This window comes from Ensifer sp. YR511 (genome assembly GCF_900103045.1).
Lineage (GTDB): Bacteria > Pseudomonadota > Alphaproteobacteria > Rhizobiales > Rhizobiaceae > Ensifer > Ensifer adhaerens.
Map to the genome: position 1 here is coordinate 247,706 of NZ_FNGR01000003.1, position 55,407 is coordinate 303,112.

Annotated in this window: 59 protein-coding genes and 1 tRNA gene (1 of these 60 running past the window's edge); 17 read left to right on the forward strand and 43 right to left on the reverse strand. The window is 62.1% G+C overall.

The window, feature by feature from the left end; all coding sequences use genetic code 11:
* Positions 1-210: hypothetical protein (locus tag BLU15_RS39845; protein WP_210187435.1), on the forward strand; the 210-nt coding region annotated here is incomplete at its 5' end.
* A 248-nt stretch (positions 211-458) separates the two neighbouring features.
* Positions 459-2,372, forward strand: a complete 1,914-nt coding sequence (locus tag BLU15_RS08315; RefSeq protein ID WP_090294969.1) for an O-linked N-acetylglucosamine transferase, SPINDLY family protein — start codon at positions 459-461, stop codon at positions 2,370-2,372.
* Between the two features lie 211 nt (positions 2,373-2,583).
* On the opposite strand, the gene fliP is transcribed toward BLU15_RS08315, so the two are convergent.
* From fliP to BLU15_RS08385, 14 genes are all read right to left on the reverse strand, one after another.
* Positions 2,584-3,321 carry a flagellar type III secretion system pore protein FliP gene (gene fliP, locus BLU15_RS08320; protein ID WP_034796894.1) on the reverse strand — a complete coding sequence of 246 codons (738 nt, stop codon included), beginning with the start codon at positions 3,319-3,321 and terminating at the stop codon, positions 2,584-2,586.
* Between the two features lie 8 nt (positions 3,322-3,329).
* Positions 3,330-3,824 carry a flagellar basal body-associated FliL family protein gene (locus BLU15_RS08325; RefSeq protein ID WP_090294970.1) on the reverse strand — a complete coding sequence of 165 codons (495 nt, stop codon included), beginning with the start codon at positions 3,822-3,824 and terminating at the stop codon, positions 3,330-3,332.
* An 18-nt stretch (positions 3,825-3,842) separates the two neighbouring features.
* Positions 3,843-4,556: a flagellar basal body L-ring protein FlgH gene (gene flgH, locus BLU15_RS08330; protein ID WP_034796898.1), complete on the reverse strand. Its 714-nt coding sequence runs from the start codon at positions 4,554-4,556 to the stop codon at positions 3,843-3,845.
* Positions 4,553-5,092 (reverse strand): MotE family protein, encoded by a 540-nt coding sequence (locus BLU15_RS08335; RefSeq protein ID WP_034796899.1) that lies wholly within the window; start codon positions 5,090-5,092, stop codon positions 4,553-4,555. Before BLU15_RS08335 ends, flgH begins: the two co-directional genes overlap by 4 nt.
* Positions 5,089-6,204, reverse strand: a complete 1,116-nt coding sequence (locus BLU15_RS08340) for a flagellar basal body P-ring protein FlgI (protein WP_043613025.1) — start codon at positions 6,202-6,204, stop codon at positions 5,089-5,091. Before BLU15_RS08340 ends, BLU15_RS08335 begins: the two co-directional genes overlap by 4 nt.
* Positions 6,201-6,710, reverse strand: a complete 510-nt coding sequence (gene flgA / locus BLU15_RS08345) for a flagellar basal body P-ring formation chaperone FlgA (protein ID WP_051659364.1) — start codon at positions 6,708-6,710, stop codon at positions 6,201-6,203. The genes BLU15_RS08340 and flgA overlap by 4 nt, the downstream gene beginning before the upstream one ends.
* A gap of 17 nt (positions 6,711-6,727) precedes the next feature.
* Complete coding sequence (gene flgG / locus BLU15_RS08350) at positions 6,728-7,516, reverse strand: flagellar basal-body rod protein FlgG (protein WP_034796905.1); 789 nt, start codon at positions 7,514-7,516, stop codon at positions 6,728-6,730.
* An 11-nt stretch (positions 7,517-7,527) separates the two neighbouring features.
* A complete protein-coding gene (locus BLU15_RS08355; protein ID WP_034796908.1) occupies positions 7,528-7,869 on the reverse strand; it encodes a flagellar hook-basal body complex protein FliE in 342 nt (113 codons plus the stop codon).
* A complete protein-coding gene (gene flgC / locus BLU15_RS08360; protein ID WP_034796910.1) occupies positions 7,869-8,288 on the reverse strand; it encodes a flagellar basal body rod protein FlgC in 420 nt (139 codons plus the stop codon). The genes BLU15_RS08355 and flgC overlap by 1 nt, the downstream gene beginning before the upstream one ends.
* Positions 8,289-8,293: 5 nt before the next feature.
* Positions 8,294-8,674, reverse strand: a complete 381-nt coding sequence (gene flgB / locus BLU15_RS08365) for a flagellar basal body rod protein FlgB (protein WP_034797574.1) — start codon at positions 8,672-8,674, stop codon at positions 8,294-8,296.
* Between the two features lie 179 nt (positions 8,675-8,853).
* Positions 8,854-9,408, reverse strand: coding sequence for a hypothetical protein (locus tag BLU15_RS08370; protein WP_060581897.1), 555 nt, complete (start codon positions 9,406-9,408; stop codon positions 8,854-8,856).
* Positions 9,408-10,799 (reverse strand): flagellar protein export ATPase FliI, encoded by a 1,392-nt coding sequence (gene fliI, locus BLU15_RS08375; RefSeq protein ID WP_090295134.1) that lies wholly within the window; start codon positions 10,797-10,799, stop codon positions 9,408-9,410. The genes BLU15_RS08370 and fliI overlap by 1 nt, the downstream gene beginning before the upstream one ends.
* Positions 10,800-10,817: 18 nt before the next feature.
* Complete coding sequence (flgF, locus tag BLU15_RS08380) at positions 10,818-11,543, reverse strand: flagellar basal-body rod protein FlgF (RefSeq protein ID WP_034796916.1); 726 nt, start codon at positions 11,541-11,543, stop codon at positions 10,818-10,820.
* Between the two features lie 2 nt (positions 11,544-11,545).
* Complete coding sequence (locus BLU15_RS08385) at positions 11,546-12,325, reverse strand: DUF1217 domain-containing protein (protein WP_034796919.1); 780 nt, start codon at positions 12,323-12,325, stop codon at positions 11,546-11,548.
* A gap of 182 nt (positions 12,326-12,507) precedes the next feature.
* Here BLU15_RS08385 and motA point away from each other — a divergent pair, with 182 nt between their 5' ends.
* The 6 genes from motA to BLU15_RS08415 all read left to right on the forward strand — a co-directional run bounded on the left by motA (position 12,508) and on the right by BLU15_RS08415 (position 17,777).
* On the forward strand, positions 12,508-13,386 hold the full coding sequence (gene motA, locus BLU15_RS08390) for a flagellar motor stator protein MotA (RefSeq protein ID WP_034796921.1): 879 nt from the start codon (positions 12,508-12,510) through the stop codon (positions 13,384-13,386).
* Between the two features lie 4 nt (positions 13,387-13,390).
* Positions 13,391-14,326: a FliM/FliN family flagellar motor switch protein gene (locus BLU15_RS08395; protein WP_034797578.1), complete on the forward strand. Its 936-nt coding sequence runs from the start codon at positions 13,391-13,393 to the stop codon at positions 14,324-14,326.
* Between the two features lie 60 nt (positions 14,327-14,386).
* Positions 14,387-14,995, forward strand: coding sequence for a flagellar motor switch protein FliN (gene fliN, locus BLU15_RS08400; protein ID WP_034796923.1), 609 nt, complete (start codon positions 14,387-14,389; stop codon positions 14,993-14,995).
* A 29-nt stretch (positions 14,996-15,024) separates the two neighbouring features.
* Positions 15,025-16,056 (forward strand): flagellar motor switch protein FliG, encoded by a 1,032-nt coding sequence (gene fliG, locus BLU15_RS08405; protein ID WP_034796925.1) that lies wholly within the window; start codon positions 15,025-15,027, stop codon positions 16,054-16,056.
* Positions 16,057-16,254: 198 nt separating this feature from the next.
* On the forward strand, positions 16,255-17,331 hold the full coding sequence (gene flhB, locus BLU15_RS08410) for a flagellar biosynthesis protein FlhB (protein ID WP_034796927.1): 1,077 nt from the start codon (positions 16,255-16,257) through the stop codon (positions 17,329-17,331).
* A 5-nt stretch (positions 17,332-17,336) separates the two neighbouring features.
* Positions 17,337-17,777, forward strand: a complete 441-nt coding sequence (locus tag BLU15_RS08415; protein WP_043613045.1) for a hypothetical protein — start codon at positions 17,337-17,339, stop codon at positions 17,775-17,777.
* Positions 17,778-17,883: 106 nt separating this feature from the next.
* Here the strand turns inward: BLU15_RS08415 and visR are convergent, their stop codons facing one another.
* From visR to BLU15_RS08480, 13 genes are all read right to left on the reverse strand, one after another.
* The gene (gene visR / locus BLU15_RS08420) at positions 17,884-18,630 is read right to left on the reverse strand and encodes a transcriptional regulator VisR (RefSeq protein ID WP_060522253.1); all 747 of its coding nucleotides are present in this window, start codon (positions 18,628-18,630) and stop codon (positions 17,884-17,886) included.
* Between the two features lie 12 nt (positions 18,631-18,642).
* A complete protein-coding gene (gene visN / locus BLU15_RS08425) occupies positions 18,643-19,383 on the reverse strand; it encodes a transcriptional regulator VisN (protein WP_034796931.1) in 741 nt (246 codons plus the stop codon).
* 842 nt (positions 19,384-20,225) lie between these two features.
* A complete protein-coding gene (gene fliF, locus BLU15_RS08430; protein ID WP_034796933.1) occupies positions 20,226-21,902 on the reverse strand; it encodes a flagellar basal-body MS-ring/collar protein FliF in 1,677 nt (558 codons plus the stop codon).
* Positions 21,903-22,261: 359 nt separating this feature from the next.
* Positions 22,262-22,654, reverse strand: coding sequence for a chemotaxis protein CheT (locus tag BLU15_RS08435; protein WP_034796935.1), 393 nt, complete (start codon positions 22,652-22,654; stop codon positions 22,262-22,264).
* 73 nt (positions 22,655-22,727) lie between these two features.
* Positions 22,728-23,282, reverse strand: a complete 555-nt coding sequence (gene cheD / locus BLU15_RS08440; RefSeq protein WP_034796938.1) for a chemoreceptor glutamine deamidase CheD — start codon at positions 23,280-23,282, stop codon at positions 22,728-22,730.
* A complete protein-coding gene (locus BLU15_RS08445) occupies positions 23,279-23,668 on the reverse strand; it encodes a response regulator (protein ID WP_025425902.1) in 390 nt (129 codons plus the stop codon). Before BLU15_RS08445 ends, cheD begins: the two co-directional genes overlap by 4 nt.
* Complete coding sequence (locus BLU15_RS08450) at positions 23,668-24,726, reverse strand: protein-glutamate methylesterase/protein-glutamine glutaminase (protein ID WP_034796943.1); 1,059 nt, start codon at positions 24,724-24,726, stop codon at positions 23,668-23,670. The genes BLU15_RS08445 and BLU15_RS08450 overlap by 1 nt, the downstream gene beginning before the upstream one ends.
* Positions 24,723-25,631 carry a protein-glutamate O-methyltransferase gene (locus tag BLU15_RS08455; RefSeq protein ID WP_090294972.1) on the reverse strand — a complete coding sequence of 303 codons (909 nt, stop codon included), beginning with the start codon at positions 25,629-25,631 and terminating at the stop codon, positions 24,723-24,725. The genes BLU15_RS08450 and BLU15_RS08455 overlap by 4 nt, the downstream gene beginning before the upstream one ends.
* Positions 25,628-26,098 carry a chemotaxis protein CheW gene (locus BLU15_RS08460; protein WP_090294973.1) on the reverse strand — a complete coding sequence of 157 codons (471 nt, stop codon included), beginning with the start codon at positions 26,096-26,098 and terminating at the stop codon, positions 25,628-25,630. The genes BLU15_RS08455 and BLU15_RS08460 overlap by 4 nt, the downstream gene beginning before the upstream one ends.
* 5 nt (positions 26,099-26,103) lie before the next feature.
* Positions 26,104-28,395, reverse strand: coding sequence for a chemotaxis protein CheA (locus BLU15_RS08465; RefSeq protein WP_090294975.1), 2,292 nt, complete (start codon positions 28,393-28,395; stop codon positions 26,104-26,106).
* 19 nt (positions 28,396-28,414) lie between these two features.
* Positions 28,415-28,780: a response regulator gene (locus BLU15_RS08470; protein WP_025425897.1), complete on the reverse strand. Its 366-nt coding sequence runs from the start codon at positions 28,778-28,780 to the stop codon at positions 28,415-28,417.
* Positions 28,781-28,784: 4 nt separating this feature from the next.
* Positions 28,785-29,078 (reverse strand): STAS domain-containing protein, encoded by a 294-nt coding sequence (locus BLU15_RS08475; protein WP_034796954.1) that lies wholly within the window; start codon positions 29,076-29,078, stop codon positions 28,785-28,787.
* Positions 29,079-29,119: 41 nt separating this feature from the next.
* On the reverse strand, positions 29,120-30,736 hold the full coding sequence (locus BLU15_RS08480) for a globin-coupled sensor protein (protein ID WP_090294977.1): 1,617 nt from the start codon (positions 30,734-30,736) through the stop codon (positions 29,120-29,122).
* A 395-nt stretch (positions 30,737-31,131) separates the two neighbouring features.
* Here BLU15_RS08480 and BLU15_RS39485 point away from each other — a divergent pair, with 395 nt between their 5' ends.
* The gene (locus tag BLU15_RS39485; RefSeq protein ID WP_156552927.1) at positions 31,132-31,374 is read left to right on the forward strand and encodes a hypothetical protein; all 243 of its coding nucleotides are present in this window, start codon (positions 31,132-31,134) and stop codon (positions 31,372-31,374) included.
* Positions 31,375-31,425: 51 nt separating this feature from the next.
* Here the strand turns inward: BLU15_RS39485 and BLU15_RS08485 are convergent, their stop codons facing one another.
* The 7 genes from BLU15_RS08485 to BLU15_RS08515 all read right to left on the reverse strand — a co-directional run bounded on the left by BLU15_RS08485 (position 31,426) and on the right by BLU15_RS08515 (position 38,804).
* Positions 31,426-32,814: an FGGY-family carbohydrate kinase gene (locus BLU15_RS08485; RefSeq protein ID WP_090294978.1), complete on the reverse strand. Its 1,389-nt coding sequence runs from the start codon at positions 32,812-32,814 to the stop codon at positions 31,426-31,428.
* Between the two features lie 4 nt (positions 32,815-32,818).
* Positions 32,819-33,133: an L-rhamnose mutarotase gene (gene rhaM / locus BLU15_RS08490; protein ID WP_034796960.1), complete on the reverse strand. Its 315-nt coding sequence runs from the start codon at positions 33,131-33,133 to the stop codon at positions 32,819-32,821.
* Positions 33,134-33,140: 7 nt separating this feature from the next.
* Positions 33,141-34,145, reverse strand: coding sequence for an ABC transporter permease (locus BLU15_RS08495; protein ID WP_034796962.1), 1,005 nt, complete (start codon positions 34,143-34,145; stop codon positions 33,141-33,143).
* Entirely contained in the window at positions 34,145-35,125 is a 981-nt protein-coding gene (locus BLU15_RS08500) for an ABC transporter permease (protein WP_034796963.1), read from the reverse strand. The genes BLU15_RS08495 and BLU15_RS08500 overlap by 1 nt, the downstream gene beginning before the upstream one ends.
* Positions 35,122-36,618, reverse strand: coding sequence for a sugar ABC transporter ATP-binding protein (locus BLU15_RS08505; protein WP_060522259.1), 1,497 nt, complete (start codon positions 36,616-36,618; stop codon positions 35,122-35,124). Before BLU15_RS08505 ends, BLU15_RS08500 begins: the two co-directional genes overlap by 4 nt.
* Before the next feature lie 266 nt (positions 36,619-36,884).
* Positions 36,885-37,874 (reverse strand): rhamnose ABC transporter substrate-binding protein, encoded by a 990-nt coding sequence (gene rhaS / locus BLU15_RS08510; protein ID WP_060522260.1) that lies wholly within the window; start codon positions 37,872-37,874, stop codon positions 36,885-36,887.
* Positions 37,875-37,991: 117 nt separating this feature from the next.
* A complete protein-coding gene (locus BLU15_RS08515) occupies positions 37,992-38,804 on the reverse strand; it encodes a DeoR/GlpR family DNA-binding transcription regulator (RefSeq protein WP_034796966.1) in 813 nt (270 codons plus the stop codon).
* Between the two features lie 203 nt (positions 38,805-39,007).
* On the opposite strand from BLU15_RS08515, the gene BLU15_RS08520 reads away from it, so the two are divergent.
* The 7 genes from BLU15_RS08520 (at position 39,008) to BLU15_RS08550 (ending at position 45,921) form a co-directional block, all read left to right on the forward strand.
* Positions 39,008-41,107 (forward strand): bifunctional rhamnulose-1-phosphate aldolase/short-chain dehydrogenase, encoded by a 2,100-nt coding sequence (locus tag BLU15_RS08520; protein ID WP_090294980.1) that lies wholly within the window; start codon positions 39,008-39,010, stop codon positions 41,105-41,107.
* A 14-nt stretch (positions 41,108-41,121) separates the two neighbouring features.
* Positions 41,122-42,417 (forward strand): L-rhamnose catabolism isomerase, encoded by a 1,296-nt coding sequence (gene rhaI / locus BLU15_RS08525; protein ID WP_090294982.1) that lies wholly within the window; start codon positions 41,122-41,124, stop codon positions 42,415-42,417.
* 156 nt (positions 42,418-42,573) lie between these two features.
* Positions 42,574-42,828 (forward strand): GlsB/YeaQ/YmgE family stress response membrane protein, encoded by a 255-nt coding sequence (locus tag BLU15_RS08530; protein ID WP_034796969.1) that lies wholly within the window; start codon positions 42,574-42,576, stop codon positions 42,826-42,828.
* Between the two features lie 127 nt (positions 42,829-42,955).
* Positions 42,956-43,144 carry a hypothetical protein gene (locus BLU15_RS08535; RefSeq protein ID WP_034796970.1) on the forward strand — a complete coding sequence of 63 codons (189 nt, stop codon included), beginning with the start codon at positions 42,956-42,958 and terminating at the stop codon, positions 43,142-43,144.
* An 89-nt stretch (positions 43,145-43,233) separates the two neighbouring features.
* The gene (locus tag BLU15_RS08540) at positions 43,234-43,695 is read left to right on the forward strand and encodes a YbaK/EbsC family protein (protein WP_034796972.1); all 462 of its coding nucleotides are present in this window, start codon (positions 43,234-43,236) and stop codon (positions 43,693-43,695) included.
* A gap of 121 nt (positions 43,696-43,816) precedes the next feature.
* Positions 43,817-44,203 (forward strand): DUF930 domain-containing protein, encoded by a 387-nt coding sequence (locus BLU15_RS08545; protein WP_043613096.1) that lies wholly within the window; start codon positions 43,817-43,819, stop codon positions 44,201-44,203.
* 470 nt (positions 44,204-44,673) lie between these two features.
* Positions 44,674-45,921, forward strand: coding sequence for a glycosyltransferase family 2 protein (locus tag BLU15_RS08550; RefSeq protein ID WP_089043372.1), 1,248 nt, complete (start codon positions 44,674-44,676; stop codon positions 45,919-45,921).
* A 105-nt stretch (positions 45,922-46,026) separates the two neighbouring features.
* On the opposite strand, the gene BLU15_RS08555 is transcribed toward BLU15_RS08550, so the two are convergent.
* From BLU15_RS08555 to BLU15_RS08585, 7 genes are all read right to left on the reverse strand, one after another.
* Positions 46,027-46,248 carry a hypothetical protein gene (locus BLU15_RS08555; protein ID WP_090294984.1) on the reverse strand — a complete coding sequence of 74 codons (222 nt, stop codon included), beginning with the start codon at positions 46,246-46,248 and terminating at the stop codon, positions 46,027-46,029.
* A 255-nt stretch (positions 46,249-46,503) separates the two neighbouring features.
* Positions 46,504-48,267, reverse strand: coding sequence for a flagellin N-terminal helical domain-containing protein (locus BLU15_RS08560; protein WP_090294985.1), 1,764 nt, complete (start codon positions 48,265-48,267; stop codon positions 46,504-46,506).
* A 177-nt stretch (positions 48,268-48,444) separates the two neighbouring features.
* A complete protein-coding gene (locus BLU15_RS08565) occupies positions 48,445-49,491 on the reverse strand; it encodes an acyltransferase family protein (protein WP_034796993.1) in 1,047 nt (348 codons plus the stop codon).
* Positions 49,492-49,688: 197 nt separating this feature from the next.
* Entirely contained in the window at positions 49,689-51,194 is a 1,506-nt protein-coding gene (locus BLU15_RS08570) for a tripartite tricarboxylate transporter permease (protein WP_034796995.1), read from the reverse strand.
* Position 51,195: 1 nt separating this feature from the next.
* Positions 51,196-51,717, reverse strand: a complete 522-nt coding sequence (locus BLU15_RS08575; RefSeq protein ID WP_082566601.1) for a tripartite tricarboxylate transporter TctB family protein — start codon at positions 51,715-51,717, stop codon at positions 51,196-51,198.
* 1 nt (position 51,718) lies between these two features.
* Entirely contained in the window at positions 51,719-52,699 is a 981-nt protein-coding gene (locus BLU15_RS08580; protein ID WP_244546723.1) for a Bug family tripartite tricarboxylate transporter substrate binding protein, read from the reverse strand.
* Positions 52,700-52,753: 54 nt separating this feature from the next.
* Positions 52,754-53,824 carry a 4-oxalomesaconate tautomerase gene (locus BLU15_RS08585; RefSeq protein ID WP_090294987.1) on the reverse strand — a complete coding sequence of 357 codons (1,071 nt, stop codon included), beginning with the start codon at positions 53,822-53,824 and terminating at the stop codon, positions 52,754-52,756.
* A gap of 98 nt (positions 53,825-53,922) precedes the next feature.
* Here BLU15_RS08585 and BLU15_RS08590 point away from each other — a divergent pair, with 98 nt between their 5' ends.
* Positions 53,923-54,822: a LysR family transcriptional regulator gene (locus BLU15_RS08590; RefSeq protein ID WP_034796999.1), complete on the forward strand. Its 900-nt coding sequence runs from the start codon at positions 53,923-53,925 to the stop codon at positions 54,820-54,822.
* 78 nt (positions 54,823-54,900) lie between these two features.
* Here the strand turns inward: BLU15_RS08590 and BLU15_RS08595 are convergent.
* Positions 54,901-54,976, reverse strand: a tRNA-Phe gene (locus tag BLU15_RS08595).
* 341 nt (positions 54,977-55,317) lie between these two features.
* A protein-coding gene (yacG, locus tag BLU15_RS08600; protein WP_034797000.1) for a DNA gyrase inhibitor YacG crosses the window boundary here: on the reverse strand, positions 55,318-55,407 show its final stretch. The gene runs 123 nt beyond the window's last position; only the last 90 of its 213 coding nucleotides appear in the window; its start codon lies off the right edge, out of view; the stop codon is at positions 55,318-55,320.

Genomic DNA, 55,407 nt, shown 5'->3' on the forward strand with positions numbered 1-55,407 from the left:
CGCTCCTGGGTGGTTTCCATCGAGGAGTTGATCGAACGCAGGGTGGCGAGTGCGCCCATGGCGGAAGAATTGGTGATGATGCTCGTCATTAGAGTGTCCCTTGATTACTTTAGACGATTTAGGGGACATACCGGACTTCCCGGTGATGGCGGATCGGCTTCATGCCACTCGGTTCCAACTATCTCGGAAGAAACCAAACCCGTCATGTGAAAGGGACTATCGCGTGCAAAGCTTGCGAATTGATTAAATGCCCAAGGCAGCTTGGGCCGAGATAACTTATACTTAACAAGACTTTAATGCTGCCACGGATGCAGAGATCACAGCCCCGCTGCCGCCAGCAAAGATGTGTCGGACGGTGGTTCGCTCCTGCCTGAGGCAAGCTCCCCCGGGTAAACTCGGCTTCGAACAAGGACTAGCAAGCCGGCGCCGGTCGCCGCGCCTCTTCGACGGAGCTCTTAGTGAACGCCCAAGCCATCTTTTCGACCGCCTCCCGGCAATACCAGAAGGGGCAGTACACGGACGCGCTCAACCAGCTGAATGTGCTGATGGAGATCAACCGCGACACCAAGACCTATGTGCTTCTGGCGAAGGTCCTCGTGAAACTCGGTTTCAAGGCCGAGGCGGCCCGTGCCTACCAGCTCGCCGGTGAAGCCGGCGGCTCGCGGGCGGAAGATTACCTCACCGACGCCATGAAACTCTACTTCGCGAACGGGCAGGAGGACGAGGCACTGAGCATCGGACTGCCGCTTCTGGAGAAGGCCAAGACAGATGCCGAGATCGCCTTCATCATCGCCTCGATCTTCCTCAAGCGCGGCGAAAAGGAAATCCTGGGGCTTTTCAAGGCTCCGCTGACCCTGAGCACCAACCGTCTGCACAATGCGCTTGCCTTCAAGCTGTTGACCGCCGAAATCAACGACCTGCAAGATCGTGACGCGCTCGCCAATCTCTTCCGCAACAACCCGAAGAACACCACGCTGCGGTCGGCCCATCTCGTCTATGCGCGTGAGGCCAACGACTATGCCGAGGTCGAGAAGCACGAACGCGACATCCAACGGGCACTGAAAGCCGGGCAGACCGAAATTCTTGCAGCTGAAGCGCCCTACTATCATGCGACCTGGTGTGGCGACGAAAGCTTCAACCGGGTTGCCGGCGCACAGCTCAACCCGTTCCCGAGCAGCCTGACGGAAGTACGCCGCGCCGCGCCGCACCGCTGGGGCGAGCGCATTCGCATCGGTTATGTTTCCGCCGACTTCTGGGACGACCATGCGACGATGAAGCTGCTGAAGGCGGTGTTGATGGCGCACGACAAGACGCGCTTCGACGTCACCCTCTTCTGCCATACCAAGAGCGCGCTTGCGGCGCGCGACCAGGACATACGCGCAAGATGGGGCAGGATCGTCGAGATCGGCGACCTCTCCGACGACGAAGCTGCGCATGTGATTCGCCAGGAAAACATCGACATTCTCGTCGACCTGAAGGGGCATACGCTAGAGAGCCGAGTCTCCATCTTCAACCGGGCCGCAGCTCCCGTGCAGGTGGGCTGGCTGGGCTTCCCTGGAACCACCGTCAACGTCGATCTCGACTACATCATCGGCGACCCTTGTGTGCTTCCGGACAGCAGCAAGGCGCATTATTATGAAAAATACTGCCGCCTGCCGGAGACCTACCAGCCCAACGATCCCTACGAGCGCGCCCGGCCCCGGGCGATGTCGCGCAAGGATGTCGGCCTTCCCGAGGATGCATTCGTATTTGCCTCCTTCAACGCAAATCGCAAGATTTCGCTTCAGACGGTCAATCTCTGGATCGACATCCTTCGCCAGACGCCCGGAAGCCTGCTGTGGGTGCTGTGCGACAGGGCGGATGCACGCACAAATCTGCTGGCCAAGTTCAAAAGCGCCGGCGTCGATACCAAGCGCATCGTCATCTGCGGCAAGTTCGCCTACCAGAACCACGTCGACCGCGTTCCGCTCGCCGATCTCGGCCTCGACACCTATCCCTACAACGGCCACACGACCACATCCGAACAGCTTTGGGCAGGCCTGCCGGTGCTGTCCTTCAAGGGCACGAACTTCGCTTCACGCGTGAGCGAGAGCCTGCTGAACGCCATCGGCGTGCCGGAACTCGTGGCCACGGGGCCGGAGGACTACGTCAAGGAAGCTGTCGCGCTCTACAACAACCGTGACAAGATCGCCGACTATCGAAAGAGGCTGGACGAGAACCGGTTCCGGATGCCGCTATTCGATGCGGAGCGTTTCTGCCAGCACCTGGAAACGGGCTACGAAATGATGGCCGACCGCGCCAAGCGCGGACTGGCACCTGATCACATCGACGTTCCGGCATTGCCGCCGCGCATCGGGTCGTTCGAACGCTGAACGGCGATCATCCCTGAAAGACAAAAGGCAGCGCCGCGGCGCTGCCTTTTTGTTGTCCCGTTTCGAGGATCGCAAAGCCCGATGGCGCGGATGATCCGGAGCGCCATGCGCCGAGGGCAAGCGCATCGCGGTTTTCGGGATGCGCGTCTTCTCTTTGAGCTTTTGATTTGTCGCCGTCGCCAGCGCGCCGCGCACTGTCCGTGCGACAGCTCTAACTGAAGGAGCGCACCAGACTGCCGACGAGGAGGTTCCAGCCGTCAATCAAGACGAAGAAGAGAATCTTGAACGGCAGCGAGATTGCCGTCGGCGGCAGCATCATCATACCCATGGCCATGGTGATGGTAGCAACGATCAGATCGATCACCAGGAACGGCAGCATGATCAGGAAGCCGATTTCGAAGCCGCGGCGAATTTCCGAGATCATGAAGGCCGGCACGACCGCGCGCAGATCGACCTTGTCGTCGACGACGACCGTCTGGCCCTTTTCCTTGGCGATGTCGATGAAGAGCTGCAGGTCCTTGTCGCGCGTGTTGGCGAGCATGAAGTCGCGGAAAGGCTCGGTAATCCGGGGGATCGCCTCCGCCTCGGTGATCTGGTTCTTCATCAGCGGGTCGATGCCGTCCCGCCAGGCGCGATCGAAGGTCGGCCCCATGACATAGAAGGTCATGAACAGCGCCAGCGAAACCATGATCATGTTGGATGGCGTGGTCGCCAGGCCCATGCCGGTGCGCAGGATCGCGAAGGCAATCACGAAGCGCGGAAAGCTGGTGACCATGATCAGGATGCCGGGGGCCACCGACAGCACGGTCAGAAGACCGAAGGTGCGGATGATCCACGAGGCGGCAGAGCCGTCGATAGGCGTATTCAGGATATCAGAGGGGAAGCTCTGGGCGCCGGCAATACCGGACATCGCCATCATGGCAACTATAAAGGCGACTAGCCGGACCATTTATCGAATCATTGGATGACGAAGGTTCTGAACATCACATTGGTTACGCGCCCATCGGAGCGCAGGTCAACCCGCTCCTGGATGTCATCCCGGAGATATTGAAAGCCGCGTGGTCCCTGGATTTGTTGCAGGGAAACGGTTTTCAGATAGGCGGCGATATCCTGGTGGATCTGCTCGGCGACTTTGGGGTCAGGCACGCCGTCGAACTGCAGCGCCACTTCCAGGCGGATCCAGTTTTCAGAGGGATAGGCAAGGTTGGTGGTGATCGGGTCGAGCTGGACGACGCCGTTCGCTTCGGTCGCTACCTTCGGCAGGCCTTCTTCGCCGGTCGCATTGGCGGCCGGCTCCTTGGTCGCTTCCACCTGCTCCTTCGGAGGCGGTGGTGCGAGCAGGCCGCCCACCAGCCAGCCGCCGCCGCCGGCAAGCAGCGTCAGCACGGCGATGGCCGCGATGGTCAGCACCTTCGACGGCGGCTTCGGAGCGTTGGAATCGAGTTCTTCCATCTTGCCGTTCCCTGCCGATCAGATCGGCGAAAATAGATCCATGAACTGCTGGCCGTAGGGCGGCTGCTGCACTTCTGTCAGGCGACCACGGCCGCCATAGGAGATGCGCGCCTCGGCGATGCGGTCGTAGGAGATGACGTTGTCGGCATCGACGTCCCGCGGCCGGACGATACCGGCGACGTTCAGGATGCGCAGCTCGTGGTTGACGCGCACTTCCTGCGAACCGCTGATCAACAGGTTGCCGTTTTCGAGAACGCCGGTGACAACGGCAGCAACGAGCACCCGCAGCTTTTCCGAACGCTCCGTCGTGCCGTCACCTTCGGTCTTGGTATTCGAGCCGTATTTCAGGTCGCCGGACCAGCCGAAATCGCTCGTCTGAGACTTGCCGCTGGCGCCGACGTTGAAGCCACTCGAGTTCTTGCGGCTACGGTCCGTCTTGTTGTCGAAGGTTGCGCCTTCGTTGATCTTGATGTCGACCGTCAGGATATCGCCGACATTGATCGCGCGCGCGTCCTTGAAGAGCGCTGCCTGCTGGTCGTTCCACAACGAATAGCCATTCACCATCTGGCGCGGCTGCTTCGGATACATGGCGAGCTGCGGCGTCTGCGAATATTGCAGACCGCTGCCGATCGGGCTCATCGACGGCGCGCGACCGATTTCGTTGAGCGCTTGATTCTGACATCCCGCAAGGAGGGCGGCCCCGGTCAGTATAGCCGTTAGACGCGTTTTCATGATGGTTCCTTCGAGGTGTTCGGGTCGCTGGCGCTCGAGATGATGTTGGTAAGGATCGCCGCCTTCTCATCGCTCATTTCGCTCAGGATCAGCGATGACTGGCGCGGTGGCAGCTGCATGACGATGGCGGCGGCAATCTCGGGCCTCACCATCTCAAGCTTGCCGGCGGCTGCGTCCGGCTTCATCGTCTTGTAGATGCCGACGAGGTTGAGTTCCGCCTGTTTCAGGAAATCGTTGCGGCGGTTCAGCCAGTCTTCGTATTCCTCGCGGCGCTTTTCGAGCGTGGCGATGCGCTCGTCGATGCTTGCCTGCAGCGTTTCGAGATCCTTGCGCTGCAGCACATAACGCTGGTCGCGCGCGGCGTCGGCGATGTTGGTGCAGAACTGCTGGATCTCGTTCTGGGTCGCGTCGCTTGCGGGCGGCGCCGTGACGTCCTGGGCAAAGGCGCCCGGCATCGAAAGCATGGACGCGACAGCCGCCGCAGCGAGCAGCAGCCTGCGGGTCCGGCCGAGAGAATGATTGTCGTTTGCGATCATTGCAGCACGAGCTCCGCCTGGAGGGCACCGGCCGTCTTGATGCTCTGCAGGATGGCGATGATGCCGTCCGGCTTGACGCCGATGTTGTTGAGGCCGGCGACGAGCGAGCGAAGGCTCGAACCGTTGAGGATCGCCACCGTGCCGCCGTCGGACTGCGCGTTGATCGTCGTGTTCGGTTCCATCGCCGTCTGCCCACGCGAGAAGGGCAGCGGCTGCACCACTGTCGGCGTCTCGCTGACTTCCACGGTCAATGTTCCGTAGCTGACCGCCACCTCGTTGACCCGGACATCCTGGCCGATGACGATCGTGCCGGTGCGTTCGTTGATGACGACGCGCGCAGGCACGTCGGTCTCGATGACGATGTTTTCGATGTCGGCCATCAGCCGCGCGAGGTCCGCCATCTTGGGCTTTTCGACGAGAACGGCCTGGCTGTCGCGCGCTTCCGCAATGCGGCCGCCATATTGCTGGGCCGCGTATTTGTTGATCGCTGCGGCCATGCCGACGGCGGTCGAGAAATCAGGATTGCGCAGCTGCAGCACGAGGTTGAAGCCGTCCTTGAACTTCGACGGCAGCTCACGCTCGATGATGGCGCCGTTCGGCACGCGACCGGACGTCGTGACGCCCTGGTTGAGGGTTGCGGCGTCGCCCTGCGCGTTGAAGCCGGTGACGACGACGGAGCCTTGCGCGACCGCATAGATCTGGCCGTCCGCACCCGAAAGCGAGGTCATGACCAGCGTGCCGCCGCGCAGCGACGTGCTGTCGCCGAGCGAGCCTACGGTCACGTCGACGCGGCTGCCGGGGCTGGCGAAAGGCGGCAGGTTCGCCGTCACCAGCACGGCCGCGACGTTGCGCGTCCGGGACTCGCCGCCCTGGGTGGAGATGCCGAGATTTTGCAGCATCGCGCGGATCGACTGGTCGGTGAACGGCGACGAGCGCAGGCTGTCGCCCGTGCCCTGCAGGCCGACGACGAGGCCGTATCCGATAAGCTGGTTGTCACGGCCCGCCTGAAGCGAGGCGACGTCCTTGATCCTGGATGCGCCGAAGGCGGGCGTCAGCGCCATGGAGAACGCGACGGCCAGCGACAGGAACCATTTGCATGCAAGCATTTTCATTTCGCCACCACATGGACAGTGCCGTCGGCCATCACCGTTCCGGAAACGATGACGCCGGTATCGATGTTGCGCGCCCGGATCAGTTCGCCGACGGCGGCGTCCTGGAGCGGCGATCCGGCAGCGCTGATGGTCAGGCCGCCATTGCTGAAGACGAGGCGCACGGTCGAACCGCGCTCGACGGCATATTGCTCGCGAAGCGCGCTCGCGAGGATCACCCGGCCGGGAAGAAGCGTGCGCTTGGTGACCTTGCCGTCGATCTCGCCCAGGGTTCTGATGTAGCCGTCGGCGAGATCAGGGTTGGTGACGTCGACGACTTCGACGCGGCTCGCATCGACGGTTTCGCCCGGATAGATGGTCTGCGTGGGGATCACCGCCGTCAGCCGTTCCGCATAACCTGCCGAAGGCAACAGGAAAGCGGCGGCGAAGAGCGCGCCAGCCACCAGCCGCCGCGCGCTGGCGCGGCCGGCCTTCGAAGCCTTGATGTCTGCGGATCGGCGAAACGTCATGTTTGCCCCCTCTTTCGTTACCTGAGGTTCTTGCTCACCGTGGCCGCCATTTCATCGGCGGCCTGAATGATCTTGGAGTTCATCTCGTAGGCGCGCTGCGCAGAGATCAGGTCGGTGATTTCCTTGACCGGATCGACGTTGGACGCTTCGAGATACTTCTGCTTGATCTGCGCGAAGCCCGGATCGGCAGGCGTACCGACGATCGCGTCGCCGGAGGCCGGCGTCTGTTTGAAGAGGTTTTCGCCCTGCGGCTCGAGGCCCGCCTCGTTGACGAAGTTGGCGATCGTCAGCTGGCCGATTTCCTGCATGGCGGGGTCGTTGCCGATGCGCACCATCACCTGGCCGGAGCTCGTGAAGACGATGTCGGTCGCGTCCTGCGGAACGGTGATGCCCGGAACAACGGTGTAGCCGTCGATCGTCACGAGCTGGCCTTGCGCATTCTTGTTGAAGGCGCCGGCACGGGTATAGACCGTCTCGCCATCGGGCGTCTCGACCTGGAACCAGCCGCGACCGATCAGCGCCAGGTCGTACTCGTTGCCGGTCGAAACCATGCTGCCCTGGATGTGAAGGTTGCGTACGGCCGCCGTCTGCACGCCGAGACCGATGATCGCGCCTTCCGGAACGATCGCCTGGTTGGAGCGGTTCGGCACGCCTTGGGCGCGTTCGGTTTGATAAAGCAGATCGGAGAACTCGGCGCGCGCACGCTTGTAACCCGTCGTGTTGATGTTCGCGATGTTGTTCGCGATGACTTCGAGGTTCAGCTGCTGGGCGTTCATGCCGGTGGCGGCAATGGAAAGGGCCTTCATGTCTCGTTCCTTCAGATCTGCATGCGCGCGATTTCGAGGTAGGCGGTGACCACCTTGTCGCGGATCGCAATCGCGGTCTGCAGCGACTGTTCGGCGCTCATCACCGCATCGACGACCTCACGGGTGTTTGCCTGGCCGCGAATGCCGTCGAGTGACATGCCTTCGGCCTTCTTCATGGCGCCGATGGCGTCGCTTGCCATGTCGCCGAGAACCGAAGCGAAGCTCTGCCCCTGCGGCACGCCCTGGGTGGCGGCCGGCATGCCGAAGATCGACGACGAGGATGACGTGGAGTGGGTGCCGTCGGTCTCTTTGGTGACCGAGAAGGCGCCGAGGGATTTAACTGCATCGATCATTATTGCGAGGCTCTCAACAGGTCGATTGTCTGGGAAATCAGGTCGCGGGACTGCTTGATGGTCTGGAGGTTCGCCTCATAGGCGCGGTTGGCTTCGCGCATATCCGCCATCTCCACCAGGATGTTGACGTTCGGCAGCTTGACCATGCCCTTTTCGTTGGCGGCCGGATTGCCCGGATCGAACTCGATGTTGAAATCCGAATCGTCCGTGCCCTGCCGCTCGATCTCGACCAGCGAGGCGCCGCTTGCGCGGTCCACTTCGGCAGCAAAGCTGATGGTCTTGCGGCGATAGGGATCCGCGCCCGGCGTATCGCCGGTGGAGCGGGCATTGGCGATGTTTTCGGAGACGATGCGCAGGCGGGTCGATTCCGCCTGCAGGCCGGAGGCCGATACCTTGAGGGCCGAGGTCAATGGATCCATGGTTCTTACTTCCGTACCGCCATTAGCATCATTCGGTGAAAGGCCTTCACAAGGCCGGCGGAGAGCTCGTAGTCGCGCTTGATTTCGCCGGTCTTCATCATTTCCTGCTCGATCGCGACGCTGTTGCCGGATTGCTGGATCTGCACACCGTCGACCATGCCGACTTCAGCCACCTGAGAGGCTGCGAGGCCGTCCGTGAAGTGCATCTTGTTGGTCGCCGCCATCTGGATGCCGGCGTCCTGCAGCACGCTTTCGAACGGCTTGACGTCCTTGGCCTTGTAGTGCGGCGTGTTCGCATTGGCGATGTTGCCGGCCACCACGTTCTGGCGAACGGTCAGCCACTGGGCCTGCCGGGACGCGAGTTCGAAAAGCTGAATCGGTTGCATCAAAAGCTCCATGCTTGGTGATGCGAACCTAGGCCGGTAATCTTGCGTGGGACTTTCGTCGGAAAGCGATGCCCGAGGGATCGGGGCCTCTGCTGCCGGAGATTGCCTGCAAAAGACGGAAAGCCGCGTCATCCGTCAGAGATGGCGCGGCGGTCACGGGCAAGGAATGCGGGTCTACGTCAGTTGGCCTGGTACATTTCGCCGGACGAGGTGATCATCACCCAGTGGCCATCCCGCTGCTCGAGCGTGGCAAGACGCGTGTTGTCGGGCAGAACCGAGCCGATGCGCACGATATACATGCCGCTGGCATCCTCGATCAGCGCCCGGCCGTTGGCGACATGCATCAGCTTGAAGCCGGACTTGCCGGGAAAGGGCTGCGACAGCCCCTCTTCGGCAGCCGTACCTTCCGGTCCCGGACCAGCGCCGATGCCCGGCACGGTCGCCGTCGTCAACTGGTCGATGGCGGCCACGGTGTCGCCGTCCGCGTCGGGCATGGCGAGCGGAGAAACCGAGACGACGTTGCGCGCGGCGCGTTCCGGCAGATCACGGGTCGAGCCCTGCCACAAAGGCGGCATGGTGAACTTGTCCTGGTGGAAGAAGGCATACCAGGGAAAGAAGGTCGCGAAAGCGGCAAGCGCCACGCCGGTCGCTGCCAGGAACTTGTCGGTCATCGGCATGCGGCTGCGCTTGCGCTGATGCACCATCTCGTCCGCATCATAATCGGTCATGGTCATCACCTCGCTCTCGCACCCGGCTGATTGCCCATCGCCGCCGCCTTCAGCGCGTTGGCGAGATCGGAAAAGGCATCCTGTGCCGGGCGCTCACCGGCGGTCTGCGTCAGTACCTCGTAGATGACCGGCACCTGCTTGATCGCCATGTCGAGATCCGGATCGCCACCCGGGCGATAGCCGCCGATCAGGCGAAGGTCGCGGGTCTCTTCGAAGCGGTGGATCAGCGCCTTCAGGCGTGAGACCAGCTTCTCCTGGTCGGGGGTCCAGGCCTTGCGCGCCAGGCGCGAGATAGAGGCGAGCGGATTGATCGGCGGATACCGCCCCTCCTCCGCAAGACTGCGCTCGAGCACGATGTGCCCATCGAGGATACCGCGCGTCGAGTCGGCGACCGGATCGTTGTGGTTGTCGCCGTCGACGAGGATGGAGATGATCGCCGTGATCGTGCCGGCGCCTTCGGTGCCGGGGCCGGCGCGCTCCAGAAGGCGCGGCAGTTCGGTGAAGACAGAGGCCGGATAGCCGCGCGCGATCGGCGGCTCGCCGGACGCGGTTGCGACCTCGCGGATCGCGTGGGCGAAGCGGGTGACGCTATCGACGATCAGAAGAACATTGTCGCCGTTGTCACGATAATGCTCGGCGATGGTGACGGCGGTCAGCGGCGCCATCTTGCGCAGCATCGGGCTTTCGTCGCTGGTCGCGACGACCGCGACGGACTTCGCCAGATTATCGCCCAGCGTATCCTCGATGAATTCGCGCACTTCACGGCCACGTTCGCCGACCAGCGCGATCACCACCTTGTCGAAGGCTTCGGCGCGCGCCAGCATGGAGAGCAGCGTCGACTTACCGACGCCCGAACCGGCAAAGATACCGAGACGCTGGCCAAGGCAGAGCGGCGAAAAAATGTCGATCGCGCGCACGCCGGTCAGGAAGCCCTTCTCGACTCGCTTGCGCGTCATCGACGGCGGCGCGGTGTTGGTGATCGAGCGGCGCACGTCGCCCTGCTGGAGAGGTCCGAGACCATCGATCGGCTCGCCGAGCGCATTGATCGCGCGGCCACACCATTGGTCGGTCGGCGCGACACGGAAGGCGCCCTTGCGAATGACCGTGTCGTGGATGCCGATCGGATCGCCGGGCTCGATCGGGCAGACGACCACCCGCTCCGGCTCGACCCGAACGACCTCGCCGAGATGGGTTCCGGTGACGCTCTTGTGGGCGACGAAATCGCCGAGCCGGACATGCCGCGACAGGCCAGTCACCGTATAGTGGCCAGGCGAGATCGTCTGGACGTGACCGCCGGGCGCGATCGAGAATTCGGGTTTGGCATAGCGTTCGACCAGGCCGGCAAGTGCCGCCAGAGATGTCGATCCTGTGCTCGTTTTCTGGCCTTCGCTTTGCATGCCGATGTCCGTCACAGATTAGCGGCTGCCGCCAAGCGTCTTGACCGCTTCTTCGAGCGATCCTTCGCTGTCGCGCAGCAGGGCGGTGATGTTGTCGAAGGCGCGGGTGACCATGATCAGCTGCGACATTTCCTGAATGGCATTGACGTTGGACTCCTCGAGGAAGCCCTGCATGACGCCGACATCGAAACGGTCGACGACCGGCTCGACCTGTGCCGCCGGCTGAACGGCGCTGTTGTCGAGACGGATGAAACCCTTGCTGAAATCGGCCTCGTAAAGGCCGAGCGAGGCGACCGCGACACCGTTCTGGTGAAGCGCACCATCGGCGCCGACGGTGATGTCGCCGCCGTTGCCGTTGAGCTGGATCGGCGCGCCGCCGGCGTCGAGAACCGGATAGCCGCGAATGGTGACGAGTTCGCCGGTATCCGTCAGCGTGAACCGCCCGTCGCGCGTCAGCGCCGGGCCGGCGGGCGTCTCGATCTGGAACCAAGCATCGCCCTTGACGGCGAAGTCGAGCGCCGAGCCGGTGCGCGTCAGCGAACCGTTGCTGGTGTTCAGGAACTCCTCGCCCTTGTTGACGTAGGCAACCTTGGTCGGCTTCGTGTCGCCGAGCATCTCGTTGAACTTCACCTCGGTGCCGCGGAAGCCGACGGTGTTGGCGTTCGCGATGTTGTCGGCAAGCGTATTGAGGCGCTTTTCAAGCGCCATCTGCGACGAAATCGCGACGTAAAGACCGGTTTGCACGCTCAGTTTCCCCCGAGTTTCAAGCTGTTGATGGACAGGAGAAGATCGGAAGAAATGCCGTAGCCGCTCGATGAGCCGAAGACCGCGAGCGGATCATAACCGTCCGTTGAATTTTTGGTTTCCCAGAGCGCGGTGAACCGGTCGAGAAACTCGGCTACCTTGGTCGGATCCTGGAAGTCCTTGAAATCGAGCGCCTGTTCATAGGTTTCGGCCTGGCGATCGACATTGGTCGCTGCGAATTCGTCGGGCAGCTGCAGCGCCGTGCGCACCACCTGGGCAATCGCCTCATCGGCGATGATGGCGTAGCCGCTGTTGATCGTCGGCGCCATGCGCGAAAAATAAAGGGCAAGCCTGACGCCGGCATTCTCTTCGCCTGCGTCCTGTTCCAAGGTCTGGCGCGTGTATTTTTCTGCGACGCCCTTCTGCGCACGGTCGAAGGATGTGGCGGCCGCGCCGTGGGCGGCAAAATTCAGCGATTCGACGAGCTGCTTGTAACGGTTGTCGGTCAGCTTGTTGGCAAAGGCATCTTCGTTGTCGACGCCTTCGGTCAGCACCTTGCGCATGAAGGCCTTGGCATAGGCCATGTCTTCCAGGCCATGCGCCTTCATCGCGTAATTGTAGAGGCGGGTATCGGCAAAGAAGTCGTCGATCGTTTTGACGTCGCCGATCTTCGACAGATAGTACGCGGTCTCGCGCGCCACATCCGGCTGCTCGGCAACGCGGGCCAGCGACTTCGTCAAGTCGGCCGTAATCAGCTTGTAGCTCGTATAGGTCGTGGTCACGATCGCTCCGCCCCTGCCGGAATGAGACAGGCAGCCCCTGAGCCTGCCCTGACAAATCCTGACCGGACAGCCTTGCGCGAACCTGTTCCGCCAGGTGGCCTTGTCGCCAGGACCGGCCAGCCTCACGCAAGGATGAAACCGTATCCCGTTAGCGGAAAATAAGATCGCGGCAGGTATCGAAAATGAATATCATCATCGGGCTTCTTGTGACGTTCGGCTGTATCCTCGGCGGCTATCTGGCGATGGGCGGCCACATGGAAGTCCTCAACCAGCCCTTCGAACTGTTGATCATCGGTGGCGCCGGCGTCGGCGGTTTCATCATGGCCAACTCCATGAAGGTGGTGAAGGATACCGGCAAGGCGCTCGGCGAAGCCTTTCGCCACAAGGTGCCGAAAGAGCGCGAATATCTCGACACGCTCGGCGTTCTCTATTCGCTGATGCGCGACCTGCGCACAAAGTCGCGCAACGAGATCGAAAGCCACATCGACAACCCCGAGGAATCTTCGATCTTCCAGTCGGCCCCGACGGTTCTGAAGAACAAGGAACTGACCGCTTTCATCTGCGATTACGTGCGCCTGATCATCATCGGCAACGCCCGTTCGCACGAGATCGAAGCGCTGATGGACGAGGAAATCCAGACCATCACCCACGACAAGATGAAGTGCTATCACGCGCTGAACACGATGGGCGACGCCTTCCCGGCGATCGGTATCGTCGCAGCCGTTCTCGGCGTCATCAAGGCGATGGGTGCTATCAGCGAGGCGCCGGAAGTTCTGGGCGCCAAGATCGCGGCCGCCCTCGTCGGCACCCTGCTCGGCGTGTTTCTCTCCTATTCGATCGTCGCGCCGCTGGTCGCCAACGTCAAATCGGTGCGCGAAAAGCAGAACCGCCTCTACATCATCGTCAAGCAGACGCTGCTTGCCTACATGAACGGTTCGGTTCCGCAGGTTGCTCTCGAATATGGCCGCAAGACCATCTCGGCCTACGAGCGTCCGTCGATCGACGCAGTCGAGCAGGAAATGATGAACCCCGGTGGCGGCGGCGAAAGCAAGGCGGCTTGATCTGATGACCTCCAACGTTCACGCATTCGACCGTAAACTTCTGGCGCGCATGACCGGCGCGCTCGGCGACGACCGGGTGATCGGCCGATTGGCCCTCGAACTCGGCCAGGTCTTCGGCGAATTCCTGCCGGATATCTGCCGAGCGGAGACGGGTCTCGACATAACCATCGGCTATGCCGGCCATCGGACCGGCATGCGCCGCGAATTGATCGCGTCGATGGGCACCGGCGTGCTCATCAGCGAGGTTTCGCTGCGTAACTGGTGCACGGACTTTCAGATCGGCTGCGACAGCCCGATCATCATCGCTCTGGTGGAGGCGCTGCTCGGCGCCGAGCCCGCCGGCATCGAAGAGCCGCAGCCGCGCGCGCTCTCCCAGATCGAGATCGACGTGGCCGTGCCGCTGTTCGAGAAGATCGCCGACGTGCTCAGGACCGCCGTCAATGCCCCCGGCGGTTTCGAGCCGATCGTCGAACGCCCGCTCAACAGCGTGGCGCGCGCCAAGCCCGATCCGATGATCGAGGACGTTCACGCCGGCGCCATCGACATGACGATCGGCTTCGGCCCCGTGCTTTCCACCTTCTCGATCATCGTTCCGCAAAGCGTGCTTCTGAAGACAACGATCGTCTTCCCCAAGGGAAGCGGACAGCAGCGCAAGGCGAAGGCCGAGTGGACGGAGCAGCTGGAAGAACAGGTTCGCCGTTCGGCGGTGACGATCGAGGCGCGCATCCGGCTCGAAAGCCTGACGCTCGACACGATCAGCCGCCTGCAACCGGGCGACGTCATTCCCTTCCTCGACGCCCAGGACGTTCGCGTCGACGTCAACGCCAATGGCCGCGACCTCTATGTCTGCGAATTCGGGCGCGCCGGATCGAAATACACGGTTCGGGTCAAGGATACGCACGGATCCGAACAGGACATCCTTCGCCACATCATGAGTTAAATCGGCCTGCCGCGCGCTCGCAGCATGCCTGAGGCAAGCTTCAACTGGAATAGTTCTCACATGGCACCCAAAAAAGCACCCATCAACGAACAGGCCGAAGTCGCTGTCGGAGACATGGAACTCGACCAGGCGATCAATGACCTGCGCGGTGTCCTGAAGCAGGATTCCGACACGCCTGATGCTTTCGGCTCCGAATTCGGCGCCGAAACGCTTGGCACGACCGATTTCGGCAGTGATTTTGGCGCACCGGCCGCTGGCGGCCTCGACGCATTCGGCGGCGATTTCGGCTCCAGCGACTTCGGCGCCGATCTCGGCGGCGCGGCCGCGACGAGCGACTTCGGCGGCACGGATTTTGCCGCGACGTCCTTCGACAGCGCTGATGTGGCCGTCGATACACCGCCCGGCAGCGGCATGAATGCCAATCTCGACCTGATCATGGACATTCCGATCGACGTCCAGATCGTGCTCGGCTCGAGCCGGATGCAGGTTTCGGGCCTCATGAACCTCAGCGAAGGCGCAACGATCGCGCTGGATCGCCGCATCGGCGAGCCGGTGGAGATCATGGTCAACGGTCGCGTGATCGGCCGTGGCGAAATTACCGTTCTCGAAGGCGACGATACCCGCTTCGGCGTCAAACTCATCGAGATCAAGGGCAATAAGAAGTCGTAGGGCCCAATGATTGGGCGAAGGATGAATCCATGATGGATTTCGAAAGTTTCGAGGCTCAGGCGCTATCAAGGCCGCTCAGCCAGACGGACAAGGCAGCGGCCGTTCTGCTTGCCATGGGCAAGGGCGTCGCCAGCAAGCTGTTGAAGTTCTTCACCCAGAGCGAGCTGCAGTCGATCATCGCCTCGGCGCAGTCGCTGCGCGCCATTCCGCCGCATGAGCTCGAAGCGCTCGTCAACGAGTTCGAAGACCTCTTCACCGAGGGTGCCGGCCTCATGGACAACGCCAAGGCGATCGAGAGCATTCTCGAAGAAGGCCTGACGCCGGACGAAGTCGATGGCCTGCTCGGCCGACGCGCCACCTTCCAATCCTACGAAGCCAACATCTGGGATCGCCTGCAGGAGTGCGACCCGGTTGCCGTTTCCGTCCAGCTTGCCAAGGAACATGCGCAGACGATCGCTTACGTGCTGTCGATGATGCCTTCCAGCTTCGGCGCCAAGGTGCTGCTGCAGCTGTCGGAAGAACAGCGCCCGGACATCCTGAAGCGCGCCGTCAACATGAAGGACGTCAACCCGAAGGCCGCTGCGATCATCGAAAACCGCGTCATGGAAATGATCGGCGAGATGGAAGCGGAACGCAATTCGGCGGGCCCGGCCAAGATCGCCGAAGTGATGAACGAACTCGACAAGCCGCAGGTCGATACGCTGCTCGCCTCGCTCGAATCGCTCAGCACCGCCTCCGCCAACAAGGTACGCCCGAAGATCTTCCTCTTCGACGACGTGCTCTACATGCCGCAGCGCAGCCGCGTTCAGCTCTTCAACGACGTGTCGACCGACATCATCACGATGGCGCTGCGCGGCTCGACGTCGGAACTGCGCGAATCGGTACTCGCCTCGATCGGCGCGCGCCAGCGCCGCATGATCGAGTCCGATCTCGCCATGGGCGATGCCGGCATCAATCCGCGCGATATCGCCATCGCACGCCGCTCGATCACGCAGGAAGCCATCAGGTTGGCTGCGAACGGACAGCTCGAGCTCAAGGAAAAGGACGTGCAGGCGGCCTGAGGCCTGCCTCCGTCTGACGAGCCGCACAAAGCGGCCGGGCTACCGCTCCCCAAAGGGTAATTTCTGTTGAGCCCCGGCGAATGCCGGGGCTCAACTCTTGCCTGGTTCCCGCGCTCGGTCCACTACAGGAGGCGCAATGCAGGGCGTATGTCCGCCGGACGCGCGTCGCTGTAGAGGAACCGGGAGCCGTCCTGTCTCATGTCGGACGATCAGGATAAAGACAGCAAAACAGAAGCCCCGTCAGAGAAGAAGATCTCCGACGCCGCCGAAAAGGGTAACGTGCCCTTTTCTCGTGAAGCCACGATGTTCGCATCGACGCTCGCGATCTACATTTTCTTCGTCTTCTTCCTGACCGACGGCGTCGCCACCCTCACCGAAGCGCTCAAGGATATCTTCGAGCAACCGGAGGCCTGGCGGCTGGAAAACGCCACCGACGTCGTGGCACTGATCACCCATCTTATCTGGAAATCGACAGCCCTGGTTGTCCCGGCTTTCGTCCTGCTCATCGTCTTCGGCGTCGGCGCCTCCATCTTCCAGAACCTGCCCGTGCCGGTTCTCGACCGCATCCAGCCAAAGCTCAATCGGGTTTCGCCGATGGCCGGGCTCAAGCGGATCTTCGGCATCCAGGGCCTGGTCGAATTCGGCAAGTCGCTGTTCAAGATCATCATCGTGTCAGTCGTCGTCGTTCTGGTGCTCTGGAACGACTATTTCGCCACGCTCGACCTGATGTTTTCCGATCCGGTCACGATGTTCTCGACGATGGCGAGCGACCTCAACGAGATCATGATCGTCATTCTGCTGTCGACCGCAGTGCTGGCGATCGCCGACCTCTTCTGGTCGCGGCACCATTGGTACACCGAACTGATGATGACCAAGCAGGAAGTGAAGGAGGAAATGAAACAGGCGCAGGGCGACCCGATCGTCAAATCGCGCCTGCGCTCCATGCAGCGCGACCGGGCGCGCAAGCGCATGATCTCGTCTGTGCCGCGCGCCACGCTCGTCATCGCCAACCCGACCCACTATGCCGTCGCCTTGCGTTATGTCCGCGAGGAGAGCGACGCCCCCGTGGTCGTCGCAATGGGCCAGGACCTGGTTGCCCTCAAAATCCGTGAAATTGCAGAGAAAAACGGTGTTCCGGTCTTCGAAGATCCGCCGCTTGCACGCTCCATGTTTGCACAAGTCTCGGTCGATAGTGTGATTCCACCGGTGTTTTACAAGGCTGTTGCCGAGCTCATTCACCGGGTGCATGCGTCGCAACCAAAACGGATGACATAACTCCGATGAAAAAGTGCGAATTCTCCGAGAAGCGGGAACAGATCGTAGCTGAAGCAATTCGCCCCGTGGCGACCGAACTGCGTCTCATCGACGCCGCCGATTTCATCGCGCTATTACGGTTCGAGTCCTATGCCAGCCTCGCTGACCTCGTCGAATCGGCAGCAGAGCTCTATTTTCTGCCCGGCACGGTCAATTTCGGCCTCGGCGGCAACTACAATCTGGATTGGGACAGCGAGCCGGAAATCGTGCTCGACCTCGAACTGAAACCCCGCGGCGTGACCATCTATGTCCGCCTGTCGCTCGGCAACGAGACGGCCGGGATCGAGATCAGCCACATCAATTTCCAGAACCCCTCGTCCGACCCGGACGAGAACACGGCCTTCCTGGCTCGGAGCCTGGCAGAGGCGAAATTCATCAAGTCCTATGAGTTGCCGCTGGCGAGCTGAAAGCACCGCTCCGACGGGTCTCGTGCGGACGTGCGATTGACGCTGGCAGGTTAAATTCCGTCGGCGCCGCTGCTCAAAAGGCCGGAGCGACCCGTCTAGTTCAGAGTCAGCTGATGTAGCCGAGGCGGATTGCCTTGGCGATCGCCTGGATGCGGTTGACCGAATCGAGCTTCGTCGTCGCCGCGCCCAGATAGGCGTTGACCGTGTGGACCGAAAGTCCCATGCGCTCGGCGATCTCTTCGCTGATGTGACCGTCGCCCGCCATCTGCAGGCAGGCGATCTCGCGGTCGCTCAAGGTTTCCGCCGGTGCGACACGCTTCTCGTCGGCCGCCAGCAGATCGGTCATGATCATGCAGCTGCGGCCGTGCAGATCGACCACCTGCTCGGTGGAGGCATCCACATAGCTGCCTGCGAAGACGACATAGCCGTTGCCCTGGGCGCCGAGCCTGACGGGAAAGGCGATGCCGGAATAGGGAAGCTTGCGGCCCTTCAGGCGATGCGCGAAAGGCGCCAGCTCGGAAAGCTCTGCCGCCTGGTGCTCGCCGGCGCCGTCCCAAAGGACCGGCAGCAGCGACTGGTCGAGATGAGCGACGAGTTCTTCGCCATAGGCATTGACGAGATCATGGGCGTTCGCTTCGGCAGCGACGCCCCAGTTGTCGAGGACACAGGTGAGCTTTCGGGCGCTGCCGGTTCCCTTGCCGTTGAGCCGCAGGACTGCAAAGTGCTTGGCGTTGATCTGACGCTGCATGGCTTGCAGGCGCGTGACCAAGGTGGCCGCTCGCGCGGCGCGGTTGCCGTTCCTCGCGAGCTTCTGCTCGTCCTCGATCCGCCCGCCGCCAAGAAAATGCGTCATCGCGCCCGTCCCTTACACAAGATTGTTGCGCACCGCGTAGGCAATCGCTTCCGACCGCGTCCTGGTCGCAGTCTTGCGCATGACGCTGGTGATGTAGTTGTTGATGGTGTTGCGCGAAATGCCGAGGATCACTGCGATCTCTTCGCTCGTCTTGCCTTCGGCAATCCAGAACAGGCACTCGAGTTCGCGCTCCGTAAGCTCGAAATCGCGGTCATGGCGGACTTCGGCGCGCGTGGTGAAGCTTGCCAGATAGCCCGCCAGCAACGTCACGTCACGCAGGCTCTCCTGCGACAGGATCACGTCTTCCGGGACCAGGAGCATCAGGGAGAAACGCAGGCGCCCGACATTGAAGGTGATCGCGCAATATTCGCGGCTGATGCCGCGCGGAAGCTCGGTATTGTCTGGCAGCGCATGAAAACACGGCTGCAACACTGCGAGGCACTTTTCCAGTTCGGTGGTCTTGGCATGAAGCGCCGTGATCACACCCGAAAGCCGCCGGACGACGTCGAAAGGCCAGTCCGAGCAGACCACATGGTCGAGACCGCTGTCCTGTGACAGATCATAGCGCGCCAACAGATAATGGCTTGCGCCGACATATTCCGTCAGCGCCGAAAGGCCGCTTCCGAGAGCACCGCGCCCGGCGACTTCGCCCAGTCGTCGCAAAAGCTGCTCGCGCGAAAACCCGCCGCCGCGTGCGCGTGTCGGTGCCGTCGGCAAAGGCCAGACAGCAATGTCTGCTTGCGAAATGTCCATGAGTTCAGCCCCTGTGCCGGATCCACATCCCGGAACTGCATTTGCGCTGCCGCCGCCAACAGCCGGCCGAAGCCGAATATCACCACCAGTCGCAGATCAGGACACGAATCAACTGCTAAAAATGTACATCGACGCGAGAAAAAAAACATCGCCCTCTTCTGGCTATTTACTTCGTGCCGCTGGCATGTCGCGATTCGTGATCAGTCACCCCTGCCAACGCCCCTGCGCCACTGCCAGAACCGGCGCGGCATCGCAACACATTGAAAAGCAGAGATTTTTCTCCTGAAAATCCACAATTTCCGCGCCTCAGGCGGGATCCGATGCAGCGTTGCAAGTGGAAAGCACCGGAATTTCATCCCAAAAAAGGACGGTTCTGCGCGTTCAGAGAATTTCGAATTCGCACGATATTATACTTTGTTTTCATAGCTGTTGCTCAAATGCACCAGCCCATTTTCAGACAACGCTCATTTTACCGATATATAAATTGTGAAAGCCATAGAATTAATTTCGGCTATAACAAAGATATATTTCGATTTAACTCTGTATTGCTCGAAACCGTCATAGTAGATGACACAGCACAATGCACGTCATGCGGGCGCGCGGAATCTATAAATTAAGATATCGTTAAAACATTACCATCCGGGATTCCACCGGGACTCACGTGAGCTCCCTTCGAAACTTGAAGCAATTTTGAAGCCAGATGAAAACCGGCGGCCGGACTCCCGCAATATTTGCTCCCAACATCGAAATCCACCGCAAGCGCGATCACAGGCAGCGGGGACAAGAAAAATCCCGCCACGAGGGCGGGATTTGCAAGAAATTCCAAAGCTGTTTTCTGAGTGTCAGGCCGCCTTGTCGAGAGCCCACTTGCGCAGGATCTTCGCCGCGCGCTCTTCGCTGATCTCGACCATGCGGGCCAGGCGCCGTTCCGGACCTTCCTTGACGCGGCGGTTGAAGCCGCCGCTGTCGTCGCCCATGCTGAGCAGGTCGTCGGTGCTGTCGAAGCCGAAGTCCGAGCCGAAGCCGTCCATGAGCGCGCCACCGGCACCGGCATTGGCCGGAGAGAAGTCGGGCAGTTCGAGGCCGGCTGCTTCGCCCTGGATCTGACCGGCACCGCCACCGAGACCGAGCTGGCGTGCCAGGGGCCGCATGCCCATCCAGACCACCAGGAAGGCGACGACGATGAAGGCGAGCGCGTTGATGATACCGCCGAGATTGCGAGTGAGCGTCTCCATCACACCGGGACCGGCCACCGCCTGGTCGAGCAGCTGCGTCTCGACGAAGTCCATGGCGGTCAGGGTCACGACGTCGCCGCGGTTGGTATCGAGGCCGGCAGCCGAAGCGACGATCTTCTGCATGTCAGCGAGATAGGCGTCGATCTTGGCCTGATCGGCCGGTTCGCCGACCATCGCTGCCAGGCGGCCGCGGTTGACGACGACGGCAACGGAGAGCCGCTCGACCGTATAGCTGTTCTTGACGGTGGCGATCGTCTTGCTGTTGATCTCGTAGTTGGTCTGCTCTTCCTTCTTCTCGGCCTGGTCGCTCGACTGCGGGCCGGCACCGCCCTTCGGGGCGGCCTGAGGAATGTTCTGCTGCACCGTCGCTGCATTGTCCGGTTGCTGTTGGCTGGACTTCTGCTCTTCCTTGGTCACGCGGGTAGAGCGTTCGACCCGCGATTCCGGATCGAACACCGTTTCCTGGATCTGCTGCGTGTCGGTGTTCAGACGTGCCGTGACGCTCGAACGGAAGTTGTCCATGCCGAGGAACGGAGCGAGCGCGTTGTCGATCTTCTTCTCAAGCTCGGTCTGGACGTTCTGGACGACGCCGAGCGACTGGTTGAGGGCGCTGTTGGCCGGATCGTCGCCCGATGCGAGAAGCTGCCCGGTCGAATCGAGCACGGTCACGTCATCGACGTCGAGCCCCGGTACGGACGAGGCGACGAGATGACGGATCGAAGCGGCGGCGCTGCGGCCGACCGTGGCGCTGGCGCGAATCATGACCGAGGCTGTGGGGTTCTGGTCTGCCTTGCGGAAGCTGCCGCGCTCCGGCATCACGATGTGGACGCGGGCGGCGGCGATACCGGAAATCTGCTGGATGGTGCGGCCGATTTCGCCTTCGAGGGCACGCACGCGGGTCACTTCCTGCATGAAGGAGGTGAGGCCGAGCGAGCCGACATTGTCGAAGAGTTCATAACCGGCATTGGCGCTGCTCGGCAGGCCACGCTCGGCGAGCAGCAGGCGCGCCTTGCTGGTCATGCCAACGGGAACCTGCAGACTGGCGCCGTCAGCCCCGACATTGAAGTCGATGTTGGCCTCGGCCAGCGCGATGCTGATCTGGGTGACATCGCTGCGTTCGAGCCCGACGTAGAGCGTCTCGAACGAGGGTCTGTTGACGTAAATTCCGGCCCCGAGCACCATGCCGACCGCGACAATGCCAGCCGCCGCCAACGCGATCAGCTTGCCTTGCCCGAGACTGCTCAGGTTCTTCGTGAACGTCGAGAGTTGATCCAACAGACTCATTCTGTTTCCGCACCCAGTATCGCAAGGTCAATGGGCCGATCATCGGCCGAGCGCCCTGCGCAGTTCCAACATTCGGGTTTTCTGGGTATCGACATGCCGAGTATCGACTTCCAATGCGCGCGAATCCACCAGTCCCGATCCGGACCGTAGGAAACGAAACTTGCGCGAACTTGGCTTGATGCGCCCGACCGAAGCGGCGGAGGCGCCGCCGCAAAACTTATGCACTGGGGCGAAACGGACCGCCGGACGCAGCCAAACCTGCGCGCAAAGTCGCGGCCGCGTCAGAATTCGGTACAGCAAGCCATTGATTTTAAATGGATGTTTCTTGAACCCGCGTCCTGCGAGGCTCTCTGGGAGCGTCAGAACGCTTCGAAATCACCGGCCGCCTTCGTCAGCGGTTGGGAGTGGCCGTGGCGCAACATGCCGTTGCCAAGTGCCTTTTTCATATCGGCAAGCTTTACCAGATTGACGGCCGTGGTGACGTCGACCATCCAGGCGTCCGGGATCGATGCGGTAATCGTGTCGATGAACTCGGCCAGACCGCGGGTCTTCTGCACGGCAAGGTCGATGCCCTGCAGCACCATCATCTTGTCGGGATTGGCAAGCGCATCGGCGCCGTGGTCACCGGCCAGTTGCGGCTCGATCCGCTCGATCAGATAGGCGACGTCATGCAATTCGGTGACGATGCGCATCAGCACTTCGGGGAGCGCTTCTTCCACGTGCGGCATGTGGCCCAGGTAGTCGGTCTGCATGTGTATGTCTCACGTGGCTCGGGGCTGCGGTAGAAGTCGTATTTCAGGCCTGCGAGGCGCCTGCCTCGCAGCATCAGAAGAATTCGATGGAGCTTTCGGCCGGCTTCGGCGCGACGATCGGGCGTTCCTCCAGTTGCACCGTGCGCTGCGTCTCGACGCCGGTCAGGGCGTATTGCCGGGCGCGGCCAGACGACGGCCAGTATTCGAGCTTGCGGCCGTGCTCGCCGCCGGTGCTCTCGCCGACGATGCGGATGCCCTCGTCGAGCAGGAACTGGCGCGCGAAGGCGGCGTTCTGTTCGCCGACATTGGAAAACCGCGCGATCGTCTTGGCGCCGCCGAAGATCTTGGCTTCGAGACGATCTCGCCGGGCGCCCTGTTTCAGGAGACCGTTGATGAGCAATTCCATGAGGTGGACCCCGTAGCGGGTCGCGTCGCCGCCGGACATGGGCGACGTCGCGGAACCTGGCAGCAGGAAGTGATTCATGCCGCCGACGCCGGCCACGGGATCGCGCATGCAGGCTGCCACACAGGAACCGAGAATGGTCGACAGCACGATGTTCGGATCGTTGAAGACCTTGTACTCACCCTGGATGACATGCACGCGCTTGCCGGCGGCTTCCATGTTCATTTGAGCGCCCCGAATACGGCTTCGATCGCAGCCTTCATCTTTTCGATGGTGAAGGGCTTGGCCAGAACGTTGTTGGCACCGAGGGCCGCTGCCTTCTGAACCAGGGCACGGTCGCCCTGGGCCGTCAGGATGATGAAGGCCGCCTTCTTGGTCGCCGGGTTGGAGCGGACAGCCTGCAGCAGGCCGAGCCCGTCCATCTTCGGCATGTTGAAGTCAGAGATCACGAGGTGGTGCGGGTTCTGAGCCATGATCTTCATGCCCTGCTCCCCGTCACCAGCGGCGGTGATCTGCTTGAAGCCGAGCTGCTGCAGGGCGTCACCCAGGAGCAGGCGGCTCGTCACCTGATCGTCGACGATCAGAACTTTGATTTTTTCGGCGATGGACATTATTCGCTTCCTTCCTTGCGGAGCGCCGCTGCTTTCAGGACCTCCTCCCCGATGGATCCGAGGGGGAGCTGGGTTTCAACGGCGCCCAATTCATAGGCGACTCTCGGCATGCCGTAGACGACACATGTCTTTTCGTTCTGGCCGAAGGTCTTTGCTCCGGCATGCCGCATTTTCAGGAGACCGGAGGCGCCGTCGCGCCCCATGCCGGTCAGAATGACACCGATTGCATTGCGTCCGGCAAGCTCGGCGACTGAATCGAACAGCACGTCGACCGAGGGCCGATGCCCGTTGACCGGGTCGCGGTCAACCAGGCGGCAGCAGGGTGCCGTCGGGTTGGCGACCTGCAGATGGCGCTCGCCACCGGGCGCCAGGTAGACCTTGCCGATTTCGAGCCGCGCGCCGTCCGTCGCCTCCTGCACCGCCGGCGCGCAGAGACGGTTCAGCCGCTCCGCGAAGCTCTTGGTGAAGGTGTGCGGCATGTGCTGCGTGATGACCGTCGGCGGGCAATTGGCCGGGAACTTCTGCAGTACCGTGATCAGGGCTTCAACGCCGCCTGTCGAGGCGCCGATGGCGATGATCTTGCGGCCGGCTCGGTACTCGGACGCCGTATTTGCATTGGCCGGAGCCGGCGCCGCGACCTTATTGCCGGTGATGATGAACTTGCGCTGCGAGCGGGCGGCCGCCTTTACCTTGTCGACGAGACCGGCAAAGGGATGGGGATCGCCCGGATGCGGCTTGCCGACACAATCGAAGGCGCCGATCTCGAGTGCTGCGATCGTGGCTTCAGCGCCCTTGTGGGTAAGCGTCGAGACCATGATGACCGGCATCGGCCGCAACCGCATGATCTTGTCGAGGAATTCGAGGCCGTTCATGTTCGGCATTTCGATGTCGAGGGTGACGACATCGGGATCGAGTTGCTTGATCGCCTGGCGCGCTTCCATGGCGTCGGCCGCCTGGCCGACGACGGTCACGTCTGGATCCGCGTTGAGCACGGCTGTAATCAGGCCACGCATTGTGGCGGAGTCGTCAACGACGAGAACGCGAGCGGGAGTGGTCATGCCCGTCCTCCATGAAATTTGCCGGTGTGGCGGTAGGTGGTGATGCCGATGTTGTCGAAGTGCGCCTTCGCGTCACCGGACACCCGTTCGGAATGGCCGATATAAAGGTGACCGTCGGTGTTCAGCATGCCGGCGAAGCGCGACCAGATCTTCATCTGCGTCGGCTCGTCGAAATAGATGACGACGTTGCGGCAGAAGATAACGTCGAACGGCCCCTTGAACGGCCATTGCGCCATCAGGTTCAGTTCGTTGAAGGTGATCAGCCGCTTGACCCGATCGTCGACCTGCCACTTGAAGCGGCCGCCGCTGTTGACCTCGGAGAAATATTGCTTGCGCATGGCCGGATTGACGGTTTCGAGCGCGGTTGCGTCGTAGGCACCGGCGCGGGCGAGCGCCAGGATCTTCGGGTCGATGTCGGTTGCCAGGATCCGGAAGTCGTAGTCGGCCGCATTCGGCAGCAGCGACAGAACCGTCAGCGCAATCGAATAGGGCTCCTGGCCGTCCGAGCAGGCGGCCGACCAGATGCGCACCCGGCCGCCGGCCTTAGCGCGCGCGATGAGCTCCGGCAGCACGTCGGTCTTCAGGTGCTCGAAGTGATGGTTCTCGCGGAAGAACCGCGTGAAGTTGGTGGTCAGATGCGAAAGCATGTCGCGCCGCGCAGCCGCACCGGCGGGCGAAGCGACCAGCTGGCAATATTCGCGGAAGCCCTTGAGCCCGAGATTGCGGATATGCTTCGACAGCCGCGAATAAACAAGCGACGCCTTGGTCTCGTTGAGATAGATGCCGGCATCCGCATAGATCATCGCAGCGATCTCGGTAAGATCGCGGCGGGTCAACGGATACTCGCCGCTCGCTAGGCACTCGTCCGGCGACAGTTTCTGTTCAGCGACGGGCTGACTTCTCATGCGGCTTCCCTTTCTTCCTGCGGGAAGATCGCTTCGAGTTCAATGAGACAGATCATCCGGCCTTCGATCGCAAGCACACCGCGCGCGAAGCTCTTTTCGAACTCCGACGAGATGACATCCGGCGTCGGCTGGATCTTGTCGTCGGTGATCGTCAGGATGTCGGAGACGGCATCCACAAGCAGGCCGACGACCTGGCTCTTGACCTGCGCAACGATGATGACGTGACGCACGGTCGGGTCGGCCGGCGTCATGCCGAGCCGGGCCGAGAGATCGACGATCGGCAGCACCGCACCGCGAAGGTTGATGACACCGAGCACATAGGATGGCGCATGCGGCATGGATGTCGCAGGCGTCCAGCCACGGATCTCGCGCACCTGCATGATGTTTACGCAGAATTCCTGATCGCCGACGCGGAAAGCGATCAGCTCCCGTCCGTCCGTGGTCAGATTTCTTGCGGCATAGGTCATTGTCATTATCCGACTGCAGCCAGTGACATTTCAGGTTTCAGCGAATGCCCGCGCGAGGCGGCGACGATCGCGTCGACATCGAGGATGAGCGCCACGCGGCCGTCACCGAGAATGGTCGCGGCGGCGATACCCGGCACGTGGGTGTAGTTGGCCTCGAGGCTCTTGATCACCACCTGGCGCTGCCCCTGGATCGCATCGACCATCAGGGCGCGCTGGCCGCCACCTTCCGATTCGACGAGCAGGGCGACGCCTTCGACCGGGTTCGCCTGAATGGCACGGAAATTCAGGATCCGGCCGACGTCGACGAGCGGGCAGAAGGAGTTGCGGATCGAGATCAGCCGCTGGTTGGAGCCGAAGGAATGGATCGCTGCGGCTTCCGGCTGCAGTGTTTCGACGATCGCGGTCAGCGGCACGACGAGTGTCTGGTTGGCGACGGTGACCACCATGCCGTCGAGAACGGCGAGCGTCAGCGGCAGGCTCATGGTGAAGACCGAACCGTGGCCCGGCTTCGAGGAGATGTTGATGCGACCGCCGAGCGCCTGGATCGAGCGCTTGACCACGTCCATGCCGACGCCGCGGCCGGAGATGTCGGAGATCTTGTCGGCCGTCGAGAAGCCGGCGTGGAAGATAAGGTTGTCGATCTCTTCGTCCGAGAGGTTGGCGTCGGCGGCGATCAGGTCGTTGTCGATCGCCTTCTGGCGCACCTTCTCACGGTTGATGCCGGCACCGTCGTCGGCAAGCTCGATGACGATGCGGCCGGAACGGTGCTTCGCCGTCAGGCGCACCGTGCCTTCGGCGCTCTTGCCGGCGGCAAGGCGCTTCTCCGGCGTTTCGAGGCCGTGGTCGACCGCGTTGCGGATCATATGGGTCAGCGGCTCGGCGAGCTTGTCGATGACGGTCTTGTCGACTTCGGTGTTCTCGCCTTCGGTGATCAGGCGGACCGACTTGCCGGTCATGTCGGCGATTTCGCGAACGATACGCGACATACGCTGGAAGACAGGCTTCACCGGCTGGGCGCGGATCGCCATCACCGAATCCTGGATCTCGCGGGTGAGCTGCTGCAGCTCTTCGAGGCCCATGTTGATCGAGGACGTGCCGTTGGTGTCGTTCTCGACGACGCTCTGCGAGAGCATCGCCTGGTTGATCACGAGTTCGCCGACAAGGTTGATCAGGCGGTCGACGCGATCGAGATCGACGCGAATGGTCGGCGTTGCAGCCGACGCGGCGGCCTGCTGGGCGGCAGCGCTCTGGGCGGCGGCGCTGGCCGCGGGAGCTGCCTTCTCAGCCGGTGCGCGGGCGGCGGACTGCGCCATCTGCAGCACGTTGCTGGCCGTGCCGGCGGCTGAAACCGCGGCGTCGCGATCCTGCTGCTGGGAGGCAAGCTGTTCTTCTTCCTCGACGACACCGACCGATACCGCCGGTTCGTCGTCAAGGATCGACAGGTCGAAGGGAACGGGCTGCATCGGCAGCTCTTCGCCCGACTGCGTCGCCTCGTCTTCGACCAGCGAAATTTCCAGGTCGCAATCCCACTCGGCGAATTCGAAAACCGTACGGATCGCGTCCTCGCCCTTGTCGGTCTTGAGCGAGATCTTCCAGAAGAAATAGGCGCTCTCCGGGCTCAGCCGATCGAGTGTCGGCAGTGCGCCCATATCGCAATGAATGCTCATCTCGCCAAGGCGCGAGAGGTCGCGCAGAAGCAGCGTTGCCTCGTTGCCCTTGGCGTAGAGATCGGACTTCGGCTTGAAGACGATCTCATAGGTGGGCATTTCCATCAGCGGCGGCTCTTCAGCCGCGTCGAAGTCATCGAAGGAGAAGGCGACCGGCTGGAAGCCTTCGTCGTTGACCGGCGGCGGAGCCACGGCAGCGACGGGCTTGGCAACCGTTTCGGCCGGCGCTGCCGACGCCTGTGGAACTTCGCCGTTTGCCAGCGCCTCGAGTTCCTTGATCAGCTGGCGGCTGCGCGCCTCGTCGACGCTGCCGCCATCGCGCGCAGCGTTGGTGAGGTCGGCGAGTACGTCGGCCGACTTCAGCATCACCTTCAGAACTTCCGGTCCGGGATCGAGCCTATTGGAACGAACGCAATCAAGGGTCGTCTCGAACACGTGCGCGAAGGAGACGAGGTCGTCCAGCCCGAAGGCGCCGGCGCCACCCTTGATGGAGTGCACCGCACGGAAAACGGCATTGACCGTTTCCGGGTCGCGGTCGCCATCATTGAGCTTCAGCAGACCCGATTCCAGTTCGGCGAGTTGTTCCTCGCATTCCTGGAAGAAGATCTCTTTGATTTCGTTCATATCCATTGGAGGCTATCCCCGGACTTCAGGCCGTTACGCGCTCGATTGCATCGATGAGTTTGGTCGGGTCGAACGGCTTGACGATCCAGCCGGTTGCACCCGCCTGACGCGCGCGGTTCTTCTTCTCCGCGTCGCTTTCGGTGGTCAGTACCAGGATCGGAATGGCGCGGTAGCGATCGTTCTTGCGCACGCCTTCGATGAAGCCGAAGCCGTCGAGACGCGGCATGTTGATGTCGGTGACGATCACGTCCGGATTGGCTTCTTCCAGGACCTCAAGGCCTTCGACGCCGTCTTCGGCCTGAATCGTTTCGAAACCGGCATTGTTCAGCGTAACCAGCAGCATGTTTCGGATCGTCCGGGAGTCGTCGACCGTCAGAACTCGCTTCTTCATTTTCTCAAATCTCCTTTGCCATCAGGTGGTCGATCTCGACCCCGATGAGCTGTGTCGTTTTCTCGAAAGCGTCCGACACCTTGCTGAAGGTGAAAGACAAATGTTCCTCTTCCCAGGTCTTGGCGCCGGCCATCAGCACCTGGACACAAAGCGTCCCGACCCGCTCGACCGCGGAAGCGTCGATCACGATATCGCTGCCCTTGAGCGCGAGCAGCTTCTCGTGCAGTGCCGTTGCCTCATTCAGGTCCAAAACCGGAGCGAGGCTAAGCGTCTTCTGGGCGGTCTTCTTGCTGGCCATTTCTGTCTTCCTCGACTGCTAACTCTCTACTGCCCTTGATATCAGCGCTGCCAACCGGCGAGCTGCCGCTGCAGCCCGTCGTCAAACAACGCTGCGGCCGGCTCTTCGGCAACGACGGCGGATGTGTGACGGAAGGGCTCGCGGCCGGCGCGCGCCGATGCGGCCGGATGGCGACGCTCCAGGCGGAACTGGCGGATGGTCTCGCCGAGCTCGACGATGACCGTATGAAGATCGTCCGACGAACGGACGGTATCGCCGGCCAGCGCGGCACTTGCCTCGACACCCCTGGAGATCGTGCCGATCTCGGTCGCGACGCCGCGGAGGTCGCCGACCTGCTGCTCCGCCTCGCGGGCGATGCCGGAGACGGCGGAATTGATCGACGTGACCTGCTCGACGATGCTGCTGATCGCGTCCTGGGTGCGGCCGACAATCTCGACGCCGGTCTCGACCTGCGCCTTGGTGCCGGAAACGAGCTGCTTGATTTCGCGCGCCGCTTCGCCGGAGCGCTGTGCCAGCGCACGCACTTCCTGGGCGACGACGGCAAAACCGCGACCGCTGTCGCCGGCGCGCGCCGCTTCGATGCCGGCGTTGAGCGCCAAAAGATTGGTCTGGAAGGCGATCTCGTCGATGACGCCGATGATTTGGCCGATCTTTTCGGCCGACGCCTCGATGTCGGCCATGGCGGAAATCGCCTGGCCGGCGATCTCGCCGCTGCGCTCGACGGCAATGCGGGTCTCGTTGGCCTTCGTTTCCGTGGCGCTGATCCGGCCCGAACCGGTCGCCATGCGTCCGGCCATGTCGGAGAGCACGGCAAGCTGCCCGGAAAGCGCGTCGGCTTCAGCGCTCGCCTTGTCCGTGAAGGCTGTCGCGCCGTCGCGCATGCGGTCGACCAGTACCCCGGCAGCCTGGCTGCGCTGATCGGAGGCCTGAAGACTTTGCTGGATCTGTTCGAGTGCCGCGTTCAGGCTCGCCACGATCGGCTGATAGGCTTCGACCGCCGTTTCCGGCAACCGCGCGCCGAGATCACCCTGGCTCACGCCTTCGGCAAAGTCGCCGAAGAGCGCCTTGACCTCCAGCTCGTCGGCGCTGCGCTGCTCGGCGAGCTGCCGCTGGTGCTGTTGGCGGAGGGCGTTGAAGCGGAGCGAAACGCCGATCTCGCTGTCGACGAAGGTCGTGCGCACCAGAGCGGCGACGAGCTCGCAAAGTTCGCGGCGGCGCGCCTTGCCCATCGGCAGGAAGGATCGCGGCCAGGCGTCTTCGATCAGTCCGACGATGAGATGTTCGAGCACGACGGCATGGCTTGCCATCTGCCAGCGCGGGTCGAGGCCCATGCGGCTTGCGGTGTCTGCGAGCACCTTGATGCGCTCGGCATAAAGCCCGTCAAAGCGTGCGTCGGTCAGCACGTTCCAGTGCAACGACTGAAGATCCTGAAGGCGGTCGATCTGGCGGTCGCTGTCGAAATGGCGGGCGGCGTCGGGATAGGTCTGGAGGCGCTGGAAGAGGTCGCGAAGCGCCTGATCAATCCGGGGAGAAAGCTTTTGTCTGTGATCGCGGACGCGGTTGCAGCTCTCGTCGTCGAGCCCGGCAAAGCGCAGGCGCTCCAGCAGGCTGCCTGCCTGGCCCTTTTTTGCCTGTTCTGACGATGCTTCCTGCCTCAACGCTGATCCCCGGTGCTGCACGTTCGGAACTTGCCTGGGGAGCATCAGGGAGAGCCACGGTCCACCGGACGTGCACGCCACATCGATGAGATCAGCCTCCGCCGAAAAGCGTCTGCTGTCGTTCATCCCGCAAGTAAATTCGGTGAAGAATGGATACCGGACCGGAACCGGTACGGCGGGGCGGCATCATGCCTTGAGGAGACTTGTGAATTATCCCATTCCGACGTGTGGGACCATGTTTATGGTTAATTCCTTGCTTGAAGGTTAACGGTCCCTCGCCTCTAATCGGAATCACTAAAATTCACAGGGTGTTTTCACGCGCCATTTTTGCGCTGCAACAAAACTGTAATAAACACGCCTGAAACCAACAGGTTCTCAATCACAAGAGTTTAGAATTGTACTTCGACTTGCGCTCGCGTATCGAAGCGAAAGTGAAGTGGGCGCTGCATGCGCGAAGAAACCTTCGCATCACGCAAAGCGACATCATGACGATGCGCTTACAGGAAACGAACAATGATTGTTCTTGGCATTGGCGCCGCACTCACAGCAATCCTGACAATGATGGCAGTATCGATCGTGCTCAACATCGAGCACAACCGGTCGGCAAAGCGCAGCTCTGTGTTTTGATCGGGCTTTAGCCCGTCTCTTACTGACACAACCAGGCATCTCTGCGGCCGGGGACGGATGTTCTACGGCCGCTTTTCTTTGCACACATGGTCCTGCGTCGCCTTTTGCCATGCCTGCGCATAGGCGGCGAGGCTCTCCGCGATCTCGCCCGCAAGCGGCTCGACCCCGGTCCTGACCGCGGATCCCTTAACCAGACACGCAGCACCGAGGCTCGTACCCGTGATATTGTGGGGATCGGCAAAGACCGGCCGGCCCGTCGCTGCGGCGAGCATGCGCAGATAGGTCCTGTTGGAAGCAAAGGGCCCTTCGACGACGATATCGCCGCGCGCGCCGATCAGGTCGAGACAGGTGGCTGTCATCAGCGCCAGATGGAACGAGACGACGACAAAGCGTTCGGCGGGGCCAAGCTCCCGTTCGTCCGTCGTCCAGATCGCTTTTGCGGCCGGAAAGGGACCGGATCCCTCGGGAATGGACGGCAGCAGCATGTGGCCGGCCCCGGCCACGGCCTCTTCCGTTTGCGGCGACACAGGGGGCGCCCCCTCCCCCAACAGAAGCTGGAAGGCGCGGCCGCCCATGAAGCGGGCGGAGGGTACGGGATCGCCAAGCGCGTTGACGTTGATCAGCGTGTCGCGGTGTTCATCGAGCACCTTCGCCTCGGCGCCGACCGCAAGCATCACCACCCAGGTGCCGGTTGAGACCACCGAGAAGGGCGAGGTACGTGTCAGGAGATGCGGCAGCAGCGAGGCGTTGGAATCGTGAATGCCGCAATAGACGGGGGTCCCTGATGCAATGCCCGTTGCCGAACAAAGCTCTGGCAGTAGCGCTCCGGCGATATCGCTCGCCTTCAACACCGGTGCGAAGAGGGGCGTCCAGCCCTGGCTTTCGACAAGAGACGAGAATGTCCCTGCCCGTGGGTTCCAGAGATCCGTGTGGCAGCCGAGCGAGGTCAGCTCGTTACAGAGCGTACCTGTCAGTCGATAGGTCCAATATTGCGCATAGGTGAGGACCGAGGCGACCCTGGCGAAGTCGTCGGGAAAGGTCTTCTGCTGCCAATAGAGCTGGGCGCCGACATTGAGGCCCATGGGCAGGCGCGCGGAGCCGGTCTCGGAAAAGGGCGGCCTGACATTATCATACTCGGCGGCGAGGCTGTCGGGACCGGCGTGCTCATAGTCCAACACCGGAAGCGCCAGGTTGCCTGATGCGTCGAGCACGACGGCGGTCGCGCCGTGGGTGGTGATCGAGATCGCCTCGAAGACGTGTTCGGCATGGAGTGACGCGAGGCTTTCGAGCAGGAAGGCCCAGAGACGCTCGACATCGAAATGCGGATAAGGACCATCAGTCAGCACCGCATTCGCCGTCTTGCGGACGGCGATCTCCTCGAAACGGTCGAGATCAACGGCTGCGACCTTGGCATTGGTCTTGCCGATATCGATAACGCCAACAACCCGCATCTTATCAGTCCAAATGGAAAACGGTCGTCAGCGGCACCGCCACCGGTTCGTTATCGCCATGGGTTTCCATGATATCGGCCATATAGGCCCACCATTTCTGCATGATGGGATGGGACGGCAGGTCGGCCATGCGGTGATCGTCGGTCCGCCAGAGCACACCGAAAAGCAGACTGGTCTCCTCGTCCAGATGGATGGAGTAGTCGGAGACGCCGGCCTCCTTCAGCAGGGTGGCCAGTTCCGGCCAGATGGCATCGTGCCGCGCCCTGTATTCGGCGGCCATGCCTGGGTTCAGGCGCATACGGAACGCGTATTTTTCCATCGGATCCTCAATGTGCGAGACGCTGACGGGCGCGCCGCCAGAGAATGGGGAGCGCGATCACCGAGATCAGTAGCAGGCCGATGAAGATCGACATGACGATGCCCGGCACGTTGAGCAGGCCGAAACCGAAGGTCACCATACCCATGATCAGGGCGGCCAGCACGACGCCCGGGATGGTGCCGGAGCCACCGAGAATGTTGACGCCGCCGAGTACCACCATCGTTACCACCTCCAGCTCCCAGCCGAGCGCGATCGACGGGCGCGTCGAGCCGAGGCGCGAGGTCAGGCAGATCGAGGCAAGCCCGGCCATCAACCCGGTCAGGAGGAAGAGGATGAATTTGATGCGCGCAACGCGGATGCCGGAGAAGAGCGCCGCCGTCTGATTGTTGCCGATGGCATAGACCGCGCGGCCGAAATTGGTCTTGTGCAAGACGACGCCGTAGACGACCGCGAGGGAAACGAAGAGCGTGAACTCGAAGGAGAACACCCACCAGACATAGCCTTGGCCGAACCACGAGAAGCTGTCGGGATAACCGGTGAAAGCCTGGTCGCCGAGGATGATGAAGGAGAGACCGCGGAAGAGGCTCATGGTGCCGATGGTCACCACGATCGAGGGCAACCCGAGACCGGTGATCAAGAGGCCGTTGATCGCACCGCAAAGAAGCCCGACAGAGAGACCGATCACCACCAGCGCCGGCGTGTCGAAGCCAAGTTGCACGGCATAGCCCATCGCCGTCGAGGCGAGCGCGATGATCGAGGCCACCGACAGATCGATCTCGCCGGAAATGATCACCAGCGCCATGGCGAAGGCAATCATCGCCTTTTCGGTGAAGTTGAAGGTCGCGTCCGAGAGGTTCCACGGGTCGAGGAAGTAGGGCGAGGCCAGCGAGTTGCCGAGAAAGATGAGGCAGGCGACGACAAGCAGCAGGCTTTCCCAGCTCTTCAGCAGGCGCGCGCTGCGGCCTTCCAGCCGATCGGGGATATGTCGTGGGGTAAGGTGCGTCTCGGCCATCAGACAGCCTCCGCCTTTCTCAAGATGACGCGGCCCTTGCGCCGCTCGGCGCGGGCGTTGACGGCAACAGCGACAATGATGACCATGCCCGAAATCGCCAATTGGGCGAAGGGCGAGATATTGATGACCGGCAAGGCGTTCTTGATCACGCCAAGGAACAGCGCACCGAGCACCGCGCCTGCTACCGTGCCGATGCCGCCGGCGATCGATATGCCGCCGATCACACAGGCTGCGATGATGTCGAGTTCGAAGCCGGCGGCGATGTCGACATAGGCGACGGCATAACGCGACACCCAAAGATAGCCCGAGAGCCCGGCAAGCGCGCCGGATATGCAATAGGCCGAGAAGCGGGTGCGGCCGACATCGATGCCGGTATAGACCGCCGCGTGCGGATTGCCGCCGACCGCATAAAAGGCGCGTCCGAGCGCCGTGCGGCTCATCAGCAGGAAAACGAGCGCGATCATCACCAGCGAGAGCCAGGAGAGAACCGGGAAACCAAAGAGCTCGTCGCGCGGCAATGCCTTGAAGGCGTCGCTCATCTGGTGGGCATTGATCCACTTGCCGCCGCTCAAGAGAAAGATCAGGCCGCGATAGATGGTGAGCGTGCCGAGGGTTACGACGATCGGCGGAATGTCGAGCTTCCAGACGAGCGCGCCGTTGATCATGCCGAGCAAAGTGCCGAGCGCAACTGCCGCAAGGATGATCAGCGGGATCGGCAGGCCCGGAAAGGCGGCGTTCAGCATCGCCGCCACCATGCCCGAGAGCGCGAGGTTGGCGGCCATCGAAAGATCGATGCAGCGCGTCAGGATCACCGCCATCTGGCCAAGCGCCAGAATGATCAGGATCGACGTGTCGTTGTAGACGCGCCCGAGGTTCGCGGGCGCGACGAAGGGCGGGAAACGCCAGGTGATCAGCGCCAGCAGCACGGCGATCGCGCCGACCAGCAGCAGTTCGCGATTCCTGAGGATGTTTGCCATCACGCGGCCTCCTGAATGCCGGCTGCGGCACGCACCAGCTTTTCCGCCGTCAATTCAGCGCGCTCGAAGCGCCCGGCGATCCGCCCCTCGCGCATCACGATGACGCGGTCGGACATGCCCATGATCTCCGGGATTTCCGAGGAGACCATGATGACGCTCAGGCCCTGTGCCGCCAACTCGCTCATGAAGGCGTGCACGGCGGCCTTGGAGCCGATGTCGATGCCTTTGGTCGGCTCGTCGAGAATGATCACCTTCGGCTTCGTCGCCAGCCACTTGGCGATAACGACCTTCTGCTGGTTGCCGCCCGAAAGCGTACCGACATCCTGATCGAGCGAGGCGGCGCGCAGGTCGAGGCGCGTGGTATATTCGCGGGCGAGCGCGAACTCGTTGGCAAGCTTCAGGAAGCCCGAGCGCGAGGTGCGCGACAACGACGGCAGCGTGACGTTCTGAAAGATCGGCAGGCCGATAATCGCACCCTGGCGGCCGCGCTCTTCGGGCACATAGACGATGCCAGCCCGGATCGCTTCGGACGGGCTGCGGATCACCAGCACCTCGCCATCGAGCCGGACAGCACCGGCCGATGGCCGGGTGACGCCGATCAGCGACTGCATGAACTCGGAACGGCCGGCGCCGACCAGGCCGTAGAAGCCGAGGATCTCGCCGCGGCGAAGCTCGAAGTTGATGTCCTCGAACTCGGTCGGGTGGCGGTAACCGGAGACCGTGAGCACCGGTTCGCCGATCGCCACGTCCTTCTTCGGGTAAACCGAACCGACAGCGCGGCCAACCATAAGGCGCACCAGTTCGTCCTGGCTGACATCGGCGATCAGCCCTTCGTCGACCATCGTTCCGTCGCGAAACACCGTGTAGCGGTCGGCGATGCGGAAGATTTCATCGAACTTGTGGCTGATGAACAGGATCGCCTTGCCGTCTGCCTTCAGCCGTTCGACGAGGGCATAGAGTTCGTGGATTTCCTTGTGCGACAAGGCGGCCGTGGGCTCGTCCATGATCACCACCTGCGCATCGATCGACAGCGCGCGGGCGATCGCGACCAGATGTTTCTTGGCGATACCGAGATCGCGCAGGCGGATGGTCGGATCGAGATCGGCACCGGCGCGCGAAAGCAAGGCACGCGCATCGGCATTGAGCTTCTTCCAGTCGATCAGCCCGAAGCGATTGCGCGGGGCGTGGCCGAGGAAAATGTTCTCCGCGACCGAGAGCTCATCGAAGAGCACGGTTTCCTGATGGATCGCGGTGACGCCGGCGCGTGCGGCCGCCAGCGCCGTCGGGAAATGAACCTCCTGATCACCGACGGAGATCGTGCCCTCGTCCGGTTGGTAGATGCCGGTCAGGATCTTCACCAGCGTCGATTTCCCGGCGCCGTTTTCGCCGATCAGCGCGGTCACCGACCCCGGATAGAGCGCCAGCGAAACATCAGAGAGCGCCTTCACCCCGGGAAAGGACTTCGAGATCCCTTCGAGCGCAATGGCGGGCTTCATCCGCGATGTGAGCGTATCCTGCAGCAAGAGACAGTCCACCATTCAGTCGTTTCGATAACGCGAAGTCGTTCGGGCCTCGTATGCCCTCGTATCCGCCCGCGCGGGTTGCCCCTCACCCTAACCTTCTCCCCGCATGCGGTGAGAAGGCTCGGGCATGCCGCTCTCTTCCCTCCTCGTCGGGAAGGGGGGCAAACCGTTGCCGCTTGTCCCTTCTCCCTGCAAGCGGGGAGAAGGGACCGGCAGGCGGATGAGGGGCTTTCGCCGGATCAGAAGATCTTGGCGAATTCCTCGACATTCTTGGCATCGTAGACGAACGGGTCGGCCATCGCGCCTTCGTTGTTGTCGTCGAGCTTGACGGCACCCATGCGGCCCATCTTCAGTTCAGCACCCGGCTTGGCTTCGGCACCGTTGATCAGGTCGTAGGCGACCATCGTTGCGGAGTAGCCGAGGTCGATCGGGTTCCAGATCGCGAAAGACTTGGAGGCGCCCGACTTCACGTGGCCGGCCATTTCCGAGGGAAGGCCGAGACCGGTGACGTTGATCTGGCCGATCTTGCCGGCGTCGGTGACGGCCTGGGCGGCGGCAACGATACCGACCGAGGTCGGCGCGATGATCGCCTTCAGGTTCGGATAGGACTGAATAAGGCCCTGCGTTTCGCGATAGGACTTGTCGGCGAGGTCGTCACCATAAACGGTCGCGACGACATTGATGCCCTTGTAGTTGCCCTGGACCTTCTTCATCTCGGCGATCCAGGTGTTCTGGTTGGTCGAGGTCGCCGTTGCTGAAAGCACCGCGACATCGCCGCCCTCAGGCAGGTTGTCGGCGGCGAGCTTGATGATCATGTTGCCGATCAGCGGGCTCGACGACGGGTTCAGGTGCATCAGGCGGCCATCCTTGGCGACGCCTGAGTCCCAGGAGATGACCTTGATGCCGCGATCCATCGCCTTCTTCAGCGCCGGAACGAGGGCGTCGGTGTCGTTGGCGGAAACGGCGATGGCGTCAACCTTCTGGGCGATCAACGAGTTGATCACCTCGATCTGGCCTTCGGCGGTCGTCGTCGTCGGGCCGGTATAGATCACCTCGACGTCGCCCAGCTCCTTGGCGGCTTCCTGCGCGCCCTTGTTGGCGGCTTCGAAGAAGCCGATGCCGAGCGCCTTGACCACGAGCGCGATCTTCTTGTTTTCCGCATGCGCGGCATTGGCCATCAGCGCCAGCGAAACGGCGGCCGTGACCATCAGTGACTTCAGGATTTTCATGCTCATTTCCTCCCAATGACCGGCACGCGACAAGCGTCACCGGCGCGATTTCCTCCATTGGCGATGCCCCGGCCCCTCCGGCCGTGAGCGTCACCTTCCCCTCTCCTCGCCCACCCCTCAGGCGGACGAGGACATGTTCTCCGCATCTGTGCCGGCTCTCGAGCTGGCAACGACCAGCCGCACACCGGCATTTTCAAGCATCGCGGCATGCCTGTCCTCGATGCCCGAATCCGTAATGACAGTGGCGATCCGCTTCAGCCCGCAAAGGATGAGGCTCGACCGCTTGTGAAACTTCGAGGAGTCCACCAGCACGACGAGTTCGTCGGCCTGGTCGATCAGTTTCTGCTCCGCCTGGATCAACAGCGGATCCGCCTCCATCAGGCCGAGCGGGCCTAAGCCCTGTGCCCCCATGAACATGCGGCGCGCATAGAAATTGCGCGTCACGTCATTGTCGAAGGGGCTGAGGATGATGTTCTGCTCGCGGTAGATCGTGCCGCCCGACAGCATCACCGTGTTCTTCGAATGCTTCAAAAGATGCTCGGCGATCGGGAAGGAATTGGTGAAAACCTGCATTCGCCGATTGCTGAGGAAATGCACCATCTGAAAGGTCGTGGTGCCGCCATTGATGATGATCGGCTCGCCATCCTCGCAGAGCGCCACCGCCTCCTTGGCGATCGCCTGCTTTTCGCGGGCGTGCAGGCCCTCGTTGACCTTGAACGGACGACCGGCAAGGCCGACGAATTGTGGCGGATTGATCGCCTCGGCGCCGCCGCGCACCCGTCGCAGCTTCTTCTGCACGTGGAGGGCTGCAATATCGCGCCGGATCGTCGCCTCGGAACTGTCGGTCAGATCGACCAGTTCCTGGACGGTGACGACGGGTTTTTCCTGAACCGCCGACTGAATGATCCGGTGTCTTTCTTTCTCGTGCATGCGTTCCTCCGATGGCGTTCATGCTTCCATCACGATCGACCATTGTCAATCACAAACAATCATATTTTTTCATTGTGCAGCGCAGTATGCGCGAACTTGATCGTTTTTGATTGACTTTAACGCTCAAGTCCTGTGATCTGATGCCAACCACATCTCTGCGCGGTCGCCAAGCCGCGCGATATCAGACCGGGAGGAAATTCGAGATGCTCGACAAGCAGCAGGGTGCGCGACTTGCAAACCTTTGGGACGAGGCAAAGGCTGCCGGCATGAGCGAATCCGAGCGCCTGCTCTATCGCTCCAACCTGCTCGGCTCCGACAAGCGCATCACCAATTACGGCGGCGGTAATACCTCGGCCAAGGTGATGGAGAAGGATCCGCTTGGGGGCGGCACGGTCGAGGTGCTCTGGGTCAAGGGTTCGGGCGGCGACGTCGGAACGATCAAGCTCGACGGTTTTGCCACTCTCTACATGGAAAAGCTCAACGCGCTGAAGTCGATTTATCGCGGTGTCGCGTTCGAAGACGAGATGGTCGGCTACCTGCCGCACTGCACTTTCAACCTCAATCCACGAGCCGCCTCGATCGACACGCCGCTGCATGCCTACGTGCCGAAGAAGCATGTCGACCACATGCATCCCGACGCAATCATCGCGATTGCCGCGGCCAAGAACAGCCGCGAGCTGACGGCAAAGATCTTCGGCGACGACATCGGCTGGCTGCCGTGGAAGCGCCCGGGCTACGAGCTCGGCCTGTGGCTGGAAAAGTTCTGCCTGGAAAACCCGCGCGCACGCGGTGTGGTGCTTGAAAGCCATGGCCTCTTCACCTGGGGCGACACGGCGAAAGAAGCCTACGAGACGACGGTCGAGATCATCAACAAGGCGATCGCCTGGTTCGAGGCCGAGAACACCAAGCCTGCTTTTGGCGGCGCGGTGAAGCCGGCGCTCGACGCGGCCGCCCGCGCCGACGTCGCCCGCAAGCTGATGCCGGTCATCCGCGGGCTGATCAGCGCCGACGAGAAGAAGGTCGGCCATTTCGACGACAGCCAGGCCGTGCTCGATTTCGTCACGTCGAAGGATCTGAAGCCGCTGGCCGCTCTTGGCACCAGCTGCCCCGATCATTTCCTGCGCACCAAGATCCGGCCGCTGGTGGTCGATTTCGATCCGGCCAGTCCCGATGTCGACAAGACGCTGGCAGCGCTGCCCGAAGCGATCGCCGCCTATCGCGCCGACTATGCGGCCTACTACGAGCGCTGCAAGCACGAAGACAGCCCCGCCATGCGCGACCCGAACGCGGTCGTCTATCTCGTGCCCGGCGTCGGCATGATCACCTTTGCCAAGGACAAGGCGACCGCCCGCATCTCCGGCGAGTTCTACGTCAACGCCATCAACGTCATGCGCGGCGCCTCCGGCGTTTCCACCTATGTCGGCCTGCCGGAACAGGAAGCCTTCGACATCGAATACTGGCTGCTGGAGGAAGCAAAGCTGCAGCGCATGCCGAAGCCGAAGAGCCTCGCCGGCCGCATCGCGCTCGTTACCGGCGGCGCCGGCGGTATCGGCAAGGCGACGGCCAACCGGCTGATGCAGGAAGGCGCCTGCGTCGTGCTCGCCGATATCGATGAGACCGCGCTTGCGGCGGCCGAAGGCGAACTGTCCAAGCGCTACGGCAAGGATTTCGTCCGCTCTGTCAGCATGAACGTCACCAGTGAAGCGGCGGTCGAGGGCGGTTTTGCCGACGCGCTGCTTGCCTTCGGCGGCCTCGATATCCTGGTCTCCAATGCCGGCCTCGCCTCGTCGGCCGCGATCGAAGACACGACGCTGGCGCTCTGGACCAAGAACATCGACATCCTGACGACCGGCTACTTCCTTGTCTCGCGTGAAGCCTTCCGCATCTTCCGCCAGCAGAAGGCCGGCGGCAACGTCGTCTTCGTCGCCTCCAAGAACGGCCTTGCCGCCTCCCCCGGCGCATCTGCCTATTGCACCGCCAAGGCGGCCGAGATCCACCTCGCCCGCTGCCTGGCGCTCGAAGGGGCTGGCGCGCAGATCCGCGTCAACGTCGTGAACCCCGACGCGGTGTTGCGCGGCTCGAAGATCTGGACTGGCGAGTGGAAGGAACAGCGCGCCGCCGCCTACAAGATGGATGTGGACGACCTCGAGGCGCATTATCGCGAGCGCTCGATGCTGAAGCTCAGCGTCTTCCCCGAGGATATCGCCGAGGCGATCTATTTCCTCGCCTCCGACATGTCGGCGAAATCGACCGGCAACATCATCAATGTCGACGCGGGCAACGCCCAGTCCTTCACCCGCTGATCGAGGAGAGTTTCATGACGACCACCATGATCAGCCAGGCGACCGTCGAGGCCGAGAACGAAAGCCGGCTCACCGCACTTCGCCGGGATTATGAGAGCCTCGGCGAAAGGCTCAGCCGGCGCGGCATCGCGATCGACGAGATCAAACGGAAGGTCGCCGCCTACGGTGTTGCCGTCCCTTCCTGGGGTGTCGGCACCGGCGGCACGCGCTTTGCCCGCTTCCCCGGCAAGGGCGAACCGCGCAACATCTTCGACAGGCTCGAGGATTGCGCGGTCATCCAGCAGTTGACCCGGGCGACGCCGACCGTCTCGCTGCATATCCCCTGGGACAAGGTGAGCGACATTTCCAAACTAAAAGAGAAGGGCACGTCGCTCGGCCTCGGTTTCGATGCGATGAACTCCAACACCTTCTCAGACGCGCCGGGCCAGGAACATTCCTACAAGTTCGGCTCGCTGTCGCATGCCGACGCCGCCACGCGCGCTCAAGCGGTGGAGCACAATCTCGAATGCATCGAGATCGGCCAGCAGCTTGGGTCCAAGGCGCTGACGGTCTGGGTCGGCGACGGCTCCAACTTCCCCGGCCAAAGCAATTTCACCCGTGCTTTCGAGCGTTATCTCGACGCGATGAAATCGGTCTACGCGGCGCTGCCGGATGACTGGCGCGTTTACACCGAACACAAGATGTTCGAGCCGGCCTTCTATTCGACCGTCGTCCAGGACTGGGGCAGCAACTACCTGATCGCCCAGGAGCTCGGCCCCAAGGCCTTCTGCCTCGTCGACCTTGGCCACCATGCGCCGAACGTCAACATCGAGATGATCGTCGCCCGCCTCATCCAGTTCGGCAAGCTCGGCGGCTTCCACTTCAACGATTCGAAGTATGGTGACGACGATCTCGACACCGGTTCGATCGATCCCTACCGGCTGTTCCTCGTCTTCAACGAACTCGTCGATGCGGAGACCCGCAAGGCCAAGGGGTTCGAGCCGGCGCACATGCTCGACCAGAGCCACAACGTCACCGACCCGATCGAAAGCCTGATGACGAGTGCCACCGAGGTCTGCCGCGCCTATGCCCAGGCGCTGATTGTCGACCGCCAGGCGCTCGCGGGCTACCAGGACGACAACGACGCGCTGATGGCGAGCGAGACGCTGAAGGTAGCCTTCCGCACCGACGCCGAGCCTATTCTCGCGATGGCGCGTCTCGAAAGCGGCGGTGCAATCGCACCTGTCGCGGCCTATCGCAAGAGCGGTTACCGCGCGAAAGTCGCGGCTGAGCGCCCGGCCGTTGCCGGCGGCGGGGGCGGTATCGTCTGACACTGAAACGAGCCGCGCCGGGCTGCCATTTGAGGCCCGGCGCCGCATCCCACGCTCGACAGCTCAAAAAATCGCTGCGCGATGAAATTGCCCCCTATCTGATTTCAATTCCTGATCTATCTTTCCCTTGGAGATTCAACGGAAAGGGACCCGTTCATGGGCATTGAAAGCATTCTCGTCTTCCTGATCGTCGGCGCGGTCGCCGGCTGGCTCGCCGGCCTCATTGTCAAGGGCGGCGGTTTCGGCCTCATCGGCAATATGGTCGTCGGCATCATCGGCGCCTTCATCGCCGGCTTCCTCTTTCCGGCGATCGGCATCAGCCTCGGCACCGGCATCCTTTCAGCGATCCTGCACGCGACGATCGGTGCCGTCATCCTTCTGGTGCTGATCCGCATCGTCAAACAGGCCTGACCCATCGCCGGCCGCAGTACCCTTCGCGCCCGGGATATCCCCGGCCGTTCCATCTGGACGCGCGAAGGGGGCTGTAGCACTGTGATCTGCTGGACGGGACATCGCACATAGCCAGACGGAGGCGAGCATGAACGCTCTTTACACCGACAAGATCGAAACGGCGCTCAAGTCGTTCATTGCGGATCACCCGGGAATGCAGACACGGGATCAGGCGATCATCGCGATCCTCGAAAACTGGTTCACCAATCACGGCTACCTGCCACCGCAGCAGGAAGGTCTGCGCCCGGAAGACCTTGACGCTTCCAACGACGATTGAGAGATTTGCGCGCCCGGCACGAAGGACCCTAGCGCTCCTTGCGCCGCGGCGGCCGCCCCTTGCCTTTTCAACAACGTGAACTGTTCGCCATGAGCCTGACCTCCGTCAAAGACTTCTTCTCCCAGCACGCCCCAGATATCGACGTCATCGAGCTACAACAAAGCACCGCCACGGTTGCTCTTGCGGCCGAGGGCCACGGCGTCGAGCCCGCCCAGATCGCCAAGACGCTGGCGCTTCGCGTCGGCGACGACGTGATCCTGATCGTCACGCGTGGCGACGCCCGCCTCGACAACAAGAAGTACAAGGCCCGCTTCGGCACAAAGGCGCGCATGCTTGGGTTCGACGAGGTGGAAGCCGAGACCGGCCACCCGGTCGGCGGCGTCTGCCCCTTCGGTCTCGCCAAGCCGCACAGCATCTATTGCGACCTGTCGCTCAAGGCCTACGACATCGTCGTGCCGGCCGCCGGTGCCACCAATGCGGCTGTGCACATCAGCCCGACCCGCATCGCCGAGCTGACCGGCGCCGAGTGGATCGACGTATCGGAAGCGTAGTTTGCCGTTGCGGATACGGGGCATGCCTTGGAATGGCCACAAAGCTTAACTGAAACCGCAAGCGCGCGCCCGGCAGTGATTTGCCGGGTTGGTCCTGTCCGTTCCCAGGAGTCCGTCAAGCATGAAGCTACTCGCGTACCCGCTCGTCTTCGCCGCCACATTCTCCCCGGCGCTGGCGATGGATCAGTCCCTGGTACGTCAGTTCGAGAAGCTCGACCCCCAGACCCGCCTGGAGCAGCGCTGCGACACCGAAGCGATGGAGCGCATCAACGCCGACAAGTCGAGCTTCAAACCGGACAAGGTGATTGCCTATACTTTCGCCGAACCGGTCGTGAAGGAAGACAAGATGAAGGCGCCGGGCGCTGTGTTCCGCAGCAAGGGCGAATGGTACAAGCTGAAGTTCAAGTGCCGCACCGACGCCGAGCACCTGGATGTCCTGTCCTTCGAATACAAGATCGGTGAGCTTGTGCCGCACGAGAGCTGGGACGAATTCTACCTTTATCCCTGACAGGCGTCGAAGGACGCGGTGGCCTTGAGGGCAGAGAGCCCTAGAGGATGGCCACGAGAAAGAGCAGGGAGCCGAACGAGAGCGCGGCCATGATGCTCATCAGCATTTTCATCATGTGCTCTGCCATATCGTACACCCTTACCTCGGCTCCATCGGAACGAACGCGACGGCGTATCCCGTCCGGCAGCTCCGGTCCGTCGCACAAGGGGCGGCGTGAGCCTGATCCGAGAGTGCGCCAGCATGGTTAACAAAGCGTTAACTGCGCTCGACCGGCGCCGAGAGGGGGCCGACATCGCCTATCCAAGACAAGGCTCACACAAGATCGAAGCGGAATAAGGAATGTGCAGGGGGCGTTCCCTGTATGCGCGGGACACCTGCGCCGTGCGGGCAGCGCCAGGGCTGGCGATGCGGGCAACGGCAACGTCCGAAGAGACTGGAAACCGCGCGAGAAAAGCACCATGGAGAGGCGCGTGAGCCAGGTTAAGCTGAGCATTTGCATTCCAACCTACAATCGCGCAGCCTTTCTCGAGAAGTCGCTCGCCTATTTCGTCGACCTTTACCAATTCTCCTATAAGTACGAGATCATCATCTCCGACAACGCGTCTACGGACGACACGCGCGACGTGGCCGAGCGTTTCATCGCCAAGGGCCTGCCGATCCGCTACCTCAGGCAGGCGGAAAACTACGGTTCCGGCGCCAACGTCGTCAGCGCCTTCAGCCGCGCGACCGGCGAATATGTGCTCTATCTCGCCGACGACGACATCCTGATCAACGAAGGCATGCGCGAGGCGATCCGCTACCTGGATCTCAATCCGGAAGTCACCGCTTGCTACGCGCCCTGGTACACGCATGACGAAGTCGAGGAGCGCGATGATCCGCCGTTCTACATCGTCGACAAGGACACGAAGTTCAAGAAGCGCGCTTCAGAGGAAGTGTTCGACTTCCTCTGCGAGCGACACGTGTTTCCGGAAATCGGCATCTACCGGGCGTCGGCACTACGGTCGGCCTGGGTGCCCAGGAACTTCGCCTACTGGGCCTTCGCCTATCTCGCCCATTTTCTGGAGCAGGGCGCCGTCGCCTTCCTGAGAAAGCCGTTCTACCGACAGGTCACCCGTTCGAAGATTGCTCGCGACCGGCCGCAAGCCGGCCATGCCGACGTGCTCACCGCCTGGGACAGCTACCGCGGCGGCCTTGAATATTTCCTCTATTCCGGTGCCAAGCGCGGCGCGGTGCGGCTAACACCGGAGCGCCGGGCCTATCTCGATGCGCAGGTGAGGGATTTCACCATGCTGCGCATGACGGTCGCCCTGCGCATGTGGCTCGCGAAGAAGGACTACATCCGCGCCTATGAGCTTTATACCCGCCTGATGCTCGGCGGCTTCGAACACCATCCCGAACTGCAGCGATCAAAGGGCGTTCTGCCGCTCATGGTCGCCCTGCAGACGGTGATGTGGCACACGAACGCGGTCGCCGAGATCGATCGTCTGGTGCTGCACGGCGTCGAAGACCATGGTGCGATCGAAGAGCTGTTGCGTGACCTTGGCCTGCGCTCCCATATCGCCGTCGTTCCCGGTACAACGGAACTCACGCCGGACGAAATTGCCCGCACTGCCGTCTTCGTCACGGCCGACAGCGATCGCAAGCACTATCTTCGCAAGGGGCACCTGCCGAACCTAGTGGTCAGCGAAAGCGACATCCTCAACCACGTTCTGCTTTAAAATATAAAAGGGCGCCGCTGGCGCCCTCGTTTGTTTCGCAGGTTATGCCGGGTAGCGCGACGGGCAAAAAGGCCGCTTGACCACGCACGCCCCACGGATACCGCATTACTTGCGCATGATGCCCTTGTAATAGGCGCCGTTGCGCGGCGGTGGGCGGTTCACGACCTTGGCCTCAGGGTTGTACTTCTCGCTCTTGTGGCCTTCGTTGATGGGCGTTGTCGATACGCCCTTGTAGTAGCTTCCGCCGGCAAATGCCGGAGCAACGCCGACCACGGCGACCGTCGCAGTCACCAAAGCTGCCAGAGAGAGTGTCGCAAGTTTACGCATGTCTAATCCTCGTTGACCCGGCCGCGCCCCCGTTTTTTCCGGACGTCGCGGCCTAAATTGTGCGGCGACGAACTGCGCCGCTCAGGTCCTCCCGGGCGCCAGAATAGGCAGAAGCTGCGACACGCCTGTAACGCAGGTGACAGCCGAGGAGTCTCGGCTGGGTTAAGTTCCGGGGTCAGTCGAAGCCAGGTCGGCAGAGCCGACGATATTTTCCCCTCTTAATCGCGCCCTCCAAATCCACCTCTGCGGCTTGTCTCAGCGGAAGAGCTGCAGGATGTTCTGAGCGTTGGAGTTGGCGATCTGCAAAGCCTGAATGCCGAGCTGCTCCTGCGACTGCAAGGCCTTCAGCCGCGTCGATGTCTCGTTCATGTCGGCATCCACCAGGCGCCCGACCCCCTTGTCGATCGTCGCCATCAGCGTTTGAGCGAAGGTCGTTTGCATGTCGATGCGCGACAGCAGCGAACCGAGCGCCGCTGCACCGTCGATGGTCCGCTGCAGGACGACTTCGATGTAGTGGAGATAGGAATCGACCGATTGCGGGTTGGCCGCGATATCGACGTCAAGGAAGTTTCTGCGGGCGATCGGTTCGATGTTCACGTCAATGTTGGTGAAGCCGATAAAGGTTCCGGCACCGGATTTCCGATCGACGGCCGGATCGGACTTTATCAGGATGCCGCCTGAGCCGTTGTTCTGAATGATGGTGTTCGGCCGGGTGATGAGCGACTGAAGCACCGTCACCATCTCGTCGACCGTTTCGATCTTGCCGGTATCCTTGCCCAGCAGCGCGTTCACCTGATTGCGGTCGAAGGAATGGGTGCTGGGAGCTTCGCCGTTCACCGAAAAATTGAAGGATACGACGACGTCTTTGTAGACCTCGAACTGCTCGAACGTCAGCGTCATCTCCGATCCGCGCTCGCCGAAATCCGAGTTTTCAACGAGACCAGCTCCGCCGCCGCTCGACGTGCTGACGACCAGATTGGCGACCTCGACATAGGACCCGTCGAGGCCGGAATTCTGCTGTGTCATGAAGCCGATTTGATTGATAATGGGGGCGTAAGGCTCATAGGGGTGTCTATATGTCTTGACCGTGGCGCCGGCCCCCGCCTGCTTGACCGCGTGGTCGAGCACTGCTGCATATTGCGTGTAGTCCGATATCACGCCGTTGGCAGCGGCGCCGAGCACCGTATCGACGGTGGTGCGATCGACGGTGACCGAGGTCGTCTTTCCGGCGTGTAGCGGCAGCGAGAGACCTTGAGAGCTGCTGTCCTTGTCGACGATGACGTCAAACGTGATCTTGTCGCCCGCGTTCGAAAAACTGAGCGGCCCCGTGAAATGGAACACGAATTCGCCAGCCTGGCCCGCCCGGTTGTTGTAGTTGCTGTTGGTGGTGTAGCCGTCGACATCGACCGAGGTCACGAAGCGGATCCCGCCGACGGTCCTCAGATCCCGCGTGTCGGCCTGCAGGATGCCGCCGCCGGTGCTGTTGAACAGCGAGGAGTCCCGCAGGAAAAAGTCGGCCGTGTTCAGCGACACGCCGTTTCGGGCGTCTCTCGAAAACGAGGAGGCGACGGACGTGCGATTCAGATCGCTGTCATAGATGTCGGAGACATTGGTTCTCAGCCAGTTCTGTCCGCTGAAGCTCGCCGAATCCACGATGCTCAGGATCTGCTGCTTGAGCTGGTCGAGCTCCTTCTGGAGCTTGCCCTTGTCGACGCCGGGCTCCCTCGCCGTCACCAGCCTGGCCTTGAACTCGCTGAGAATACCGGTAACGGCATCCATCGCCGCATAGGCCGTCTCGACCTTGGCCGCTCCCAGCCCGAGCGCGTCCTGGACCGCAGACACGGCCTTGGCGTCGGAGCGCATGGTTGTCGAGATCGACCAATAGGCGGCGTTGTCGGCCGCCGTCTGAATTCTCAGGCCCGAGTTCAGTTGCCCGCGGACCTGAGCCATGTCGGAGTTAATCGTACGCAGAGTCTGGAGCGCAGAAATCGCTCCAGCGTTCGTGAGAATGCTGACCATATTAGTGACATCTTAAAATTGAAAAATGCCCTTCATGGGCCGCTGTGATTGTGGCGATACAACCAAATACGTGGTTAACACCGACTTAAGAAACCTCGCCTCGGGGCGCAAATATTGCGTCAGCCCTTCCGATGGTTGGCAATAATTGCGCCCTTGCTCCTCGCCCTGCAGGCGGGGTCAGGCACGCTCGGCCGCCAGCGGCACCGGTTGGGTTACGGGGAACAAGGCTTTCAGGGCGTCGAAGTGCTTTTCCACCAGATGCCAGGAAATCGTCGCGACGATGACCGTGATGGTGCTCATGATGAGGAACGTCATCGGCCCCGCCCTGTAGAGCGCCGGCCACTGTTCGGCGACCAGCCACCAGAGCGCCATGTGGTACACATAGGTCGCGTAACTGACGCGGCTGAGGAAGCGCGTGACGGGGTTTGCCAGGAGATAGGCCGACACGCCCTTGTATCCGATGTAGGAACTCAGAACGATCGAGGCCAGCGCGTAGATGCAAAGCAACTTATAGGTTTCCGAATGGCCGAACTTGAAACCGACGAAGAGAGGCGACGCGATGATCGCGACAGACGCGAGGTTGTTGAGCTTGCTCGTCAGAACCGCCCGCACATCGGCATTGTCCTTGACCAGCGCCAGGATCGCCCCTGCCGCCACCGGGTCAAAGGCAAGAACGATGTTTGACCAGGCGAGAAGACCGAGCTCGTCGCTATAGGTTCGGGCGATCACCGACATCGTGAAGATGAGGACATAGGCCACGAAAATATGCCGCCGGCTCAGGAAGATGATGATCAGCGGAGCGGTAAGGTAGAACTGCTCGACGATGTTGAGGCTCCAGAGATGCGCGGCAACCCAGGGCTCCCAGTCCTGGGTGATGGCGAAATACAGGCTCGACATCTGAAACGTGTGCCACGCCAGGCTGTTGCGTATGCCATCCATGTTGAACAGTGCCGCCACGAACAGCATCAGGAACAGCGCCGGGAGCAGGCGAAGCGAGCGGCGAATGTAGAAATTGGTGACGTTGATCGTTGCCTGGGTGTCTTTTGCCGACAGCAGGATCACCCCGATCAAGAAGCCGCTGATGATGAAGAAGAGTGAAACTCGAACAGATTCAAGTGTGGGATGCTCGTTCCAGTAATGAACGTACAATACCCCCGTCATGGCGATCACGCGAAGCCCGTCAATTTGCTCCCGCCTGTCGCCGCGCGCTCCCGTCGCAGCCATTCCTTTGTCCCCGCAGGATCTATTACTTAAATTATTTCTACTTAAGAATATCCTTGGAGATTACGCCGCTTCCGCGCACTTGTGAAGAGGAGCGATGTTCTTGACCGATCGGCGACGATACCTCGCGCGCCTGCCCGAAAACAGAAAGGCCACGGGCGCGGCGTGCCCGTGGCCTTTCCAACGTTTAGAAGCAACCCTTAGGCTTCCTTGAAGACCTCGTCGCGGTTTCGCCGCATCGACGGCGAGATGGCGATCACAAGCGCCATGACGGCGATCGCCAGCAGAATTGCCGACAGCGGCGATTGCAGGAAGGTCAGCGGGCTGCCGCCGGAGATAATCAGCGACTGGCGCAGCTTCTCCTCTAGCAAGCGGCCCAGCACGAAGCCTAGCGCCAGCGGCGCAGGCTCGAATTCGAGCTTGTAGAGGGCGTAGCCGATGATCCCGAACAGGGCGGCCATCATTACCTGGGCCGCATCGTTGGCGATCGAGTAGAGGCCGATGCAGCAGAAGCAGACGATGGCCGGAAACAGGAGGCGATAGGGCACGCGCAGCAGCTTCACCCACAGACCGATCAGCGGCAGGTTGATGATGACCAGCATGAGGTTGCCGATCCACATCGAGGCGATGAGCCCCCAGAACAGTTCCGGATTGCGCTCGATCACCTGTGGCCCGGGCACGATGCCCTGGATCATCATCGCGCCCACCATCAGCGCCATCACCGCATTCGGCGGCAGGCCGAGGGTGAGAAGCGGGATGAACGAGGTCTGCGCGCCGGCATTGTTGGCGCTTTCCGGGCCGGCGACGGCCGCCGGTGCGCCATGCCCGAAGTCCTGCGGCCGCTTCGACATACGCTTTTCCACCGCATAGCTGGCAAAGGGGCCGAGGATCGCGCCGTTGCCCGGCAGAACGCCAAGGACAGAGCCGAGGAAGGTGCCGCGCAGGATCGGCGGGAAGTTATCCTTCAGCTCCTTCAGCGTCGGCCACAGGCGGCCGATGCGGCTGCGCACGACATCGCGGGATTCCGGATCGGCAAGGTTCTTGAAGATCTCGCCGAAGCCGAAGATGCCCATGGCCAGCACGACGAATTCGATGCCGTCCTGGAGCATTTCAAGGCCGAAGGTCATGCGCTCGCGACCCGTTTCCATATCGGCGCCGACACAGGAGAGCAGCACGCCGATGAGGATCATCGAAACCGCCTTCAGAAGCGAACCGTGCGCCAGCACGACGGCAAAAACGAGGCCCATGATCATCAGCGAAAAATACTCGGTCGGGCCGAAGAGAAGGCCCATGCGCGTCATCGGAACGCCGAGAGCGGCAATCACGATGGTGGCAACCGTGCCGGCAAAGAACGAACCGATCGCCGCCAGGCCGAGCGCAAGCCCCGCCTGGCCCTTCTGGGCCATCTTGTGGCCGTCGATGGCGGTGACGACCGCGGTCGCTTCCCCGGGAATGTTGACGAGGATCGCCGTGGTCGAGCCGCCGTACTGGGCGCCGTAATAGATGCCGGCGAGCATGATCAGCGAGCCGGTCGGATCGAGCGAGAGGGTGACCGGCAGCAGGATCGCGATTGTGGCAACCGGGCCGACGCCGGGCAACACGCCCACCAGCGTGCCGATGAGACAGCCGATGAAGCAGAGCGCGATGTTCTGCAGGGTGAACGCCACGGTCATGCCGAGGCCGAGATTGATAAAGACGTCCAGCATCTCAGTATCCTAGAAGCCAGGGCGCAACGGGAACCGAAAGCCCGAGCGCATAGCGAAAGAGGCCGATGCAGAAGGCTGTTAGCACGGCGGCAAAGACAAGAAGTTCGCCAAGGCGCGCATCGCGCGCGGCCAGGCCGGAAGCGACGACCGCCAGCGGACAGGCGATCGAGAGGCCGAGACCAGGAATGGTAACCGGACCGAGATGATAGCCACGCACCGTAACGGCAAAGAGAACGACGCCGAGGATGACGGGGATCGTCTCGCGGATCGCCCAGCGGCCGGTCGAAGGCCCCGGATCCTTTCGGCTCAGCACCAGTTGCAGGAGCCCGAGCCCCAGGATGACGAGGGAAAGCAGCCGCGGCATCAGCCCCGAGCCGACGCCTTCCGAGGTCATGAAGGGCAGATCGGAGCCGGCCCACAGGCCAAGCCCGCCGAGGCCGACCAGCACGATGCCGGCAAGCCTCTCCCGGCCGAGCCCTCCCGCGGAGGGCTCGGTTTCAGTGTTCGTGGACGTGGCTTCCATCTTACTCGACCTTGATGTCGGCCGCTTTCACCACGTCGCCCCAGCGCGCGCGCTCCTTGGCCATGAAATCGGCAAAGGCCTGGGGGCCCATGGAGGACGGCACGGCGCCGTCGTTCTTCAGCTTGTCGAGCACGTCGGCATCGCTGAGCGTCTCGGTCGTCGCCGCCTCGAGCTTCGACTTTACGTCCGCCGGCATGCCCTTCGGACCGACGAGGCCATACCAGGCCGAGGCCGTGTAGCCCGGAACGCCGGCTTCAATGGCGGTCGGCACATCCGGCAGGCTCGCAAAGCGCTTGTCGCCGGTGACGGCAAGCGCCTTCAGCGTGCCGCTCTCGATCAGCCCGATCGCCGAGGGAATGGTGGTGACCATGAAGTCAATGTGGCCGCCGACGAGGTCGTTCACCGCCGGGCCTGCGCCCTTGTAAGGAACGTGCCTGACCTTGATGCCGGCGGTCTGGCCGAGCAGCAGCGCGCCGAGATGGCTGGCCGAGGCGTTGCCGGCCGAACCATAGACCAGTTCGCCGGACTTGGCCGCCTCGACCAGTTCGCCGAGCGTGTTGACCTTGAGTGATGGTCCGACAACGACGACGAGGGACGCATCCGCGATCATCGCGATCGGATCGAGGTCCGTGCCCGGATCGGCCTTCAGCTTGAAGATATGCGGGTTGACGACCATCGGGCCCTGATTGCCGATCAGCAGGGTGTAGCCGTCGGGATCAGCCGCAGCGGCGACTTCGGTTCCAAGGTTGGCGGCGGCACCCGGCCGGTTTTCGACGATGACGCGACCGCCGAGCGCCTTTTCAAGCCGCGCGGCAAAGACGCGGGCGATGGCATCTGTGCCGCCGCCGGCGGCATAGGAAACCACCAGCGTGATCGGCTTGGACGGATAGGCTTCCTGCGCCATCACAGGGGCTGCGACCGACATGGTCATGGCGGCCCCGCACAGGGCCAGGGCGACGCGACGGGTAAATTTCATGGGCATTTTGTTCTCCTCCCAGTTCGTTAATGCATTCGCGACACGTTGCTCTGCAAGACCCTAAGCGTCTTTGCGAACAAGAGCCGCACCTTCAAACAGCCGACGCGTGGTGCGCATCACAGACACAGTCGGGCTATTGTCTCCTATGGCCTTCTCGACCCTTACCCGCAGTTCACCGGTCGGGTGCTCGAAGGCGAGCGTCGCCGGCAGCGAAAGCTCCGGAAAACGCCGACCCACCAGGCCGGTCGGGATCGTTGCCGCCAAACCGAGGCTTACGGCACCGGTCGTTGCAAGCGCGGTGTGGCAATTGGCGGGCGTGAAATAGCGTACGGCCAGATCGCCGCCGTTCGCGGGCGCCCCGATCAGCACCGGCTTCGGCAGAACCGACTGGCTGACATCCCCCATCCCCATCAGCCTTCCGGCCTCCCGCCGGATTTCCTCGAGCCGGGCCATGAAATCCGTATCGGCGTCGAAAGCTGCAGCGGGCTCCGAGCCGCTGTAGCCCATATCCTCCGCGGTGATGATCACCACCGGCGTTGCGCCGTCCAGCAGCGTCACTTCAAGACCGAGAATGACATCGGTCGCCTTGCCGCTCGGCAGCAGTCGGCCGGTCTTGGCGCCGATCGCATCGCGAAAGGCCAGATAGACAGGGGCGGCCTTGCCCGGCACGCCGTCGATGGCGGCCTCTCCCTGATAGGCGATCGCGCCGCCGGGGGTCTGAATGCGGGCGTCGATGATCTTGCCGGTGTTGACGTTGTGAACCTTGATGACCGTTTCGTCGCCGGTCGGCAGAACCAGGCCGGCCTCGATGGCGAAAGGGCCGACGGCCGAGAGCATGTTGCCGCAGTTCGGCGCCGTATCGACGCTGCGCTCCAGCACCTTCACCTGGGCGAAGAGATAATCGACATCAGCTTCCGGACGGCTCGACGGACCGACGATCGCGACCTTGCTCGTCAGCGAGTTGCCGCCGCCGAGACCGTCGATCTGCAGCGGGTGGCCGGAGCCCATGATTTCGATCAGCAGGCGGTCGCGCTCGACGGGATCAGCCGGAAGATCGCGAGACAGAAAAAACGGTCCCTTCGACGTTCCGCCGCGCATCATCACGCAGGGTATCCTGATCAAGTCATCCATTCCGCATGCTCCTTCGAACCGGCCGCAACCGGCTGATCGGAGGGATCTCACGGATCAAATCTGTTGTGAAATGCAAAGAATGGCGTAATTATTCCGATATGCGCAATAATTTCGAATTCCTCGACCTCAAGGCTTTTCTCGCCGTACTCGACCTCGGCTCGTTCAACGAAGCTGCCCGCCAGCTCAATCTTTCACAACCTGCGCTTTCACGGCGGATCAAGGGCTTTGAAGCCTCCGTCGGCGCGCAGTTGATCGAACGCACGACCCGGCACGTGGCGCCGACGCAGGTCGGGCGGGAGCTTCTGCCACTGGTCAGGCGTCTGGTCGACGAATTCGAGGAATCGATCCTCTCGATCAGCGACCTCGGTGGGCGACACCGCGCCCAGGTCACCATCGCCTCGGTCCCGACCGCGGCCTTCTATTTTCTTCCCAGGGTTGTGCAATCCTTCAACGAGAAATTCCCGGGCATCCGCTTCCGAATCCTCGATCTCTCGGCCAATGAGGGGCTTGATGCGGTCGCCAACGGCGAGGTCGAATTCGGCATCAACATCACTGGGGCGGCGCGCCCTGATCTCAGCTTCACGCCGCTCGTCGACGACCCGTTCGTGCTCGCCTGCCGCCGCGATCATCCGCTGGCGACCTCGAAGCAACTGACCTGGGCGGATCTGACCGGCCACCCGCTCATCGGCGTCAGCAAGACCAGCGGCAACCGTGCCGTGCTCGACCGGGCGCTGACAACGGCCCAGGTGCAGCTCAACTGGTTCTACGAGGTCAACCACCTCTCGACCTCGCTCGGCCTCGTCGAGGCGGGCCTCGGCATCTCCGTGATGCCGCGGCTGGCCACACCCCAGGTCGAACACCCTGTTATCGCCACCGTGCCGCTGACCGCCCCCACCGTCAGCCGCACCATCGGCCTTGTCGAACGCCGCGGCGGCAGACTATCACCGGCCGCCATCCGCTTTCGCGAGATGTTGGTGCAGGAGTGGACGACGTATTGAAGGAGCGCAGCCGCACAGCGGACGCAAGGAAACGACACGGCAGCGCTTGAAGGAACCAAGATCTTCGAGAAGAAAGAATGGTGCCCGGAGGCGGATTTGAACCACCGACACGCGGATTTTCAATCCGCTGCTCTACCAACTGAGCTATCCGGGCATCCTGCCGTTTCGGGCATCGGCTCCTTTCGGAACCATCGGGGCGCTTGTGTTTGCCCCGGGAACGAGCGGGGTTATAGCATCTTGTTCGGCGGTGTCCAGCGCCAAATGAAAGTTTTTTGACCGAAATCCTGTGGACAATCGAAACGCCGAAAAAGCGAGGAGTTTCAGAGAGATCGCATCCTCTCCCTGGTCCATTTTTCGTGGAAAGTGGCCGTTGGAAGCCGAAAAAGATGATCGCCCGCACCCGGTGACGCGCGAGGATCTTCGAGGCGTCGTTCGCGGCAAAGAGGATGCGGGGAAGGAAAAGCCGGACCGGCGGGTCCGGCCGCAGCGGTACGCCTAGCGGTCGTCGCCGTCGTCGGCCTTCGCCTCGTCGTCGGCGACCGGAATAGCGTAGGAGCCGGAGAGCCAGCGATTGAGGTCGACGTT

Bases quoted from the DNA above. Each gene is read 5' to 3' on its own strand.
- BLU15_RS08555 (WP_090294984.1), bottom strand. From the start codon at position 46,248: ATGCGTAAACTTGCGACACTCTCTCTGGCAGCTTTGGTGACTGCGACG.
- fliF (WP_034796933.1), bottom strand. From the start codon at position 21,902: ATGAGTCTGTTGGATCAACTCTCGACGTTCACGAAGAACCTGAGCAGT.
- BLU15_RS08505 (WP_060522259.1), bottom strand. From the start codon at position 36,618: ATGAAGCCCGCCATTGCGCTCGAAGGGATCTCGAAGTCCTTTCCCGGG.
- flgG (WP_034796905.1), bottom strand. From the start codon at position 7,516: ATGAAGGCCCTTTCCATTGCCGCCACCGGCATGAACGCCCAGCAGCTG.
- BLU15_RS08495 (WP_034796962.1), bottom strand. From the start codon at position 34,145: ATGGCCGAGACGCACCTTACCCCACGACATATCCCCGATCGGCTGGAA.
- BLU15_RS08535 (WP_034796970.1), top strand. From the start codon at position 42,956: ATGAACGCTCTTTACACCGACAAGATCGAAACGGCGCTCAAGTCGTTC.
- visR (WP_060522253.1), bottom strand. From the start codon at position 18,630: ATGACGCATTTTCTTGGCGGCGGGCGGATCGAGGACGAGCAGAAGCTC.
- BLU15_RS08530 (WP_034796969.1), top strand. From the start codon at position 42,574: ATGGGCATTGAAAGCATTCTCGTCTTCCTGATCGTCGGCGCGGTCGCC.
- BLU15_RS08470 (WP_025425897.1), bottom strand. From the start codon at position 28,780: ATGAAGAAGCGAGTTCTGACGGTCGACGACTCCCGGACGATCCGAAAC.
- visN (WP_034796931.1), bottom strand. From the start codon at position 19,383: ATGGACATTTCGCAAGCAGACATTGCTGTCTGGCCTTTGCCGACGGCA.
- BLU15_RS08415 (WP_043613045.1), top strand. From the start codon at position 17,337: ATGAAAAAGTGCGAATTCTCCGAGAAGCGGGAACAGATCGTAGCTGAA.
- BLU15_RS08520 (WP_090294980.1), top strand. From the start codon at position 39,008: ATGCTCGACAAGCAGCAGGGTGCGCGACTTGCAAACCTTTGGGACGAG.
- BLU15_RS08355 (WP_034796908.1), bottom strand. From the start codon at position 7,869: ATGATCGATGCAGTTAAATCCCTCGGCGCCTTCTCGGTCACCAAAGAG.
- BLU15_RS08545 (WP_043613096.1), top strand. From the start codon at position 43,817: ATGAAGCTACTCGCGTACCCGCTCGTCTTCGCCGCCACATTCTCCCCG.
- motA (WP_034796921.1), top strand. From the start codon at position 12,508: ATGAATATCATCATCGGGCTTCTTGTGACGTTCGGCTGTATCCTCGGC.
- flhB (WP_034796927.1), top strand. From the start codon at position 16,255: ATGTCGGACGATCAGGATAAAGACAGCAAAACAGAAGCCCCGTCAGAG.
- BLU15_RS08580 (WP_244546723.1), bottom strand. From the start codon at position 52,699: ATGCCCATGAAATTTACCCGTCGCGTCGCCCTGGCCCTGTGCGGGGCC.
- BLU15_RS08395 (WP_034797578.1), top strand. From the start codon at position 13,391: ATGACCTCCAACGTTCACGCATTCGACCGTAAACTTCTGGCGCGCATG.
- flgA (WP_051659364.1), bottom strand. From the start codon at position 6,710: ATGACGTTTCGCCGATCCGCAGACATCAAGGCTTCGAAGGCCGGCCGC.
- fliP (WP_034796894.1), bottom strand. From the start codon at position 3,321: ATGGTCCGGCTAGTCGCCTTTATAGTTGCCATGATGGCGATGTCCGGT.
- BLU15_RS08335 (WP_034796899.1), bottom strand. From the start codon at position 5,092: ATGATCGCAAACGACAATCATTCTCTCGGCCGGACCCGCAGGCTGCTG.
- rhaI (WP_090294982.1), top strand. From the start codon at position 41,122: ATGACGACCACCATGATCAGCCAGGCGACCGTCGAGGCCGAGAACGAA.
- BLU15_RS08370 (WP_060581897.1), bottom strand. From the start codon at position 9,408: ATGACCATGACCGATTATGATGCGGACGAGATGGTGCATCAGCGCAAG.
- fliN (WP_034796923.1), top strand. From the start codon at position 14,387: ATGGCACCCAAAAAAGCACCCATCAACGAACAGGCCGAAGTCGCTGTC.
- BLU15_RS08560 (WP_090294985.1), bottom strand. From the start codon at position 48,267: ATGGTCAGCATTCTCACGAACGCTGGAGCGATTTCTGCGCTCCAGACT.
- BLU15_RS08460 (WP_090294973.1), bottom strand. From the start codon at position 26,098: ATGACCTATGCCGCAAGAAATCTGACCACGGACGGACGGGAGCTGATC.
- fliG (WP_034796925.1), top strand. From the start codon at position 15,025: ATGATGGATTTCGAAAGTTTCGAGGCTCAGGCGCTATCAAGGCCGCTC.
- rhaS (WP_060522260.1), bottom strand. From the start codon at position 37,874: ATGAAAATCCTGAAGTCACTGATGGTCACGGCCGCCGTTTCGCTGGCG.
- BLU15_RS08340 (WP_043613025.1), bottom strand. From the start codon at position 6,204: ATGAAAATGCTTGCATGCAAATGGTTCCTGTCGCTGGCCGTCGCGTTC.
- cheD (WP_034796938.1), bottom strand. From the start codon at position 23,282: ATGAACATGGAAGCCGCCGGCAAGCGCGTGCATGTCATCCAGGGTGAG.
- BLU15_RS08515 (WP_034796966.1), bottom strand. From the start codon at position 38,804: ATGCACGAGAAAGAAAGACACCGGATCATTCAGTCGGCGGTTCAGGAA.
- BLU15_RS08455 (WP_090294972.1), bottom strand. From the start codon at position 25,631: ATGAGAAGTCAGCCCGTCGCTGAACAGAAACTGTCGCCGGACGAGTGC.
- BLU15_RS08445 (WP_025425902.1), bottom strand. From the start codon at position 23,668: ATGTCCATCGCCGAAAAAATCAAAGTTCTGATCGTCGACGATCAGGTG.
- BLU15_RS08565 (WP_034796993.1), bottom strand. From the start codon at position 49,491: ATGGCTGCGACGGGAGCGCGCGGCGACAGGCGGGAGCAAATTGACGGG.
- BLU15_RS08540 (WP_034796972.1), top strand. From the start codon at position 43,234: ATGAGCCTGACCTCCGTCAAAGACTTCTTCTCCCAGCACGCCCCAGAT.
- flgB (WP_034797574.1), bottom strand. From the start codon at position 8,674: ATGCAACCGATTCAGCTTTTCGAACTCGCGTCCCGGCAGGCCCAGTGG.
- BLU15_RS08325 (WP_090294970.1), bottom strand. From the start codon at position 3,824: ATGGAAGAACTCGATTCCAACGCTCCGAAGCCGCCGTCGAAGGTGCTG.
- BLU15_RS08575 (WP_082566601.1), bottom strand. From the start codon at position 51,717: ATGGAAGCCACGTCCACGAACACTGAAACCGAGCCCTCCGCGGGAGGG.
- flgC (WP_034796910.1), bottom strand. From the start codon at position 8,288: ATGGATCCATTGACCTCGGCCCTCAAGGTATCGGCCTCCGGCCTGCAG.
- BLU15_RS08590 (WP_034796999.1), top strand. From the start codon at position 53,923: ATGCGCAATAATTTCGAATTCCTCGACCTCAAGGCTTTTCTCGCCGTA.
- BLU15_RS08465 (WP_090294975.1), bottom strand. From the start codon at position 28,395: ATGGATATGAACGAAATCAAAGAGATCTTCTTCCAGGAATGCGAGGAA.
- BLU15_RS08475 (WP_034796954.1), bottom strand. From the start codon at position 29,078: ATGGCCAGCAAGAAGACCGCCCAGAAGACGCTTAGCCTCGCTCCGGTT.
- BLU15_RS08570 (WP_034796995.1), bottom strand. From the start codon at position 51,194: ATGCTGGACGTCTTTATCAATCTCGGCCTCGGCATGACCGTGGCGTTC.
- BLU15_RS08435 (WP_034796935.1), bottom strand. From the start codon at position 22,654: ATGCAGACCGACTACCTGGGCCACATGCCGCACGTGGAAGAAGCGCTC.
- fliI (WP_090295134.1), bottom strand. From the start codon at position 10,799: ATGCAAAGCGAAGGCCAGAAAACGAGCACAGGATCGACATCTCTGGCG.
- BLU15_RS08485 (WP_090294978.1), bottom strand. From the start codon at position 32,814: ATGCGGGTTGTTGGCGTTATCGATATCGGCAAGACCAATGCCAAGGTC.
- BLU15_RS08585 (WP_090294987.1), bottom strand. From the start codon at position 53,824: ATGGATGACTTGATCAGGATACCCTGCGTGATGATGCGCGGCGGAACG.
- BLU15_RS08450 (WP_034796943.1), bottom strand. From the start codon at position 24,726: ATGACCACTCCCGCTCGCGTTCTCGTCGTTGACGACTCCGCCACAATG.
- flgH (WP_034796898.1), bottom strand. From the start codon at position 4,556: ATGAAAACGCGTCTAACGGCTATACTGACCGGGGCCGCCCTCCTTGCG.
- rhaM (WP_034796960.1), bottom strand. From the start codon at position 33,133: ATGGAAAAATACGCGTTCCGTATGCGCCTGAACCCAGGCATGGCCGCC.